At 61.5% G+C, this 46,232-nt stretch carries 45 protein-coding genes, 1 tRNA gene and 5 pseudogenes (1 of these 51 only partly in view); 30 read left to right on the forward strand and 21 right to left on the reverse strand.

Annotated features, from left to right (window positions below):
• From P3T22_RS27575 to P3T22_RS27585, 3 genes are all read left to right on the forward strand, one after another.
• A protein-coding gene (locus P3T22_RS27575; protein WP_063498440.1) for a GMC family oxidoreductase crosses the window boundary here: on the forward strand, nt 1-1,465 show its 3' portion. Its footprint begins 137 nt before the window's first position; only the last 1,465 of its 1,602 coding nucleotides appear in the window; its start codon lies beyond the left edge, outside the window; the stop codon is at nt 1,463-1,465.
• Nucleotides 1,466-1,485: 20 nt separating this feature from the next.
• Entirely contained in the window at nt 1,486-2,913 is a 1,428-nt protein-coding gene (locus P3T22_RS27580; protein ID WP_429326671.1) for a c-type cytochrome, read from the forward strand.
• A 148-nt stretch (nt 2,914-3,061) separates the two neighbouring features.
• The gene (locus P3T22_RS27585; RefSeq protein WP_082855487.1) at nt 3,062-3,799 is read left to right on the forward strand and encodes a metallophosphoesterase; all 738 of its coding nucleotides are present in this window, start codon (nt 3,062-3,064) and stop codon (nt 3,797-3,799) included.
• 24 nt (nt 3,800-3,823) lie between these two features.
• Here P3T22_RS27585 and P3T22_RS27590 read toward each other — a convergent pair whose 3' ends face one another.
• Together P3T22_RS27590 and P3T22_RS27595 are read right to left on the reverse strand one after the other, a co-directional pair.
• Nucleotides 3,824-4,525 carry an RES family NAD+ phosphorylase gene (locus P3T22_RS27590; RefSeq protein ID WP_429326672.1) on the reverse strand — a complete coding sequence of 234 codons (702 nt, stop codon included), beginning with the start codon at nt 4,523-4,525 and terminating at the stop codon, nt 3,824-3,826.
• Complete coding sequence (locus tag P3T22_RS27595; protein WP_429326673.1) at nt 4,522-4,959, reverse strand: MbcA/ParS/Xre antitoxin family protein; 438 nt, start codon at nt 4,957-4,959, stop codon at nt 4,522-4,524. Before P3T22_RS27595 ends, P3T22_RS27590 begins: the two co-directional genes overlap by 4 nt.
• A gap of 112 nt (nt 4,960-5,071) precedes the next feature.
• Between P3T22_RS27595 and P3T22_RS27600 the strand changes: the two genes are divergently transcribed.
• A complete protein-coding gene (locus P3T22_RS27600) occupies nt 5,072-5,677 on the forward strand; it encodes a hypothetical protein (protein ID WP_429326674.1) in 606 nt (201 codons plus the stop codon).
• 39 nt (nt 5,678-5,716) lie between these two features.
• On the opposite strand, the gene P3T22_RS27605 is transcribed toward P3T22_RS27600, so the two are convergent.
• The gene (locus tag P3T22_RS27605) at nt 5,717-5,998 is read right to left on the reverse strand and encodes a DUF2442 domain-containing protein (protein ID WP_162493829.1); all 282 of its coding nucleotides are present in this window, start codon (nt 5,996-5,998) and stop codon (nt 5,717-5,719) included.
• Between the two features lie 38 nt (nt 5,999-6,036).
• Between P3T22_RS27605 and P3T22_RS27610 the strand changes: the two are divergent.
• Nucleotides 6,037-6,180, forward strand: a pseudogene (locus tag P3T22_RS27610) (tautomerase family protein); the annotation flags it as partial.
• Between the two features lie 109 nt (nt 6,181-6,289).
• The gene (locus tag P3T22_RS27615) at nt 6,290-7,126 is read left to right on the forward strand and encodes a TOBE domain-containing protein (protein WP_429326675.1); all 837 of its coding nucleotides are present in this window, start codon (nt 6,290-6,292) and stop codon (nt 7,124-7,126) included.
• 122 nt (nt 7,127-7,248) lie between these two features.
• Here the strand turns inward: P3T22_RS27615 and P3T22_RS27620 are convergent, their stop codons facing one another.
• Nucleotides 7,249-7,950, reverse strand: coding sequence for a phosphatase PAP2 family protein (locus tag P3T22_RS27620; RefSeq protein WP_063498448.1), 702 nt, complete (start codon nt 7,948-7,950; stop codon nt 7,249-7,251).
• 358 nt (nt 7,951-8,308) lie between these two features.
• Here P3T22_RS27620 and P3T22_RS27625 point away from each other — a divergent pair, with 358 nt between their 5' ends.
• Nucleotides 8,309-9,505, forward strand: coding sequence for an extracellular catalytic domain type 1 short-chain-length polyhydroxyalkanoate depolymerase (locus tag P3T22_RS27625; protein ID WP_063498449.1), 1,197 nt, complete (start codon nt 8,309-8,311; stop codon nt 9,503-9,505).
• Between the two features lie 107 nt (nt 9,506-9,612).
• On the forward strand, nt 9,613-9,789 hold the full coding sequence (locus P3T22_RS27630; protein WP_081833034.1) for a DUF3563 family protein: 177 nt from the start codon (nt 9,613-9,615) through the stop codon (nt 9,787-9,789).
• Nucleotides 9,790-9,917: 128 nt separating this feature from the next.
• Here the strand turns inward: P3T22_RS27630 and P3T22_RS27635 are convergent, their stop codons facing one another.
• The 6 genes from P3T22_RS27635 to P3T22_RS27660 all read right to left on the reverse strand — a co-directional run bounded on the left by P3T22_RS27635 (nt 9,918) and on the right by P3T22_RS27660 (nt 14,935).
• Nucleotides 9,918-11,417, reverse strand: coding sequence for a cryptochrome/photolyase family protein (locus P3T22_RS27635; protein WP_429326676.1), 1,500 nt, complete (start codon nt 11,415-11,417; stop codon nt 9,918-9,920).
• Between the two features lie 42 nt (nt 11,418-11,459).
• Nucleotides 11,460-11,879, reverse strand: coding sequence for an organic hydroperoxide resistance protein (locus P3T22_RS27640; protein WP_429326677.1), 420 nt, complete (start codon nt 11,877-11,879; stop codon nt 11,460-11,462).
• Nucleotides 11,880-12,052: 173 nt separating this feature from the next.
• On the reverse strand, nt 12,053-12,505 hold the full coding sequence (locus P3T22_RS27645) for a MarR family winged helix-turn-helix transcriptional regulator (protein ID WP_063498452.1): 453 nt from the start codon (nt 12,503-12,505) through the stop codon (nt 12,053-12,055).
• A gap of 81 nt (nt 12,506-12,586) precedes the next feature.
• Nucleotides 12,587-13,393, reverse strand: a complete 807-nt coding sequence (locus P3T22_RS27650) for a BPSS1780 family membrane protein (protein ID WP_429326678.1) — start codon at nt 13,391-13,393, stop codon at nt 12,587-12,589.
• Nucleotides 13,384-14,379: a homoserine kinase gene (locus P3T22_RS27655; RefSeq protein ID WP_063498454.1), complete on the reverse strand. Its 996-nt coding sequence runs from the start codon at nt 14,377-14,379 to the stop codon at nt 13,384-13,386. The genes P3T22_RS27650 and P3T22_RS27655 overlap by 10 nt, the downstream gene beginning before the upstream one ends.
• A 160-nt stretch (nt 14,380-14,539) precedes the next feature.
• Nucleotides 14,540-14,935 (reverse strand): hypothetical protein, encoded by a 396-nt coding sequence (locus tag P3T22_RS27660; protein ID WP_063498455.1) that lies wholly within the window; start codon nt 14,933-14,935, stop codon nt 14,540-14,542.
• Between the two features lie 200 nt (nt 14,936-15,135).
• On the opposite strand from P3T22_RS27660, the gene P3T22_RS27665 reads away from it, so the two are divergent.
• Nucleotides 15,136-16,662: an AMP nucleosidase gene (locus P3T22_RS27665; RefSeq protein ID WP_429326679.1), complete on the forward strand. Its 1,527-nt coding sequence runs from the start codon at nt 15,136-15,138 to the stop codon at nt 16,660-16,662.
• Here the strand turns inward: P3T22_RS27665 and P3T22_RS27670 are convergent.
• Together P3T22_RS27670 and P3T22_RS27675 are read right to left on the reverse strand one after the other, a co-directional pair.
• Nucleotides 16,656-17,078, reverse strand: a complete 423-nt coding sequence (locus tag P3T22_RS27670) for an ISAs1 family transposase (RefSeq protein ID WP_063498456.1) — start codon at nt 17,076-17,078, stop codon at nt 16,656-16,658. The two genes, P3T22_RS27665 and P3T22_RS27670, sit on opposite strands and share 7 nt — an antisense overlap.
• A 128-nt stretch (nt 17,079-17,206) precedes the next feature.
• Nucleotides 17,207-17,491 (reverse strand): hypothetical protein, encoded by a 285-nt coding sequence (locus tag P3T22_RS27675; RefSeq protein ID WP_429326680.1) that lies wholly within the window; start codon nt 17,489-17,491, stop codon nt 17,207-17,209.
• A gap of 266 nt (nt 17,492-17,757) precedes the next feature.
• On the opposite strand from P3T22_RS27675, the gene P3T22_RS27680 reads away from it, so the two are divergent.
• Both P3T22_RS27680 and P3T22_RS27685 read left to right on the forward strand, forming a co-directional pair.
• Nucleotides 17,758-18,513: a hypothetical protein gene (locus P3T22_RS27680; protein ID WP_429326681.1), complete on the forward strand. Its 756-nt coding sequence runs from the start codon at nt 17,758-17,760 to the stop codon at nt 18,511-18,513.
• Between the two features lie 2 nt (nt 18,514-18,515).
• The gene (locus P3T22_RS27685; RefSeq protein ID WP_429326682.1) at nt 18,516-18,917 is read left to right on the forward strand and encodes a hypothetical protein; all 402 of its coding nucleotides are present in this window, start codon (nt 18,516-18,518) and stop codon (nt 18,915-18,917) included.
• 111 nt (nt 18,918-19,028) lie between these two features.
• Here P3T22_RS27685 and P3T22_RS27690 read toward each other — a convergent pair whose 3' ends face one another.
• From P3T22_RS27690 to P3T22_RS27700, 3 genes are all read right to left on the reverse strand, one after another.
• A complete protein-coding gene (locus P3T22_RS27690; protein ID WP_429326683.1) occupies nt 19,029-19,478 on the reverse strand; it encodes a hypothetical protein in 450 nt (149 codons plus the stop codon).
• A 363-nt stretch (nt 19,479-19,841) separates the two neighbouring features.
• The gene (locus P3T22_RS27695) at nt 19,842-20,372 is read right to left on the reverse strand and encodes a chromate transporter (protein ID WP_063498460.1); all 531 of its coding nucleotides are present in this window, start codon (nt 20,370-20,372) and stop codon (nt 19,842-19,844) included.
• Nucleotides 20,369-20,938, reverse strand: coding sequence for a chromate transporter (locus tag P3T22_RS27700; protein WP_429326684.1), 570 nt, complete (start codon nt 20,936-20,938; stop codon nt 20,369-20,371). Before P3T22_RS27700 ends, P3T22_RS27695 begins: the two co-directional genes overlap by 4 nt.
• Before the next feature lie 98 nt (nt 20,939-21,036).
• Here P3T22_RS27700 and P3T22_RS27705 point away from each other — a divergent pair.
• Together P3T22_RS27705 and P3T22_RS27710 are read left to right on the forward strand one after the other, a co-directional pair.
• A pseudogene (locus P3T22_RS27705) lies at nt 21,037-21,261 on the forward strand (LysR family transcriptional regulator); the annotation flags it as partial.
• 11 nt (nt 21,262-21,272) lie between these two features.
• Complete coding sequence (locus tag P3T22_RS27710) at nt 21,273-21,440, forward strand: hypothetical protein (RefSeq protein ID WP_429326693.1); 168 nt, start codon at nt 21,273-21,275, stop codon at nt 21,438-21,440.
• 82 nt (nt 21,441-21,522) lie between these two features.
• Here P3T22_RS27710 and P3T22_RS27715 read toward each other — a convergent pair whose 3' ends face one another.
• On the reverse strand, nt 21,523-22,266 hold the full coding sequence (locus tag P3T22_RS27715; protein ID WP_063498463.1) for a TIGR00730 family Rossman fold protein: 744 nt from the start codon (nt 22,264-22,266) through the stop codon (nt 21,523-21,525).
• Between the two features lies 1 nt (nt 22,267).
• Here P3T22_RS27715 and polA point away from each other — a divergent pair, with 1 nt between their 5' ends.
• The 3 genes from polA to P3T22_RS27730 all read left to right on the forward strand — a co-directional run bounded on the left by polA (nt 22,268) and on the right by P3T22_RS27730 (nt 27,510).
• Nucleotides 22,268-25,009: a DNA polymerase I gene (polA, locus tag P3T22_RS27720; RefSeq protein WP_429326685.1), complete on the forward strand. Its 2,742-nt coding sequence runs from the start codon at nt 22,268-22,270 to the stop codon at nt 25,007-25,009.
• A 188-nt stretch (nt 25,010-25,197) separates the two neighbouring features.
• The gene (locus P3T22_RS27725) at nt 25,198-26,547 is read left to right on the forward strand and encodes an NAD(P)/FAD-dependent oxidoreductase (RefSeq protein ID WP_429326686.1); all 1,350 of its coding nucleotides are present in this window, start codon (nt 25,198-25,200) and stop codon (nt 26,545-26,547) included.
• A gap of 90 nt (nt 26,548-26,637) precedes the next feature.
• Nucleotides 26,638-27,510, forward strand: a complete 873-nt coding sequence (locus P3T22_RS27730; protein WP_063498465.1) for a dienelactone hydrolase family protein — start codon at nt 26,638-26,640, stop codon at nt 27,508-27,510.
• 153 nt (nt 27,511-27,663) lie between these two features.
• On the opposite strand, the gene P3T22_RS27735 is transcribed toward P3T22_RS27730, so the two are convergent.
• Both P3T22_RS27735 and P3T22_RS27740 read right to left on the reverse strand, forming a co-directional pair.
• On the reverse strand, nt 27,664-28,533 hold the full coding sequence (locus P3T22_RS27735) for a sulfurtransferase (protein ID WP_063498466.1): 870 nt from the start codon (nt 28,531-28,533) through the stop codon (nt 27,664-27,666).
• A 284-nt stretch (nt 28,534-28,817) separates the two neighbouring features.
• Nucleotides 28,818-29,924, reverse strand: a complete 1,107-nt coding sequence (locus P3T22_RS27740; protein WP_063498467.1) for an aromatic ring-hydroxylating oxygenase subunit alpha — start codon at nt 29,922-29,924, stop codon at nt 28,818-28,820.
• A gap of 286 nt (nt 29,925-30,210) precedes the next feature.
• Here P3T22_RS27740 and P3T22_RS27745 point away from each other — a divergent pair, with 286 nt between their 5' ends.
• The 4 genes from P3T22_RS27745 to folE2 all read left to right on the forward strand — a co-directional run bounded on the left by P3T22_RS27745 (nt 30,211) and on the right by folE2 (nt 34,547).
• Nucleotides 30,211-30,519 (forward strand): exodeoxyribonuclease VII small subunit, encoded by a 309-nt coding sequence (locus P3T22_RS27745; RefSeq protein WP_063498468.1) that lies wholly within the window; start codon nt 30,211-30,213, stop codon nt 30,517-30,519.
• Entirely contained in the window at nt 30,516-31,397 is an 882-nt protein-coding gene (locus P3T22_RS27750) for a polyprenyl synthetase family protein (RefSeq protein ID WP_429326687.1), read from the forward strand. The genes P3T22_RS27745 and P3T22_RS27750 overlap by 4 nt, the downstream gene beginning before the upstream one ends.
• A gap of 85 nt (nt 31,398-31,482) precedes the next feature.
• A complete protein-coding gene (gene dxs / locus P3T22_RS27755; RefSeq protein WP_063498470.1) occupies nt 31,483-33,390 on the forward strand; it encodes a 1-deoxy-D-xylulose-5-phosphate synthase in 1,908 nt (635 codons plus the stop codon).
• A gap of 350 nt (nt 33,391-33,740) precedes the next feature.
• Nucleotides 33,741-34,547 carry a GTP cyclohydrolase FolE2 gene (gene folE2 / locus P3T22_RS27760; RefSeq protein ID WP_429326688.1) on the forward strand — a complete coding sequence of 269 codons (807 nt, stop codon included), beginning with the start codon at nt 33,741-33,743 and terminating at the stop codon, nt 34,545-34,547.
• 112 nt (nt 34,548-34,659) lie between these two features.
• On the opposite strand, the gene tsaD is transcribed toward folE2, so the two are convergent.
• A complete protein-coding gene (gene tsaD / locus P3T22_RS27765) occupies nt 34,660-35,688 on the reverse strand; it encodes a tRNA (adenosine(37)-N6)-threonylcarbamoyltransferase complex transferase subunit TsaD (protein WP_063498472.1) in 1,029 nt (342 codons plus the stop codon).
• Nucleotides 35,689-35,824: 136 nt separating this feature from the next.
• On the opposite strand from tsaD, the gene P3T22_RS27770 reads away from it, so the two are divergent.
• The 9 genes and pseudogenes from P3T22_RS27770 to P3T22_RS27810 all read left to right on the forward strand — a co-directional run bounded on the left by P3T22_RS27770 (nt 35,825) and on the right by P3T22_RS27810 (nt 44,577).
• On the forward strand, nt 35,825-37,054 hold the full coding sequence (locus P3T22_RS27770) for an NAD(P)/FAD-dependent oxidoreductase (protein ID WP_429326689.1): 1,230 nt from the start codon (nt 35,825-35,827) through the stop codon (nt 37,052-37,054).
• Nucleotides 37,055-37,111: 57 nt separating this feature from the next.
• Entirely contained in the window at nt 37,112-37,324 is a 213-nt protein-coding gene (gene rpsU, locus P3T22_RS27775) for a 30S ribosomal protein S21 (protein WP_429326690.1), read from the forward strand.
• Between the two features lie 250 nt (nt 37,325-37,574).
• A complete protein-coding gene (locus P3T22_RS27780; protein ID WP_063498475.1) occupies nt 37,575-38,021 on the forward strand; it encodes a GatB/YqeY domain-containing protein in 447 nt (148 codons plus the stop codon).
• Between the two features lie 78 nt (nt 38,022-38,099).
• Nucleotides 38,100-39,971, forward strand: a complete 1,872-nt coding sequence (gene dnaG / locus P3T22_RS27785; RefSeq protein ID WP_063498476.1) for a DNA primase — start codon at nt 38,100-38,102, stop codon at nt 39,969-39,971.
• A gap of 93 nt (nt 39,972-40,064) precedes the next feature.
• The gene (rpoD, locus tag P3T22_RS27790) at nt 40,065-42,455 is read left to right on the forward strand and encodes an RNA polymerase sigma factor RpoD (RefSeq protein WP_429326691.1); all 2,391 of its coding nucleotides are present in this window, start codon (nt 40,065-40,067) and stop codon (nt 42,453-42,455) included.
• A gap of 152 nt (nt 42,456-42,607) precedes the next feature.
• Nucleotides 42,608-42,695 (forward strand) — tRNA-Ile (locus P3T22_RS27795).
• A gap of 161 nt (nt 42,696-42,856) precedes the next feature.
• Nucleotides 42,857-43,081, forward strand: a complete 225-nt coding sequence (locus P3T22_RS27800) for an Arm DNA-binding domain-containing protein (RefSeq protein WP_082855240.1) — start codon at nt 42,857-42,859, stop codon at nt 43,079-43,081.
• A 59-nt stretch (nt 43,082-43,140) separates the two neighbouring features.
• Nucleotides 43,141-43,422: pseudogene (locus tag P3T22_RS27805) on the forward strand (HU family DNA-binding protein); the annotation flags it as partial.
• Nucleotides 43,419-44,577, forward strand: a pseudogene (locus P3T22_RS27810) (PDDEXK nuclease domain-containing protein). The pseudogenes P3T22_RS27805 and P3T22_RS27810, both read left to right, overlap by 4 nt.
• 255 nt (nt 44,578-44,832) lie before the next feature.
• Here the strand turns inward: P3T22_RS27810 and P3T22_RS27815 are convergent.
• Nucleotides 44,833-45,378, reverse strand: a pseudogene (locus tag P3T22_RS27815) (error-prone DNA polymerase); the annotation flags it as partial.
• Between the two features lie 21 nt (nt 45,379-45,399).
• Here P3T22_RS27815 and P3T22_RS27820 point away from each other — a divergent pair.
• On the forward strand, nt 45,400-45,741 hold the full coding sequence (locus P3T22_RS27820; protein WP_082855241.1) for a transposase: 342 nt from the start codon (nt 45,400-45,402) through the stop codon (nt 45,739-45,741).
• Nucleotides 45,742-45,973: 232 nt separating this feature from the next.
• Here P3T22_RS27820 and P3T22_RS27825 read toward each other — a convergent pair.
• The coding region (locus tag P3T22_RS27825; protein WP_429326692.1) for a hypothetical protein at nt 45,974-46,232 on the reverse strand (259 nt) is incomplete at its 5' end.

Genomic DNA, 46,232 nt, shown 5'->3' on the forward strand with positions numbered 1-46,232 from the left:
CGTCGAGAATTTCCGCAACTCGCCGGTCAAGTCCGACTTCGCGACGCCGTATCCCTCCACGCCGTACGCGCCGCATCCCGAGTACGCGCCCGCCAACAATTACCTGATCCAGAAGGGCGACTATCCGTACAACTCACAGTATGTGCGGCTGGTCGGCGGCACGACGTGGCACTGGGCGGCCGCCGCGTGGCGGCTGTTGCCGTCGGACTTCCAGTTGCACAAGCTGTACGGCGTGGGACGTGATTGGCCTTATTCGTATGAAACGCTGGAGCCGTGGTATGTGGCGGCTGAAATTCAATTGGGCGTTTCCGGGCCGGACAGCACGATCGATCTCGGTTCGCCGCGCTCCAAGCCTTATCCGATGAGCGCGTTGCCGCTCTCGTACATGGATCAGCGCTTTAGCGACGTGCTCAACGCACAGGGCTTCAAGGTGGTGCCCGAGCCGGTCGCGCGCAACAGCCGTCCGTACGATGCGCGGCCCACCTGCTGCGGCAATAACAACTGCATGCCGATCTGCCCGATCGCGGCGATGTACAACGGCGTGGTGCATGCGGAGAAGGCCGAACAGGCCGGCGCAAAACTGATTCCCGAGGCGGTTGTGTACCGCGTCGAAGCGGACAACAAAGGGCTTATCACGGCAGTCCACTACAAGGACCCGAACGGCAACAGCACACGGGTCACCGGCAAGCTGTTCGTGCTCGCCGCGAACGGCATCGAAACGCCGAAGCTGATGCTGATGTCGACCACCGACAAATTCCCCCACGGCGTCGGCAACAGCTCCGACCAGGTGGGCCGTAACCTGATGGACCATCCGGGCACGGGCGTCACCTTCCTCGCCAATGAACCGCTGTGGCCCGGACGCGGGCCGATGGAGATGACCTCGATCGTCAATTTCCGCGACGGCGCGTTCCGCTCCGATTACGCGGCGAAAAAGCTGCATCTGTCGAACGGCGTGCCGACCATGAGCGTGACCGCCGATCTGCTCAAAAAAGGCCTCACCGGCGCCGAGTTCGACCGGCAGATCCGCGACCGCGCGGCCCGCACGCTGAACATCAACAGCTTTCACGAGCATCTCGCGGAGCCGCAGAACCGCGTGGTGCCCTCGGCGGATCACAAGGACGCGCTCGGTATTCCGCAGCCCGAGATCTACTACTCGATCAACGACTACGTGAAGAAGAGCGCGGCGAACACGCATGAACTGTATGCGCAGATCGCCTCGCTGTTCGGCGGCGCCGAGGTTTCGTTCGACGATACGTTCGCGCCGAACAATCACATCATGGGTACCACCATCATGGGCAGCGATCCTGGGGATTCGGTCGTCGACGTGGACTGCCGCACGCACGATCACTCGAATCTGTTCATCGCCAGCAGCGGTGTGATGCCGACTGCTGCCTCCGTCAATTGCACGCTGACGATCGCGGCCTTGTCGCTGAAACTGGCCGACAAGCTCAAGCGTGAAATCTGAGCCCTGAACGGAGAGCCACAATGACGAACAACACCTCTCGCGTGCAGCCGGCCGATGCGCTGGTTCAGGGTACGCGTCGCCGCCGCTTCCGGGTGGCGACGCTGGCGGCGGTCTTTTCGCTGTTTGCGCTGTACGTCGCCTGGCACGAAGCGGATGGGCCTGGCGCGCGGCATAGCGACGAACTGCCGATCACGCAGGCCCAGGCCGACGACGCTGCGCAACCCGCCATCGCGGGCGCCACGCCGACGGCGGTGGCCAGCAGCGATCTCGTGAAACGCGGTGAATACCTGGCGCGCGCCGGCGACTGCGTCGCCTGCCATACGGCTGACAAAGCCCGCCCGTTCGCGGGCGGCCTGGCGATCAACACGCCGTTCGGCACGATCGTGACGCCAAACATCACGCCCGACCCGGACACGGGGATCGGCCAATGGAGCGACACCGATTTTTTGCGCGCGATGCATGAAGGCGTCGGCAAGAGCGGCGAGCGGCTGTATCCGGCCTTCCCATACGCGGAATACACCAAGGTCACCGATCAGGACGTGCTGGCCATTCGCGCGTATCTGAATACGCTGACACCGATCCACTATGCACCGCCGAGCAATACCCTGAAATTCCCCTTCAACCTGCGCTGGCTGATGGTGTTCTGGAATCTGTTCAATTTCGACGAAGGCCGTTTCGTCCCCGATCCGAAGCAAAGCGTCGAGTGGAATCGCGGCGCGTATCTGGTCCAAGGCCTCGCGCATTGCGAGGAATGCCACACGCCGCGCAATTTCATGCAGGGGTTGAAGACGAGTTCGCGTTTCTCGGGCGCGGTACAGGCCGGCTGGCATGCGTACAACATCACCCCGGACAAGAATAGCGGCGTGGGCAATTGGAGCGATGACGAGCTGGCGGCGTATCTGTCGACCGGCGCGGCGCCGGGCCGCGCCAATGCGGCGGGACCAATGGCCGAGGTGGTGACCGACAGCACGCAGTATCTGACGCACGAGGACGTCGGCTCGATCGTCACATATTTGCGCTCGGTGCCGCCGATCAACGGCGGCGAAGCGCGTCCGCGCGACCAGTGGGGCAACCCCGCCGCCGACGATGTCACCGCGTTGCGCGGCACCACGATCAATGCCGTGAACGGCGCGCAACTGTTCATTGCCAATTGTGCGACGTGCCATAACTGGACTGGGCAGGGTGTCGGTGCAAGCGCGCCGGGTGCGTATCCGTCGCTGATCCATAACTCCGCGGTCGGCGCGAGCGACGCCAACAATCTGGCGATGGTGATCCTGCACGGCGTCAGTCGTACGACGAAACAGGCTGACGTGCTGATGCCCGCGTTCGGCACCCAGCTTACCGACGATCAGGTAGCGGCCATCACCAACTATGTGACCAAACAGTTCGGCAATCCGCAGTCCACAGTGACGGCGGATCAGGTCGCCAAACTGCGCACGCAGCAGTAACGACTGCGTCGACGGCACGTTTTCCGGTAAGTTATGCCGGAGACGCGCCGTATTTGCGTCATTTTTACGTCATTTCGGTGCCGCGGCGCGCCAAGAAAAGATAGGTAGCGCGCATGCGCACTTGGGCATGCCGATCTATCATGAGCGAATGGCTTCCGTACTCGTCAACCCCGTCCAGCATCATTCGGCCAATCGGAGCGGCCGCGACTTTGTCGTAGGCGATTTGCATGGCTGTGTCGATGCATTGCGCTATCTGCTGCGCGACATCGCGTTCGACCCGGCACGCGACCGGCTTTTTTCGGTCGGCGATCTGGTGGATCGCGGCGAACATTCCGAGCAGGCGTTGACCCTGCTCGACAAGCCGTGGTTTCACGCGGTGCTCGGCAATCACGAAGACACTTTATGCGCGGTCGCCGATGGGCGCATGCGGCGCCGATGGTGGTATGGAATCGGCGGGATATGGGCGGCGAAATTGTCCGACGAACGCTTGCAGGACTACGCCGAACGGCTGCGGATGTTGCCGCTCGTGCGCGTGGTCGGTAGCGGCAAGGAGCGCTTCAATGTTTTGCATGCCGAATTCTTCGGCACGGACGCCGAACTCGACGCCGGGAATTTTTCCGCCGAAACGCGCCAGCAATTGTTATGGGGGCGCGATCTGGCCTTGGGCAACGGCGATCCGCAGCGGCAGCGTGGCCTTTCGCTGACCTATTGCGGCCATACGCCGATGCGCGATATCCAGCAAATCGGCTCACAGGTGTTCATCGACACCGGCGCATTCGGGTCCGGCGGCAGGCTGACGATCGTGGAGCCCCAGGCGTTGCGCCGCTGGTCGATCTCGGTTGAGGCGGCACGGGAGAGCGGGGCGGCGGCGCTGGCCTTGCCTTGATGGTTTCGAGCGCGTTTCGGTCTCCTAGCCCACCTGATTGAGTTCGAACACCATATCGACGCTCGTGCCGTTCCAGTTGTATTCCAGATACGCCGCGTGATGGCAGTCGCGCAGCAGCGTGGTGCTGAACGCGGCGAGGCACTCGCCTTCCTTATCCCGCACCGATGGATACACAATGCCCGGCGCACCGGCCTCGCGCACGGCACGGCCGAGCGATTGTCCGGCGACATAGTCGTCGGGCGACAGCACCGCGAGATCGAGCGAGACGTCGCTGCGGATATCGATCACGTTGCCTTGCGCCATCACGGTATAGAGGCGCATCTGCTGCCGCATGGGCGGCTCGGCGGTCGCCTCGAGAAATTTCCCCGTGTGATAGCGCGTCTCCGCGATCGCAGTAGCACGCGAGCGAGCGCAATAGAACACGCCATACGTGCCGTCCGAGAAGCGGCTGCCGAGCGGATTCAGGTGCGTCAACGCGGCCATGATCGGTCCGTATCCCGGGCCGAAACGGCGCTCTTCGCGTGGCACGAGATCGAGTTCGCCGACTTCGGTGCGCAGGCGGTCGTTGGTCATCGCTTCGAGCGCGTAAAGAGCGTCGAAATCTTCGGGCGAGGCGACCCGGTCGAACAGATTGATGGCCGGAAAGCGCGTTGGAATCACGCGATACGCGGGCGACCAGTCGAGCGGCGCGCTGCGCCAGCGGTCCTGCCAATGCGGTTGTGTCACGCCCAGCCGCCTCGCATCGCGTCGAGATACTGGCGCACGGCCACGAGATCGCTGATGTTGCCGGCCAGCATGCGGTCCAGCGCGCGGCGGCCGCCGAACGGCGGTGCGCTGTTGGGGCGCTTGATCCAGGTGTCGGCGGCGCTGGGCTGCGGCAGCAGGATTTGCAGCGCCTTATAGATGCCAAGCAGCAGCGACAGTCGCTCCAGCGTGTCGCGCCCCAGACGGGCTGTCTGCGGGGCGGATTTCCATTTGAAGTAGGTGGAGCGGCCCGGCGAACCGAGTAACACGATCTGCTCTTCGGCGCTCAGGTCCCAGTCTCGCGCGATGTTGAAGAACGCGCGCAGGCCTGCCGCCGACATTTCCGTGAGCGTGGGTTCCGAAACCGGCGGCCGGATTGGCGGTTCGGGCTGGGTGGCGCGGGCAGCGTGAGCCATGAGCGGATGAGTCCTTATATGTACTTGAAATTAATATTAGTCTAAAAATGGATTTTTGCAAGAGAATATAATCCCGGCTCGTTATGACGCCGAAGATCGGGAGAAGCGGGAGATGTGGGTTCGAGCGGTAGCAACGGCAGTTGCAGTGTGGTGTGTGTCCGGTGCGGCAATGGCTGCCGGTTATGCGGAAGTGTGGAATCCGCCGGAGTCGACCGGGCATATGGCGAAGCACACAAAGAAAACGGCGGGTGCAGCCAAGGTCAAGCCTGCCGCTGGCGCGAAGGCGGGTTTGAAGCACGCGGCGAACGCTCAACATGGCGCGCAGCGGGTTGCGGCGGCGTCGACGGGCGGCGTCAAGCCCGCAGTGCACGGCGGCGTGAAGGAGGTCGCGGCTAAGAATGTTGGCCACGGCGGCGTGGTCAAGGGCGCGGGCAAGCCCAAGTCGAAGGCAGCGGTGGTGGCGCAGGGTAAAAAGCCACATGCACAAATTGCTCAGGCGAAACCAGGTCAAGGCAGGATCATGCACGCCAACCTGGTTCAAGGCCATACAGCGCATGCTCGCGTGGTCAAGGTGGCGGCGAAAACCGGTGCGGCCAAACCGGCTGTCGTTCATACAAGCGCGCCTGCCAAGGCCGCAAACGTAGTGGCGAGTCCCTCGGCCGCGACCGCTAATTCTGCAACCGCCAGCAGCGGCTCGTTGCCGCCGATCCTCCACTGACTTTCGGTTCAGGCGGCGTGCCGTTTGGGGTGATAAGCCTCACGCAGCCTTTCGCGGACGGCCGCCTTTCTTGCCGTTCTCGCGGGCAGCCGCCGATTTCGCCTCGGATTTCACGCTGCCGCCGCTGCGGCCGATATCGCGCATCCATGCCTTCGAGCCGAATACACCGTCGATAAGGCCATGCACCGACACGACGACATCGAGCGCCGGAAAAACGAGCGCCGAACCGAGACCGAAAATCTCAATCGAGCGCAAATCCGCTACCGTTGCGTTGTGCAAACCTTCGACATAGGCGATTGGCACCAGCCGCAACGTCTCCATCGAGCGCTTATCCCTCACACGCGAATGCAAGGTCACCACAAAAGAAGGCGCTGTACAAGCGCATGGCGGATGAACTCGCGGAGTCGCCGGGACTGCGACGAGAGGATGTGTTCATCAATCTCGTCGAAGTGCTGAAGGAGAACTGGTCGTTCGGAAATGGGATCGCGCAGTACGCGGTTTGAGTGACTGACGAATGCGATCGGCGGCGCGCCATGTGCGCCGCCGTCAAGGGGCGCTGCATCGCTATAATGGTTCGCTGTCCTTTCCTAACCCACCGACCCTCCTGCCTCCATGACATCCGACCGCACCGATCCGCCCCACGAAGCTCTCGAACTGGGCGGCTCCGTCTGGTTTCAGGCGGGCGCGCAAACGCTCGGCGGCGCGTCGCGGATCGCGCTGCTCGCGGCGATCGGCGAGACCGGTTCGATTACCAGCGCGGCGAAAGCCGTCGGCATGAGCTACAAGGGCGCGTGGGACGCCGTCGACACGATGAACAACCTCGCCGGCGAGCCGCTCGTCGTGCGCTCGACCGGCGGCAAAGGCGGTGGCGGCACGACGCTCACGCCGCGCGCGGTGAAGCTGATCGAGACGTTTCGGGCGGTCGAACGCGAGCATCGGCGCTTTCTCGAACGTGCGGGCGCGGCGATCGAAGGCTTTGCGACGGATTGGGATCTGATCGGCCGCATCGGCGTGAAAACGAGCGCGCGCAATCAGCTTTATGGAACGGTGTTGGCGATCACGCGCGGGACGGTCAACGATGAAGTGTCGCTGGCGCTGCCAGGCGGCCATACGATTGTCGCCGTAGTCACGCATGAAAGTACCGAGACGCTGGGACTCGCGCAGGGAGCGGCGGCGTTCGCGTTGATCAAGGCGTCGTGGGTGGTGCTGCTCGTCGAGGATGAAAGTGGCGCGCCGCTGAAGCTCTCGGCGCGCAATCAGTTGCGCGGCACCGTGCAGAGCGTGAAGCGCGGGGCGGTCAACGCGGAGGTGTCGTTGGCGCTGGACGGCGGCGCGGTGATTACCGCAGTTGTCACGAATCAGAGCGTGAATACGCTCGGGCTTGTGGAAGGCGGGACGGCGGTCGCGGTATTCAAGGCGTCGAGTGTGATTCTTGGGGTGAAGGATTGAGTGAGCCAAGGGTTCTGGAGGGGCACAGGCTCTGACGTTATGGCACGCTGCGCACATGAAGCGGCACGCGGATTGCCGGACGTGGACTTCGGTTGCCGGACGAGCAATCGGTTGAGTGTGCTTCAGACGGCCGAGGAGTGCGGCGGCGTAAGCGTGTTGAGCGTTTGTGACAGCGGCGCCGTGGCGGGGCGTACGTCGCGCACGGACCTCCACTTGGCGCGGATGAACGGTCGCTCGTGACCGGACACCTTCAGCGCGATATGCGTGACCCAGCGTTGCGTCGGCACATGCACGCCGTGCATCAACAGCGCGAGGATCATCAGACTCGCGGTGACGGGCAACGCCGATAGCCGGCCCGGCTCCGCATTCCACGCCATGCGCACGAAGAACAGCGCGGCCAGCGCGCCGACCAGGCAACCCGTGACGGCTTCAGACGGCGAGTGGGCGCTCAGCACGACGCGCGACAAGCCGACCGCGATGCCCGCGGCCAGACCCAGTATGACGCCAAGCAGACGAATTGCCGGACGCGCCGGCAGCAGCATCAGGAATAGTGCGACCGGATAGACGGCGGTAGACAGCATGGCGTGACCGCTGACGCCGGTGAAATCCAGTTCGCGCACGCCAACGCCCCAGCCGAGGAAGGCCAGCTTGGTCACGGTCACAATGCCGATGGCCGCGCCAAGCAGCAGCAACCAGCCAGCAGCCATACGCCACGAGTAGCCGACCGCCAGCCAAAGTGCGATGGCGAACGCAAGCGGCAGCGTCATGCCGGCGCCGCCGAGGCTGGTGATCGAATACCACAGATGGACAGGTAAATCGGGCATGGAAAAAGTGCGACCAAGGCCGCGTAGAATCGGGTTGGTGATGGTTTAACGCGCGACCGGCTTGAAGCGCCGACGCCGCAAAGGCGTATTCCGAAATTATTTACCTGCCAGTATAGACGGGTGCTTCGGGCCAGACTTGCTACGCGCCGGGCTTTTTGTGACGGGGCGTTGGCCGGCGAACAAGCTTTGCAAAGATTTGACGTTATTGCTGCTGCAAGGTTCTCCGATAGGAAAATTCGGTGCTCGACGGTGGTCCGGGCCTCCAGCATCGCATGAGGATTGGTGTTATTGTGCATTGCACAACAAAGCGTCGTTCTATCGAGCGTCACCTGTCCCCTTTTTGCGAGGTTATCCGCCGATGGCAAAAAGTCTATCGAAAATCTGGCTGCGCGGTCTCAAGCGGCTGCTCTCCATTCAAACCGAGCACGCCCACGCAACCACGAAGCGCGCCGCCACGCGGCCGGCACGCGTTGCCACCGCCAAGCCTTCGGCCAAGGCCCGTCCTGTCAAGCCAGTGGCCGCGCTGCGCGCATCCGCGAAACGCGAAGCGCCGCGAGCCGCCCCACGGGAGTCGCGGGTTCGTCCACGTGCTTCGGCATGGGCGAGCGGTTCGTGGACGCGCTCGTTCCATTCGGCGCCTGTGGCACCTGGGCGACTCGTCAACCACCTTCAGTATGGTTTGTATATCCCATCTGGCCATGCGCACGAGTCGATGCCGCTAGTGGTGATGCTGCACGGCTGCACCCAGTCGATTGACGAATTCGCGGAAGGCACGCGGATGAACGTGCTCGCCGATCGCTTCGGCTTTGCCGTGGTGTATCCGGAACAGTCGAAGCATGTCCATTCGCATCGCTGCTGGCATTGGTACGACGCCAGCGACAGCGCCGGCGGCGCCGAGACGCGTGCGGTCGTCTCGCTGGTGGATTCGCTGGTTGCCCAGCATGGCTTTGACAGCGAGCGTGTGTATGTCGCCGGAATCTCCGCCGGCGCCGGCTTGACGGCGCTTCTGGCCGTCAACTATCCGGAGCGTTTCGCCGCGGTTGCGCTGCATTCCGGCCCTGCTTTCGGGGAGGCTCGCTCCGGCATTACGGCAATGGACGTGATGCGGCGTGGCGCGCGCCGCGAGCCGGCCGAGCTGGTCGACGAACTCGTTAATGTGGCCGAATACCCCGGCATGCCGGCCATCATTCTCCATGGCGACACCGACCATGTGGTCGCGCCGGTCAATGCGGACCAGTTGGCGGAGCAGTTTCTTCGCCTGAACCGGATCGTCGACGAGAAAGGCGTGCGTAAATCAGGTGAAGTCAAGGAAGACCGTAAGGGTGGCGTGGTGATGCGCGACTATCTGCGCGGCGGCCGGCGCGTGGTGCGGCTGTGCCGTGTGCAAGGGCTTGCGCACGCGTGGAGCGGCGGCGACGACGCCGTACCGTTCCATTCCGCCAAAGGTCCGGACGCGAGCGCCATGGTGTGGGAATTCTTCAGGCACCAGCGCCGCACCGGCGCCGGCCGTATCGCTGAAAGCACCGCCGCAGAAGCCTCGGCGGCCGCACGCTGAGATTCGAACAACATTTCGAAATGAGCATTGGCGCGACCCTAGGGTTTTCCCTATAATAGGGGTTATCCCTTAGGCGTTACCGCCTGAACTCATTGTCGAGGTTGACCATGTATCTGCTTAGCCGCCTGTTTCTGTTTCTGACCAAATCGCCCGATCAACTCGCGAAAGAACGCGCTGACGCTTTCCTCGCAGAAGCGACCGATCTGTACGATCTGGAATTCCGTATGCGCAAGCTGGATCGTGAGGCAACCACTCGCCATCCGTCGTGGATGAGCCAGCACTAAGCTGCACAGGTTTGAAGCATCGGCATGTATTGAAGTGACGATCAGCACTAAACCGCGAGTAGCGACGGCAAACGGCGCATCTTTCAACACCTCTCGACATTCCTGATCAAAACAATGTGAGCGGGCGCTTACTTGCCGAAGCGGGCAAGCGTACGCTGCCGCGCTTCAGCATGGTCGACGATCGGTGCGGGATAATCCTTGCCCAATATCACACCGAATTCCGCGAGCCGCTCCGCACCCGCCAGCCACGGCGCGTGAATCCATTTGGCCGGCAGCTTCGCAAGCTGGGGCAGATAGCGTTTGATAAAGCGCCCTTCGGCGTCGAATTTTTCGGATTGCGTGATCGGGTTGAAAATCCGGAAATACGGTTGCGCGTCGCATCCTGTCGATGCCGCCCATTGCCAGCCTCCGTTGTTCGCCGAGAAATCGAAGTCGTTCAATTGTTCTGCGAAGTAGCGTTCGCCGAGCCGCCAGTCGACCCCCAGATCCTTCACCAGAAAACTCGCCGTCACCATTCGCAGGCGGTTGTGCATGTAGCCGGTGCGGTTCAGTTGCAGCATTGCGGCGTCGACCAGCGGATAGCCGGTGCGGCCGTCGCACCACGCGGCATACGCCTCGTCCGCTTCCGGGCCTTGCTCCCAGCGCAGCCGGTCGTACTCTTCCCTGAACGACGCGCCGGCCGCCAGCCTCGGATGATGCGAGAGGATCATGAAGTAGAAGTCCCGCCAGATCAGCTCCGAAAGCCACGTGGCCGAGCCTTGTCCGTCGGGCTGCAGTGAGCTCTCGTGCGCGAACCGCGCGAGCGTGCGGATCGAGACCGTACCGAAGCGCAGATGCATCGACAGATAGCTCGGACCTTTGACGGCGGGAAAGTCGCGCCGGTCCTTGTAGCTGTCGATGCGGGTCATGAAATCGTCGAGCAGACGTTGCGCGCCGCTCATGCCGGTGGGCAAGTTAAGCGCCGCGAGATTGCTCGGTGCGAAGCCGAGCTGGTCGAGCGTCGGCAACTGGCGGTCCAGCTTGGGCTGCAGTGCTGCCAGATGCTGCGCGTAGGTCTCGACCGGATATGGTTTCAGATCGAAGGCCGTCAGCTGCTTGAGCCATGCGTTCCTGTATGGCGTGAACACCGTGAACGGTTTGTTCTGGCCTGTCAGCACCTCATCACGCTCGAAAATCACCTGGTCTTTGAACGTCAGCCATTGGCGTCCAGCTTCGACAAGCCGCTCCCGCACCGCCTCGTCCCGCTCGATCGCGACCGGTTCGTAATCGTGATTCGTGAAGACCGCGTCGACGCCGAGTTCGTTCGCGAGCCTCGGTACGAGATCGGCTGGATCGCCGTACAGCACGACGAGGGCGCCGCCCCTGGCGCGCAATGCTTCGTCCAGCTCGCCCAACGCAGCAAGAATGAACTCGACGCGGCGGTCCTGCGCCTGCGTCTCCGGATGGCGAGTTTGCCAGGCGTCGATCAGCGGTTGCAGGATCGTCGTGTCGAATACGAACACGCACCAGACGCGCTCGCAATGCTTGAGCGCGTAGTACAGCGCGGCGTTGTCCGTGTTGCGCAGGTCGCGGCGAAACCAGACCAGACCGGTATCGAAGGCGTCGTTCAGGCGCCGGATGCGTGTCATCGGAATCGCGGATCTAGACGAATGGCTCGTTAAGGCCGCGGCTTACGCGATTTGCAGGCGCACTGCGACGTTGTTGCGCGTGGCGTTCGAGTACGGGCACACCTGATGCGCCGCGTCGGCCAGTTCCTTGGCTGCATCAGCAGCGAGGCCCGGCAAGGAGACGCGCAGATCGATGTCGAGTGCGAAGCCGCCGTTGTCGTTCGGGCCGATACCCACTTCTGCCGTAACTTGCGTGTCAGCCGGCAAAGTCTGCTTGCGCTGGCCGGCGACGAATTTCATCGCGCTCAGGAAACACGCCGAGTAGCCGGCTGCAAACAGTTGCTCCGGGTTGGTGCCCGCTGCGCCGGTGCCGCCCAGTTCACGCGGTGCCGCCAGCTTCACGTCCAACGCATTGTCCGACGATACGGCACGGCCGTCACGGCCACCAGTGCTGGTTGCGCTTGCCTTGTAGAGAATGTTCATGGTGCTGCTCCTTTATCTGGGTTGTCAGGATCTGCATGTTTGCGGCTGGTTGCTTGCCCGCCGTTCTGGTGGAGCACTTTCGAAGCGGCATGTGGCAAAGATAGTGCACAAATAATTTGTGCACAAATTAATTTTTGCATCGTACCGATAGCGTGCTTTTTGAAACAGGCCGGCTAGTGGTCCATGTAATCGTTGAGCGTGGTGCGCAGGCGCGTTAGATCGTCGCGCAGACGGAGCAGGAATTCCGGCGTCTGCTGGGTCGCGCAGAAGATTTCTGCTGGCACTTCGCGTGCCTGACGCTTCAGTGCGGTGCCCACTCTGGTGAGCCGGATATAGACGAGCCGTTCATCTTCAACGCCGCGTACCCGTTCCAGGCAGCCCTGTGTTTCGAGACGTTTGAGCAGTGGCGTGACTGTTGCCGAGTCGAGATTCAGTCGCGCTGCGAGGTCTTTGACTGTGATGTCGTCGGCTTCCCAGAGCACCAGCATCGCCAGATATTGCGGATACGTGAGGTCGAGCTTGTCGAGCAGCGGCTTGTACGCTTTCGTCATCGCAAGCGAGGTCGAATAGAGTGCGAAGCAAAGTTGCTCGTCGAGCGTGAAGGGCAAGGCGGGACGCTGGGTCATATTGCATCTCGTGTAAAAAGAGCGTGCAAATCGATTGCGCGCAAACCATTGTGCCGCAAGTCGAGGTATTCAACCCGGCATTCAAGCCGCCGGCGTGGTCGGCAGGTCCGGCGCTTCGGGCGTTTGCACGCCGAAGCAGCCGCGATAGGTCGCGTAGAACGAGCAATACAGCATGGTCGTGACGATCATGGTGGCAGGCATCAGGATCGCGAACGCGAAATCGCCCGCGCCCAGTGCCTGCATCAATGCGGTCAGGCCGAACGAGACCGTCGTTGCCACCGCGAACCACAATGCGCCGAACACGATGAACGCGCCCCGATTGCGCCAGCAACTGACGATGCTGAAGAACATCGCCTTGACGGGCGGCACGTCGTGCCACGCGATAAGAACCGGCGAGAACCAGAAAATCATTGCGACCGGAATGTAGAACGCGAACGCGGTGATCACCGCCAGCGGGATATTGCTGTTGGCGATCGCATCCTGATCCATCGTGGCCATGCCGAGCATGACTTTCAGCAACATACCGCCGTCGGCGAGTGCCGAGCCGGCCAGCACCAGCGCCATCGCAACGACGTACAGCACGCCCAGCAGCAGCAGACGTTTGGCGACTACCGGGCCGTACGAGTGAAAGCCGTCCACCAGAATGGTCGGGAACACCGGCTTGCCCGCGATGGTGTTGCGGCACGCCGCCATGAAGCCGACCGCAATGCCCGGAATGAAGACCAGCGGCAGCACGCCGCCGATGACCGGAATCTGCGACGCCAGCGTCATGACCAGCAGATAGGTGAAGAACAGCGTCAGAAACGCAAGCGGGTTCTTACGGAACAGCCAGATACCCTGCCGGAACCAGACATAGCCGGTTTTCGCGGGGACTTCGATCAGTTGCATGAGGTATGAATGCCTGGAAGTGCAACGCCGGTCAGGCGTTCGCGCAAGATGCGCTCGAAATGGCCGGGGTCGTGCGGTTTGAGCAGCTCGGCCGTGCGCGGCAAATGAAAATCATACAGGCGCGAGACCCAGAAGCGGTAAGCGCCCGCACGCAGCATGTCGCCCCAATGGCGGTTTTCTTCGACGGTGAACGGGCGCACGGTCTGGTAGGCGCGCAGCATGGCTTCGGTGCGCGCCTCGTCGAGCTTGCCGGTGGCGAGGTCGACGCACCAGTCGTTGACCGTTACCGCGACGTCGAACAGCCACTTGTCGCAGCCGGCGAAATAGAAGTCGAAGAAGCCGCCGAGGCGCACCTCGTGGCCGGTTTCCGGCGCGGCATGCGCGAACAGCGCGTTGTCGCGGAACAGGTCGGCGTGGCAAGGGCCTTCGGGCAACCTCGCGTAATCCGCCGATGCGAAGAAAGCCTCCTGATGCGCCAGTTCGGACGACAGCAAGTCGCGCTGCGCGCCCGCGAGGAACGGCAGGATGGTCGGCACGGTTTCTTTCCACCACGGCAGGCTGCGCAGATTCGGCTGATAGCGCGGGTAATCGCGCCCCGCCAGATGCATGCGCGCGAGCATTTGCCCGACCTCGACGCAGTGTTCGGCTTGCGGCGCCAACTCCGGCGCGCCTTCGAGCTTGGTCACGATGGCTGCGGGCTTGCCGTGCAGCGTGCCGAACAGCGCGCCGTCTTCGCGCGGCATGGGATCCGGCACCGGCACGCGGTGCGCGGCCAGATGCCGCATCAGATCGAGATAGAACGGCAGTTGCTCGGCCGTCAGCTTTTCGAAAATCGTGAGGACGTATTCGCCGTGCGTCGTCGTCAGAAAGAAGTTGCTGTTCTCAATACCGGACGGGATGCCGCGAAACTCGACGACTTCGCCGAGATCGTAATGACGCATCCATTCTGCTAATTGGGGCTCGGTGACAGCGGTGAAGACAGCCATGCGGGAAACGTCGGATCAGGTTAGTCGGGCTGGCGCGATGCGGCCAGTGCGAGGTGTGGGATGCTGGAAATCGGCAAGCAGGCTGAAAACCCGAGGCTACGCCTGCGGGCCGCACAGATCCAGGGGAGCGGCTTACGCCGCGCCGCCACCCCGGCATGCATCAATAAGTCAGGTTCACCGACGGCAAACGCGTGCTCGCGCGGCCGTTGTCGCGCACGGTGGGCGACGTGTCGAGCGGCGCGCTCATTTGATAGCGCGTGCCGAGATTCGAATGCACGTTGATTTCAACGGGCTTGCCTTTGTCGCGGTATTCGGTGATTTCGGTGCCGTTAGCGCTGCGTTCGTAGAAGCTTGGCGTGCGTGGGACGTTGATTTCGACCTTCGAGCTGACCTCGGCGGCCGGACGATTGATCTTCGCCAGGTCAGGCAGACCGGCCCGCTCATTGGCGGACTGGGGTGCATCGGCGGGCGGAGGTTCATCGACAGGCTGGGCAGCCATCGCGGCGTTGCCAAAGGCGAGGGCCAGTGCAACGGCGACGGGAAGGAGCGGCTTCATGGTGATTCTCCAATATGGTGCCCCGATTCTAGCAAATCCAGCCTTGCCCACGGGCGCGATCGCCTTATTTTGCGCCGCTTTCGCGCGCTGTGCGCGCAAACTTGCGGCCGCTGTTGCGGCAGATGTGGTAGGCGCCGCGAGGTCATTTGGCCATCACGGGTTCCGTGGTAATGTCATCTCATCAATAGGGGCGAATGACGATGAACAACGATACCAATCAACGCGCGGTGCAGACTCCCGCCAATAGCTTCCCAACCGAATCCTTTGACGACGCGACCGAGGCCGTCACGCGTTTGTCGGCGATCTACGAAGCGAACACCTCGTTTTTGCGCGACGCCTTCGCGCGTTACCGCCGCAACGAACTGTTCGAAAGCCGGGTGCGCGCCTGCTACCCGTTCGTCAGGGTGCGCACTGAAGTCAACACGCATATCGACTCGCGCCGCTCGTACGGTTTCGTCGCGGGCCCCGGTGTGTTCGAGACCACGGTCACGCGGCCGGATCTGTTCGGCAACTATTATCGCGAGCAATTACGCCTGCTGGCCAAGAACCATCACGTGCAGATCGAAGTCGGTGTGTCCGATCAGCCGATTCCGATTCACTTCGCGTTCGCTGAAGGCATTCATCTCGAGGGCGATCTGGATCGCGAGCGCCTGTTCCTGATGCGCGACGTGTTCGATACGCCGGACCTCGCGCTGCTCGACGACCGCATCGTCAACGGCACGTATGAGCCGCCGCCGGGCGAGCCGCATCCGCTCGCGCTGTTCACGGCGGCGCGGGTGGATTTCTCGCTGCATCGGCTGAAGCATTACACGGCGACCTCGCCTACGCATTGCCAGAACTACGTGCTGTACACGAACTACCAGTTTTATATCGACGAGTTCGTCAAACTCGGCCGCACGATGATGGCCCATACCGACGACGAAGAACTGCGCGCCTATCGCAGCGAATACACGTCGTTCGTCGAACCGGGCGACGTGATCACATACAACGAGAATCTCGCCGAGCAGGCGCAGGAAGGCACGGCGCCGCCGCGTTTGCCGCAGATGCCCGCGTATCACCTGAAGCGCGCCGACGGCAGCGGCATCACAATGGTCAACATCGGCGTCGGGCCGTCGAACGCGAAGACGATTACCGATCATATCGCCGTGCTGCGTCCGCATGCGTGGATCATGCTTGGCCACTGCGCGGGTCTGCGCAATACGCAGCGTTTGGGCGATTATGTGCTGGCGCACGGCTATGTGCGCGAAGATCACGTGCTCGACGACGATTTGCCGCTGTGGGTGCCGATTCCTGCACTTGCCGAAGTGCAGGTGGCGTTGGAACGCGCGGTCGCGCAGGTCACGCAGTTGGATGGCGTCGAGTTGAAGCGCGTGATGCGCACGGGCACGGTGGCGAGTGTGGATAACCGCAACTGGGAATTGCGCGATCACCGTGAGCCGGTGCAGCGGCTGTCGCAAAGCCGTGCGGTCGCGCTCGACATGGAAAGCGCGACGATTGCGGCCAATGGGTTCCGCTTCCGCGTGCCTTACGGCACCTTGCTATGCGTGTCGGACAAGCCTTTGCATGGCGAATTGAAACTGCCCGGCATGGCGGATCAGTTCTATCGCGCGCAGGTCGATCAGCATCTGCAGATCGGTGTGAAGGCGATGGAGTTGTTGCGGATGAATGGCTTGCATCGTTTGCATAGCCGCAAGTTGCGTAGCTTCGCGGAAGTGGCGTTTCAGTAAGCGTATGCGTTGGCTTCGCGGAATACGGTTGTGAGTAAATCGGCCTCGGTATATCGCCGCGCAAAGGCGTTCGAGGGCGCGCCCTTCGGCGAGATCAGTTCCGCGCGCGCCAGCGCCGGGCACAGGTGCGCAGTCCAGCGTATGAAGCAGGCTTCGAACTGCTGCGCATCGAGCGCCGCAAACACGCGCCCAAACGTGTCATGCGATGCAATGCCGTTGACCAGCGGCAGGTAGCGTCGCAGCCACTCCAGCTTCGCTTCGGTCCACGTCTGGATCGCCACCCAGCTATCGGTGCCCGACAGGACTGCACACGGCGCCACCACCAGCATCTCTGTCAGATCATGAGCCGGCGTGCGGCTGCGCGGATCGCGCAAATCGCCAAACGCTTCTTCGATACTGAGCACGTCTTCCTGCATCGCTTTTCCCAAGCACAAAAGCCAGAGTAAACGCGCCTTCAACCGGGCTCACAAGCATTTCGCCACCATCTGTAACGTTTCATGCAATCGCCCTAGTGGCTATCTGAATAGCGGTAATTTTTTCGGAATTATCCTATTCCGGGCGTGCTCGCAGTGACGATATTTTTGTAAATGTAGCGAAAACTACATTTACAAACGGCGATCGCCATCCAACTACATAGAGACACGATGACTGCCAGACGATTATTTTTGCGAACAAGCTTCTTATCTCTTGTTGGCATCACTTCCCAAATCGCAAAGGCGACTCCCATATCCCCCCAAATTGCAGCCACTTCGCTGCGCGGATACGTGTTAACAAACGGCGCGACTGCGTTGAGGCGCGACGACGGGTCATGGGTATTCTGGGTGCGCATCATAAATTTCGAGGACCCGAATAGTGATATTGCAGCGAGTCTCCAGGTGGCGACGGATAAAGGGTTCTCGCAGATTATTGACGTCCTGCCTGTCACTCTCACAAAAACAAAATCATTTATCGCCCAGACGGTGTACACGCCAAAAACAGGTAATACACAGCTCTATTATCGCTATGTTGTCGGATCGAGTCCGTCTACCGCACCATCCGTAAGTTCCTCAGTGAATTCAATTGCCCCTTGGAATACAGAGTCAAAGGCTGAATAAAATGGCAAAAGTGGAAATGGTGTTGCAATTCGTCGAAAACGGCTCGAATTCGATGACTACTTATCAGGCGTTGATGTCCGCGGCAAATAGCCCAAATGACTCGCTATCAGTCATTCAGAATGACACCAACCTCGTTGCGACGGTATCAAATGCCGCTCCGATGCTGCAGCCAGTACGTATCCTGACAAACGGATTGGCCGCGACGTCTGCATTAATCCGAATTGTGACAGATTGGAAAGATCCGAACAAAAAGGTCCAGCCAGGTGACGTGCTGACCGTTGTAAGTGCGGCGGGAACAATCGCTATTACGCTGTTTGTTTGGGCGGAAATTGGCCCAGGTGCCGCAGCAGCAATCGGTGCACTCGTTCTCGCTGCGGACCTGCAATCCGCCTTTCAGCCGTATATAAACTTTGCAAGAATGTGGTTGGGTGATTATATGGAAAGCTTGCTGCAAGTCTCGAAGCCTGCATCGGTTGCTAGTGCGTCGCTTTATTGGTCAAGTCTCGAACCCGGGAGTGGATACGTGCTTGCATCATACAACGAAATATTGACGCAAAAGGGTTTGTTCGTTTGTCTGAGCGACAAGGGATTTTCAGGTGGCGCTTTGATGCCTATGGGGACGCCAATTCCAGGTAGCTTCACGCCAGTCAATGAGGAACAATACAAGGAAAACTACTGCCGATATCTGAGTGTTAAGGAGGGTTGGAGCGATATTGTTAATGCAATGGATTATTGCAAGAACGTGACATTCAGATAGCTATGACAGCAATGCCGCGTTGTATTCGGGTTTCACTTATTGGATTCTTTCTCGCTTTTCTGTGCGAGGCTTGGGTGGAAATCGCCTTGCTTCAATCCGGCTCGCTACCATGGGAAGGCTGTCTGGCCGTGTTCGCAAGTTTTATGGCAAATCCCTTGGCGCTTGTGTATGGGATAAAGAGAAAGAGATGGGCTTACGACCTGCTTAAGTGGATCGCGGCCTTTAGTCTTGTATGGACTATATCCGGCCACTCATATCTGCAAGAATTGGGATTGTGGGCTATTTCGCTAATTACCCTTTGTGTGTGGCTCCGGCTCGGCGCGCTGTTAATATTGCGGCGAAAGGCGGTGAAAGATTGGATCGAAGCGACGACTGCCGGCGACGGTCTGCAGGGGCGTGGATGAATGACGAATAGGCGGCCCTTCTCTTCTGCCATCACTTACCGCATTGCGCGATAGGTGATGGCAGAGACTTTCGCTACAGTTGTTCCCGAGATTTTAAAATTACCCAGGCATTTAGGGTTTCAGCAACCCGTAGACCCTCGCCGACCTCCGCCAGGAGAATAGCGACCAGGCGTTCATCGCTACGATCCCGCTAATCCAAACTACGACGCGTGCACTGGCGTTGCCGCTGTGACCTTCGTTTATCAATTTAAGGGAAAGCAGGGCTGATATCAGGATGCCAGCCACAAACAACCAGAATGACATCTCGGGTGAATTGACACCGCAAATCTCGCCCGTGGCGTGGTTTAACCATCCCATAAGTGTTTGCCAGTTATCCGTATCGCGCAGTACTGCCGTCACGACCATGCCGTTTTCAAGTCGAGGGGCTCCGCGCATTTGTACAGAGTACTGACGTTTTCCTGCAACTGTAACGTTAAAGGCTGTTCTCGTGCCACTTTTGTCTTTCTGGATGACAATCCCGCCTATGTCTTCAAGCGTGACTGTAACGGCGTGATAAGTCATGAGTAGATGGCGCAGTAACTGAATCTATAAGTATAGTTATCCTCCGGAATCCAGAGACACAGGCAGTGAGATTTTTTTGGCATTACATTGCATTCTGTCAATACGTTTCTCGACCTACCGTGTTTGCAGAAGTTCTGTGCGCCAGGCACTTCATCGCGTCACGTTGGTGGCGCGTCGAGTTGAGGGTTGCATTCCGCAGTTCAGCGAGCTACTTTTTCCGTCTCCTGGCGCGGTGACCTGCTGCCTGTTTTTGTGAGCCTGGACCGCAGGTAATTAGCATCGGACAGCATCCTCCAGCCCCTGCTGGAATCCAAAAGGGCCTTGCTTACCAAAGTAATGATGCCGGGCTTCCCAGAGAGGGTTTCAGAATTGCCCGAAGCTCGTCAGCCCGATCAAGCTTCCAGCGGCCAGCAGCCACAGCGGATGGATGCGCGTTTTCAACGCCAGCACGGCGGTGAAGATGGTGATTGCCCACGCAATCGCCGTCGGGTCCGACGCCCGGGCGATCACGGCCGCGCTTGCCGTCACGATGCCGGCTGTTACCGGCACCAGCCCAACCTGCGCGTAACGGCGCCACGGGCGGTCCTTGAAGCGCTCCCATGCATGCAGCGCGAGAATCGTCACGATTGAGGACGGTCCGAACTTCGCCACGGAAGTGACCAGCATGCCGGCCCAGCCGGCCACGTGCCAGCCAACTAGCGTGACGATCATCAGATTCGGCCCGGGCGCGGCTTGCGCGAGCGCGAACAGCGCGCTGAATTCGCTGGCCGGCATCCAGTGGTGGACCTCCACCACTTGACGCTGCATCTCCGGAAGAATCGTATTGCCGCCGCCGAACGCGAGCAGCGAAAGCTGGCTGAAAATGATGGCTAGTGAAATGAGCGTGTCGTTCATCGCGTGGCCCTCGACGCGATATAGATGCTGAGTGGCGTGAGTACCAGCATGGTTGGCAGCAACGGCAGGCGCAGGATCGCGATCGCGACAAAACCGAGCGCAGCGATGAGGGCGGCCAGCGGCTTATGCCGTAGCGGCAGCAGGATTTTCACGGCCATCGAGATCAGCAGGCCGGCCGCCGCCGCGGCGAGACCGGCAAACAGGTGCCTGACATGCGGATCGTTTTGCGTGTGCTCGTATAGCACGCCAAGGCCGATCACCACCAGCGACGGCCCCGCAATCAGGCCGAGCAGGCCGGCTAGCGCGCCCGGTACGCCGCGAAAACGCATCCCGATTGCCACCGAGAGGTTGATCACATTGCCGCCCGGCAAAAACTGGCACAGGCCTAGCAAATCCGTAAATTCCGCGGCGTTCAACCAGCGCCGCTGTTCGACAAGCGTGCGCCGCGCCAGCGGCAGCGCACCGCCGAACGAGATCAGTCCAAGGCCAAGAAAGCCGCCGAAAATCTCCCGCACCGTCGGCGTGGGCGCCAGTCCGGGTTTGGCCGAGGTGAGATCGTGATCCATATCGCTAAGCGTCCGTTTTCAAGCTCAGAAGGTTAGCGCCGAACCGGCAGGGCGCAAAACGATTTTTGAGCACGCCGTTCTGACCGAGAATCACAAGCATGGCTCGTAACCTTCCCCCATTTCGGGCGCTGCGCGCTTTCGAAGCCGCCGCACGGCACGAAAGCTTCACCGCCGCGGCGAACGAATCGTAGGTGACACACGGTGCAATCAGCCGGCAAGTCGCAGCGTTTGAAACGTGGCTCGGCGTGCAGGTATTTCATCGCCGCGCCAAGCGCATGCGGCTGACCGACGACGGCCGGCGCTATCTGGCTCTTGCCGAGAGCGAGATTCCTGTGTGCAGTCCCGCGTTGCTGCAGCGCGTACCGATGCACGTGGCTATTGGTGGGTGGCGAGGCGGGAGGTCGCGCAGGCGCCGCTGGTGGCGCAGTTCTGCGAATGGCTGCAAGCGCAGGGTGATCAGACCGACGTAGCGGTAGCGAGCGACCTGGAGGCCACTCGCTAGAACCCCCGTGCGTTGCTCTGCTCAATACGGCGCATTGAACATCAGCAAGCTGACTTCGCGCACGAGGCGCGAAGCTTCAGCATCACAGATAGAACATCCGGTCTTCATCCGACTTCACAGGATGCGGTTCGGCTTCTTCACGGTCCTCATAGAACTTCAGCACCGCTTCGAGCACCTGATCCGGATCGTCGATCACCTGCATCAAGTCCATATCTGTCGGATTGATCAGGCCCATCGGCGTGAGTGAGTTCTTGAACCACGCAAGCAGGCCTTCCCAGAACTCGCCGCCCACCAGAATGATCGGCACGTGGCGCGACTTCTTGGTTTGAATCAGCGTGAGGACTTCGGCAAGCTCATCCAGCGTGCCGAAGCCGCCCGGCATGACGATCACCGCGTCCGAGTTCTTCACGAACGTAACCTTGCGCGTGAAGAAATGGCGGAAGCGCAGCGAGATGTCCTGCCATTGATTGCCCGATTGCTCGTGCGGAAGTTCGATGTTCAGGCCGACCGAAGGCGCCTTACCCGCATGAGCGCCCTTGTTGGCCGCTTCCATGATGCCGGGGCCGCCACCCGAGATGACCGCGAAGCCTGCGTCCGACAGCTTGCGCGCAATTTGCGTGGCGAGTTTGTAATACGGCGAGTTCGGTTTCAGGCGCGCTGAACCATAGATGCTGACAGCCGGACGAATCTCCGAGAGGTACTCGGTCGCCTCGATAAACTCTGCCATAATCGTGAACATCTGCCACGATGCGCGGGCCTTCTTAGCCGTTGCGCGCTCTTGATCTGCGAGTGATCGCAGACTCGGTATCACTTTTCTCTTAGTCATAATGCCTGAAGAACGAAGCCTTGAAGGTAAGACCCTGCTATTGGTAGACGGTTCGAGTTATCTGTACCGGGCCTACCATGCGATGCCTGATCTGCGCGGACCCGAGGGTGGTCCGACGGGTGCGCTCTATGGAATGATCAACATGCTGCGGCGCATGCGCAAGGAAGTCACAGCAGAGTATAGCGCGTGCGTGTTCGACGCCAAGGGCAAAACGTTCCGCGACGACTGGTATGCCGACTATAAGGCGAACCGCCCATCGATGCCGGACGATCTCTCGCGTCAGATCGAGCCGATCCACGTCGCCGTGCGCGCGCTCGGCTGGCCGCTTCTGATGATCGAAGGCGTCGAAGCCGACGACGTGATCGGTACGCTCAGCACCGAGGCGGAAAAACGCGGCATGAAAGTGATCGTGTCGACTGGGGACAAGGATCTGGCGCAGCTCGTGTCGGATCATGTCACCCTCATCAATACGATGACTAACGAGAAGCTCGACCGCGAAGGCGTGATCGCCAAATTCGGCGTGCCGCCGGAGCGCATTATCGATTACCTGTCGTTGATCGGCGATACCGTCGACAACGTGCCCGGCGTCGAAAAATGCGGGCCGAAAACGGCGATCAAATGGCTGACGCAGTACGAAACCCTCGATGGCATCGTCGCACATGCGGACGAGATCAAAGGTGCGGTAGGAGACAATCTGCGACGTGCGCTCGATTTTCTGCCAATGGCGAAGAAGCTCGTCACCGTCGAGCGCCAATGCGATCTGACCGGCCATATCGTGTCGATCGAAGAAAGCCTGGAAAGCCGGCCGGAATCGCGCGAGGAGCTGCGCGACGTGTTCACGCGCAACGGCTTCAAGACCTGGCTACGTGAGGTGGAAGTCGCGGAAGCCGTGGAAGGTCCCGAGACCGACGTGCCGCCGGCGCTCACCGTGGATCACGAGCGTCATTACGATACCGTGCAGACCTGGGAGCAGTTCGACGCCTGGCTTGAGAAAATCAACGCCGCCGAGCTGACTGCGTTCGATACCGAAACCACCTCGCTCGATCCGATGACCGCGCAAATCGTGGGGCTGTCGTTGTCGGTCGAGCCTGGTTACGCTGCTTATGTGCCGGTTGCGCATCGCGGTCCGGACGCGCCCGTGCAACTGCCGCGCGACGAAGTCCTCGCGAAGCTCAAGCCGTGGCTGGAAAGCGCCGAACACAAGAAGGTCGGCCAGCACATGAAGTACGACGAACAGGTGCTGGCGAACTACGGCATCGAAATGCGCGGCGTCGAACACGACACGCTGCTGGAATCGTACGTGCTCGAATCGCACCGTACGCACGACATGGACAGCCTCGCGCTGCGCCACCTCGGCATCAAGACGATCAAGTATGAAGAGGTGGCGGGTAAAGGCGCGTCGCAGATCGGCTTCGACGAAGTCGCGCTGGACAAGGCTGCCGAGTATGCGGCGGAAGACGCCGACATCACCTTGCGTCTGCATCAGGCCTTGTATCCGCAAGTGGCCGCGGAGAAAACGCTCGACTACGTGTATCGCGACATCGAAGTGCCGACCTCGCGCGTCTTGCGCAAGATGGAGCGCACCGGCGTGCTGATCGACGCCGAAAAGCTGCGCGCGCAAAGCAGTGAAATCGCCACGCGTCTGATTCAGCTGGAAAGCGAAGCGTACGTGCTGGCCGGTGGCGAATTCAATCTGGGTTCGCCGAAGCAGATTGGTCAGATCTTCTTCGAGAAGCTCGAATTGCCGGTGGTCAAGAAGACCCCGAGCGGCGCGCCGTCCACCGACGAAGAAGTGCTGCAAAAGCTCGCCGAAGACTATCCGCTGCCGAAGATCCTGCTCGAACACCGCGGTTTGTCGAAGCTGAAATCGACCTACACGGACAAGCTGCCGCGCATGGTCAACGCCCAAACCGGTCGTGTGCATACGAACTATGCGCAGGCGGTGGCGGTCACGGGCCGGCTGGCGTCGAACGATCCGAACCTGCAGAACATCCCCGTGCGTACCGGCGAAGGGCGTCGTATCCGCGAGGCGTTTATCGCGCCGCCGGGCCACAAGCTCGTCTCCGCGGACTACTCGCAGATCGAATTGCGCATCATGGCGCACATTTCCGGCGACGAATCCCTGCTGCGGGCGTTCTCGCAGGGCGAAGACATTCACCGCGCCACTGCAGCGGAGATTTTCAGCGTGACGCCGCTCGAAGTGTCGAACGATCAACGGCGCGTAGCAAAGGTCATCAACTTCGGTCTGATCTACGGCATGAGCGCGTTCGGTCTTGCCGCGAACCTCGGCATTACGCGCGACGCGGCCAAGCTGTATATCGACCGCTACTTCGCGCGCTATCCGGGCGTCGCGCGTTATATGGACGAAACGCGTCTGAGCGCGAAGGCCAAAGGCTACGTGGAAACCGCGTTTGGGCGCCGCCTGTGGCTGCCGGAGATCAACGGTGGTAACGGTCCGCGCCGTCAGGCCGCCGAGCGCGCGGCCATTAACGCGCCGATGCAAGGCACGGCTGCCGACCTGATCAAGCTGTCGATGATCGCGGTGCAGAAATGGATCGAAGAGTCGAAGGTCGGTACGCGCATGATCATGCAGGTGCACGACGAACTGATTCTCGAAGTGCCCGACGCGGAATTGTCCGACGTACGTAAGCGCTTGCCGGAACTGATGTGCGGTGTCGCCGCGCTGAAAGTGCCGCTGGTCGCCGAAGTAGGCGCCGGCCTGAACTGGGAAGAAGCGCATTGACGTGAATGTGACGGCGCGCGTGATAGGCGATAACGTCGCGCGCATGTCACATATGCGTATTGATGGCTTGTGATAACCCGTGCCGCTCGCGGACAATCGCCAGGACGGACGGCGTGCGCTTCATGATTCATACGCGCTTCATGCACGCCGTCGCGACGCATAACCCATCGGCAAATACGGAGAGTTCAATGCATCGTTTTATCGTCGTTGGCGGGGGCGCGGGGGGGCTGGAGTTGGCGACGCGCTTAGGCGACCGCTATGCACCCCGGAAGAACAAAGGTGGCGTGCGCGCGCAAGTGACGCTCGTCGACCGCAATCCAACCCATATCTGGAAGCCGCTGCTGCATGAAGTGGCAGCCGGCAGCATGGACCCGTTCACCCAGGAACTCGAATATGCGGCGCAAGCGCGCTGGCACGGCTTCGAGTTTCAGCAGGGCGAGCTGACCGGTCTGGACCGCGCGAACAAGCGTCTCACGCTCGGTACCGTGCTCGACGACGATGGCGCAGAACTATTGCCCGAACGCCAGCTTGAATACGACACGCTGATCATCGCGATCGGCAGCACCACGGCGTTCTTTGGCGTGAAGGGCGCGCCCGAGTTTTCCCTCGCGCTCGATACGGTCAGCCAGGCGGAGCGTTTCCGCAAGCGCCTGATCGCGGCCTGTATGCGCGCGGAGCATCAGGTGCATGAACCTGTCGAGTCGAACCCGGGGACGTCGCCTTCATCGGAGCCGCGCATTCAGGTGGCGATCGTCGGCGGCGGCGCGACGGGCGTCGAACTCTCGGCTGAGTTGCGCAATACGGCTCAGGTCTTGTCCGCGTACGGCTTGCATAAGCTCGATCCGCGGCACGACGTCGGCATCGTGCTGATCGAGGCGGGGCCGCGCATTTTGCCGGCCTTGCAGGAGCGAGTGTCGACGGCCACCGCCGAATTGCTCACCAAGCTCGGCGTGAAGCTGATGATCGGTGAGACCGTGGCCGAGGTCGCGCCCGGCATGATCCGCACGGCCGGCGGTAAAACTGTGCGCGCCGATCTGACGGTGTGGGCGGCGGGCATCAAGGCGCCCGCTATCCTGAGTGAGCTCGACGGCCTGCCGGTCAACCGTCTGGGGCAACTCATCGTGCGCCGCACGCTGCAAATCGAAATCGACGACAACATCTTCGCGCTCGGCGACTGCGCGGCTTGCCCATGGCCGGGCAACGAGCGCAACGTGCCGCCGCGCGCGCAAGCGGCTCACCAGCAGGCGAGCTTCCTGTTGAAGGCGCTTGCGGCCCGGCTCGAGAACAAGCCGCTGCCCGAATTTACCTATCGCGACTTCGGCTCGCTGGTGTCGCTCGGGCACTTCAGCGCGGTCGGCAATCTGATGGGCGGTGTGATCGGCGGCAATATGCTGATCGAAGGGCTGTTCGCGCGCTTCATGTACATGTCGCTGTACCGGCTGCATATCGCGGCGCTGCACGGCTACGCGCGGATGGTGCTCGACACCTTCGCGCATTGGTTGCGGCGCACCACGCTGCCGCGGGTCAAGCTGCACTGAGGGCAGACCGCGCTCGAGAAGGTTGCATCTGCAACAGGATGCGGGTGAAGCGTATCCTGTTGCCTCCAACCTTCACCCGAGGAGCGCCGCATGCTGAAACCCGACATCGACAGCCTGGTCCCGCACGTTCCCTTCAATCGCCGTACCTTCATCAAGGCCGCGCTCGGCACCGGTTTCGCCGCGGCCGTGCTGCCGGTGTCGGCGCAAACCATCCATACCGATAGCGACGGTCTTGAAGCCGGCGAGATTGGCGTGCGCTCCGGCGACACGCTCGTGCCGGCCTATCGCGCACAGCCGAAGGGCAAGACGCATTTGCCGGTGATCATCGTGATCCATGAGGCGTTCGGCGTGCATGAGCATATTGCCGATGTGTGCCGGCGCTTTGCCAAGCTAGGTTATCTGGCGATCGCGCCGGATCTGTTCGTCCGCGAGGGCGATCCGTTGGTGCTGCCGACCATCCAGCAGATCGACGATCAGATTCTCAGCAAGGTGCCGGACGAGCAGGCGCTGGACGACCTCGACGCTACCGTCGCATGGGCGGGCGAGCACGGCGGCGATCTTAACCGGCTCGGCGTGAACGGTTTTTGCTGGGGAGGACGTATCGCGTGGCTGTATGCGGAGCACAATCCGCGGCTCAAGGCTGCGGTAGCGTGGTACGGGCGCGTGGGCGGAGATCACAGCGCGACCACGCCCGCGAACCCGCTCGATCGTGTCGGCGATCTGCACGCACCGGTGTTGGGGCTATACGGGCTGCAGGATCAAAGCATCCCACAAGCCACACTTGCGCAGATGAAGCAGGCCATCGCCCAGGGTCCGCAGGTGGGCCGTGGCTCGCAATTCGTCGTATACGACGACGCGGGCCACGCGTTTTTCGCGGATTACCGGCCGAGTTACAAGAAGGCTGATGCCGAGGATGGCTGGCGACGTGTGCTGGTGTGGTTCAAGCAGCATGGGGTCGCGTGAGGGCGCGCGCTTGCTTGGTCCAGCGCGCGTTCGATACCTTCGTTTGACGTGCCATAACGGCGTGCCGATGCGCTCGGCTGAAGGAATGCAAAAGGCCACAGCCGCTTTCCAGCGGCCGCGGCCTTTTGCCAATCGTCCCGCTTGATGGGTCGCTTAAGGATTCGGGCCCGTTGCAACCGGCCGCTTCGGATCAGAACTCCATTCGCTCCACGATCCGGCATACAGTGCCGCGCCATGCATGCCGGCGATCTCCATCGCGAGCGCGTTCACGCACGCCGTCACGCCTGAGCCGCATTGCAACACGACATGTTCCGGCGGCGTGTCGGCCAGCAACGCATGGAATTCCTCACGCAGCGTGTGTGCCGGCTTGTAGCGGCCGTCGGCGGTGAGGTTGTCCTTGAAGAACCGGTTGAGCGCGCCAGGAATATGGCCGCCGACGCGATCTAGGGTTTCGTTTTCACCGCGATAGCGATCGTTCGCGCGCGCGTCGACCACGACGCGTTCTTTCGTGCCGAGATTGCGCTCGACGGTCTGCACGTCCACTGTGACGGAGAGTGGCGCGCCGGCTTTGAAGTCACCGGTATTCTGCGCTGGCGCGTCCTGCGTCAGCGGATGACCGGCGGCCTGCCAGGCTTGCAGCCCGCCGTCGAGCAGCGCGACCGCATCGTGGCCCAGCCAGCGCAGCAGCCACCATGCGCGCGCGGCGTACATACCACCCTGCGCGTCATACGCGACCACCTGCTGACCCTGTTTGAGCCCGCGCGACTCCAGCGTCTCCACCAGCCGCGCGCGATCTGGCAGCGGATGGCGGCCATTGTGGCCGTTCTTCGGTCCTGACAGATCGCGATCGAGGTTTAGATAGTGCGCACCTGGCAAATGCCCGGCCAGATAGGCTTTCTCGCCCGCCTCGGTGTCCGCCAGATCGAAACGGCAATCGATGACGAACACGCTGCCCGGCGCGGCGGCTAGCCGTTCCGCAAGGTTGGTCGCGGAGATGAGTGTGGTGTAGTGAGTGTGCGGCATGACGTCTCCTGTGTCGACCGGAGTTAGCGCTTTAGCGCTTGGTCCGGTCCCATGCAAAGCGGTCGACCGGAGTTAGCGCTTTAGCGCTTGGTCCGGTCCCATGCAAGATGGTTGCGAAGCGGGCGATTGCGGCGCTTGCCCGGCGGCTTGGCGCTGTTAGCGAATGGCCGAACGATACTGATAGTCTAAACAAAAAAAGACGAGCCGAAGCCCGTCTTTCCATGCCTTGATGCGGCTCACTCAAGGATCGGCTCAAACGCCGATCAAAGCGGGCCGCGGGCGAATCAGATCGCGCCGAGTTCGCGCCGCAAGAACTCGTGGAAGTGCTGCATGCCGTCTTCCATGGGGCTCTGATACGGGCCGACCTGCGATTCGCCGCGTTCCATCAGCGCGCGGCGGCCTGCGTCCATGCGCTCGGCGATCTCGTCGTCTTCGCGGGCCGTTTCCATATAGGCGGCGCGCTCGGCTTCGACGAACTCCCGTTCGAACAGCGCGATTTCCTCAGGATAATAGAACTCCACCACATTGGTGGTCTTCTGCGGACCGCGCGGAATCAACCACGACACCACCAGCACGTGCGGATACCACTCGATCATGATGCCGGGGTAGTACACCATCCAGATCGCGCCGAAATCGGGCGGATTGCCTTCGCGGAAGCGCAGCACCTCGTCGTGCCATTTACGGTACGTCGGGCTGCCCGGCTGCTCCAGATCCTTGTGGACGCCGACCGTCTGCACGCTGTACCACTCGCCGAATTCCCACGTCAGGTCGTCGCAATTGACGAAGCTGCCGAGGCCCGGATGGAATGGCGCGACGTGGTAGTCCTCCAGATAGACCTCAATAAAGGTCTTCCAGTTGTAATTGCACTCGTGCACTTCGACGTGATCGAACATGAAGCCCGAAAAATCGAAGTGTTGCTTGGTGCCGAGGCGCGCCAGATCCCGCGCGACGTCGCGCCCCTGCGCTTCGAACAGCAGGCCTTGCCAGTTCTGCAGCGGCGTGGCGCCGAGATTCAGGCAGGGGTTATCCGCAAAATGAGGTGCACCGAGGAGCTGGCCGTTCAGGTCGTACGTCCAGCGATGCAGGGGGCAGACGATATTCTCCGTCTGGCCGCGGCCGTTGAGCATGATGGCTTGCCGGTGGCGGCACACGTTCGACAGCAGTTCGACTTGCGACTGCTGGTTACGGACGAGCACGCGCCCTTCGCTCTCGCTGGGCAAAGCAAAATAATTCCCCGCTTCGGGCACCATGAGATCGTGGCCGATGTAGCGAGGACCTTTCTTGAAAAGGGTGTCGATTTCGCGCGTTAAAAGCGCTTCGTCAAAGTAAGCCGTGACTGGCAGCTGGCTGTGGACAGACCGCAACTGCAATGCATTGCTCAGATTGGACATTCCCACTCCCGTGAAGACGTGAAAGCAGTGAACAACCCAACCATCGAAGATTCGATTTAGGGAACCCGAGATTATACCCGTTTCCCCCGCCTTGGGGCGCTTAAGTGACTGATTTAGGTCAAAAATGTCAAGCAAGTTCAAGGTTTTCGCCACGGACCAATCGTTTTTTTTCTGCGAGACTGAGGGTCGGACACGGATGGCAAAGGCGGGGCGTGGGCTGGCGATGGGATCGGAAATGTCGCTTTTGCCGTAGAATGTCCGACTTGTTTTAATTTTGCGACTATTCATGGCGAAGACCGCGTCGAAAGATACTGCTGCCGCGCCTGCTGAAGGCGTCGATACCATGCCGCTGCCCGAGAACTATGAGGCGGCCCAGGCCGAGCTGGAAGGGCTGGTTGCGCGCATGGAAAGCGGCAATCTCAGCCTCGAGGAGTCGCTCACCGCCTACCGGCGCGGTGCGGCTCTCGTGGCGTTTTGCCAGCAGCAGCTCGAGAAGGTCGAGCAGCAGGTGCGCGTGCTCGATGGCGAGACGCTCAAGCCACTGCCCATGAATACCGCAGGCACAGCCGCTACTGAAAGCGGGGACGACCTATGACATTCGAACAATGGACACGCTCGGTACTCGAACGCGTCGAATCGGCACTAGAACACTACCTGCCCACGGAAGCGACCGAGCCGGGCAAACTGCATGAAGCCATGCGCTATGCGGTGCTGGGCGGCGGCAAGCGGGTGCGCCCGCTGCTTTGCCACGCGGCCGGCGAGCTGACCGGTGTGCGCGCCGAGTGCCTGGATGCGGCAGCGGCGGCGCTGGAAATGATCCACGTGTACTCGCTCGTGCACGACGACATGCCCTGCATGGACGACGACGCGCTGCGCCGCGGCAAGCCCACGGTACACGTCAAATATGACGAGGCCACCGCGCTGCTGGTCGGCGACGCGCTGCAAGCGCAGGCATTCGTCGCGCTGACGTCGGACGTGCTGGCGCCGGCGCAGCAGGCATCGCTCGTGCGGGAACTGGCCTTGGCGAGCGGCTCGATCGGCATGTGCGGCGGCCAGGCCATCGACCTGGCGAGCGTCGGCCATACGCTGACGCGCCCGCAACTGGAAACCATGCACCGGATGAAAACCGGCGCCTTGCTGCGTGCCGCGGTGCGCATGGGCGCGCTGGCGGGCGAAACGCCGAACGCGGACGCCATGCGTTCGCTCGACGCGTATGCGGCCGCTGTCGGCCTCGCGTTTCAGGTTGTCGACGATATTCTCGACGTCACGACCGATTCAGCGACGCTTGGCAAAACAGCAGGTAAAGACGCGAAGGACGGCAAGCCGACCTACGTGTCGATTATTGGGCTAGAGGCGTCGCGTGCGCTCGCAGCGCAACTGCGCAGCGACGCCCACGCTGCGATTGCGCCGTTTGGCGCGCGCGCGCAGCGTCTTGCCGAATTGGCCGACCTGGTGGTGAACCGGGTTAGCTGAACGCGAAAGCCCGCCGCCGTGCACCTTCGCTATGAGGTGCATGTATGAAGTGCGGGCGCGTAAGTTTTCCTACAATGGAACGACGATGTACGACTTGCTGAAAACTATCGACGACCCGGCAGCCTTGCGCCGCCTCGATCGCCGCCAATTGCAACCGCTTGCCGACGAGTTGCGTGCCTTCGTGCTCGACAGCGTATCGCAGACAGGCGGCCATCTTTCGTCCAATCTCGGCACGGTCGAGTTGACCATTGCTCTGCACTATGTGTTCGACACGCCACGTGACCGGATCGTATGGGACGTCGGCCATCAAACCTATCCGCATAAGATCCTGACGGGCCGCCGCGACCAGATGCACACGCTGCGTCAGCTCGGCGGCATTTCGGGCTTTCCGAAGCGCGACGAGTCGAAATACGACACCTTCGGCACCGCGCACTCGAGCACCTCGATCTCGGCCGCGCTCGGCATGGCCGTTGCCAGCAAGCTGCAGGGCGAGAACCGCATGGGCATCGCCGTGATCGGCGACGGCGCGATGACGGCCGGCATGGCCTTCGAGGCGATGAATAACGCCGGCGTCGAAGACGACGTGCCGCTGCTGGTCATCCTCAACGATAACGACATGTCGATTTCGCCGCCGGTCGGCGCGCTGAATCGCCATCTGGCGCGCCTGATGTCGGGCCGTTTCTACGCCGCCGCGCGTGCGGGCGTCGAACGTGTGCTGCGCGTCGCGCCGCCTATGCTCGATCTCGCCCGCAAGCTCGAAGAGCACGCGAAGGGCATGATCGTGCCGGCCACGCTCTTTGAAGAGTTCGGTTTCAACTACATCGGCCCGATCGACGGTCACGACCTCGATTCGCTGATTCCTACGTTGCAGAACATCAAGGAACTGCGTGGCCCGCAATTCCTGCACGTCGTGACGAAGAAGGGCCAGGGCTACAAGCTGGCCGAAGCCGATCCGGTGCTGTACCACGGCCCGGGCAAGTTCAACCCGGCCGAAGGCATCAAGCCGGCCGCCACGCCGTCGAAGAAAACCTACACGCAGGTGTTCGGCGAATGGCTGTGCGACGCGGCCGAGCTGGATGCGCGCGTGATCGGCATCACGCCGGCCATGCGTGAAGGCTCGGGCATGGTCGAGTTCGAGAAGCGTTTCCCGGATCGCTATTTCGACGTCGGTATCGCCGAGCAGCACGCGGTGACATTCGCCGGCGGTCTGGCTGCGGACGGCATGAAGCCGGTGGTCGCAATCTACTCGACCTTCCTGCAACGTGCGTACGACCAGCTGATCCACGATGTCGCGCTGCAAAACCTGCCGGTGGTGTTCGCCATCGACCGTGCGGGTCTGGTCGGCGCGGACGGCGCCACGCACGCGGGGGCCTACGATCTGGCGTTCCTGCGCTGCATCCCGAACATGACGGTGATGGCGGCGTCGGACGAAAACGAATGCCGTCAGATGCTGTACACCGCGTTGCAGCAGCCGAACCCGACGGCGGTGCGCTATCCGCGCGGCGCCGGCACGGGCGTGGCAACCGTCAAGCAAATGACGGCGCTGCCGCTTGGCAAGGGCGAGGTCCGTCGCGAAACGTCGCAACCGGCCGGCAAGCGGATTGCGATTCTGGCATTCGGCACGATGGTTGCGCCGTCGCTGGCCGCCGCTGAGCAACTGGACGCCACGGTGGCGAACATGCGCTTCGTGAAGCCGCTGGACGCCGAGCTGGTCCGCCAACTGGCCGAAACGCACGACGCCATCGTCACGGTCGAAGAAGGCTGCGTGATGGGCGGCGCGGGTTCGGCTTGCGTCGAAGCCCTGCTTGAGACTGGGGTTATGCGGCCTGTACTGCAATTGGGCCTCCCGGATCGCTTCATCGATCATGGGGATCCGGCCAAGTTGCTCGCCGCGTGCGGTCTCGACGCTGCGGGCATCGCCAAGTCGATTCGCGAGCGCTTTCTTTCCAGCGGCGCGGTCGGCGGTCAATCCTCGGTGAAGCGCGTCGCTTAACCGCGTCGCTTGGTTGCGTCACGTAACGGCGTCGATTGGCAGCGCCGTTAAGCTGCTCTGCCGTGCGCTGCGCCGCGGCCATAGCAGTCTCCAACTTGAGTCGATGGACCTTCGGGTCCATCATCCGACCCCGGCAGGGGCCGGCGTTCGCCGTTGCGCGCCCTGATCCGCACGGTCGCTGGGAGCCCCCAAGTCTGTCGCTTCGCGGCAACCTCCGATGGGGCAATCCCCCAATCCCTCAAAGGGACTTTCTGCGGGGCGGGGGACTGCCTGCGGCGCGGAAAACTTGGGGCAGCCCGCTTGGGACGGCCCGCTTGGGACGGCCCGGCGTTTCTTGAAAGGACAAGAATATGAACCAGATGAACCCCGCCTTTGTGATGCCCGACGTGCAGAGCACGCCCGATACGCGTCAGATTCCGATTCAACGAGTCGGCGTCAAGGCCTTGCGTCATCCGTTGACGGTGCGCACGCAAGGCGGCGAAGTGCAGCCGACCGTCGGCACGTGGAATCTCGACGTGCATCTGCCGGCCGATCAGAAGGGCACTCACATGTCGCGCTTTGTCGCGCTGCTTGAAGAGAATAAGGCGCCGCTCGAGGCCGCGACTTTCCGCACCATGCTCGCCGCGATGCTCGAAAAGCTGGAGGCCGAGGCGGGCCGCATCGAAGTGTCGTTCCCATACTTCGTGAATAAGACCGCGCCGGTGTCGGGCGTGCAAAGTCTGCTCGACTACGAAGTGACATTGACGGGCGAGACCCGCAATGGCGCGACGCGTCTGTTCCTGAAGGTGCTGGTGCCGGTCACGAGCCTGTGCCCGTGCTCGAAGAAGATTTCGCAGTACGGCGCGCACAACCAGCGCTCGCACGTCACGATCAACGCCGAGCTGGCGGGCGACGTGGCGGTGGAAGAGTTGGTTCGTATCGCTGAAGAAGAAGCTTCGTGCGAACTGTGGGGCTTGCTCAAGCGTCCGGACGAAAAGTTCGTCACCGAACGTGCCTATGAAAATCCGAAGTTCGTCGAAGACCTGGTGCGCGATGTCGCGCAGCGTCTGAATGCGGACGAGCGCATCGTCGCTTATGTGCTCGAAGCAGAGAACTTCGAATCGATTCACAATCACAGCGCTTATGCCGTGATCGAGCGGGACAAGCGGGTGGCGTGATCACGCTTTAGCCTCCTCTTGCTTGCCGCAAATGGAAAAAGCCGCTTTCACGAAGCGGCTTTTTCTATGGGGTTGCCATTGTGTCGCGAGGCGTGCGCCAGGTGTCGCGGGCTCAGCGCGCGAGGGACGTCAGATCCCAGCGCGGCTTCACCGTGAACGCGTAGTCTTTGCCCGATTGATCGGGCCAGCGTTGCAGCCTCAACGCACCCGCCAACGCGATCATTGCGCCGTTGTCCGTACACAGCGACAGGTCCGGGTAGTGCACGAAAAAATTGCGCTTCTTCGCCGCGGCGGAAAGGGCTTCGCGCAGTTGCCGGTTTGCGCCCACACCGCCCGCGACTACCAGGCGATTGAGTTTGGTTCGTTTGAGCGCGGCCAGCGATTTCGCCGCCAGCACTTCCACGGCCGCGTCGACGAAACCGCGTGCCAGATCGGCTTTCGCCTGCTCGCAGATATTCGCGCCGCCGAGCTTCTTCGCGTGCGTGAGGACAGCGGTCTTAAGCCCGCTGAAGCTGAAATCGAGGTCGCCGGAATGCAGCATTGGGCGCGGCAGGACCACCGCGCCGGGCGTGCCGAACTCAGCCATCCGCGACACTTCCGGGCCGCCCGGATAGCCGAGGCCCAGCAGTTTGGCGGTTTTGTCGAAGGCTTCGCCGGCGGCGTCGTCCAGCGTTTCACCGAGCGTCTCGTAGACGCCCACGTCCGTTACACGCATCAACTGCGTATGGCCGCCCGACACCAGCAGCGCGACAAACGGAAACGGCGGCGGTTCGTCCACCAGCAGCGGCGACAGCAAGTGCCCTTCGAGATGGTGGATACCGATGGTCGGCTTGTCCCACGCCATGGCCAGCGAATTGGCGACGCTCGCGCCGACCAGCAGCGCGCCCGCGAGGCCCGGGCCCTGCGTATAGGCGATTGCGTCGATATCGCCGCGTACCGCGCCGGCGCGTTCCATCACCTCTTCGAGCAGCGGCAGCGCGCGCCGGATATGGTCGCGCGACGCCAACTCCGGCACCACGCCGCCGTACTCCCGATGCATCGCAATTTGCGAATGCAGCGCGTGCGCGAGCAGGCCGCGCTCTGTGTCGTAGAGCGCGAGACCGGTTTCGTCGCAGGAGCTTTCGATGCCGAGAACGAGCATGATGGGTGGGTCGGGTGGGTTTGAGCGGGTACGGTACGGGAGTGAAGCCACTCCGGCGTCCAAAAGTGAAAAGGCAAGCTTTAAAGTATAGCAGCGCGGGCAGAGGGCCGCCGACGCGCGGGTACAATGCGGCCCCATGGAATCCTTCGATATCGCAGTGATCGGCGCAGGCGCGGCCGGCATGATGTGCGCGGCCGTGGCCGGGCAACTCGGCCGTCGCGTGGTGCTGATCGACCACTCGCAACGTCTCGCGGAGAAAATCCGCATTTCCGGCGGCGGCCGGTGCAACTTCACGAATCTGTACGCCGGACCGGCCAATTACCTGTCGGCCAACCCCCATTTTTGCCGCTCGGCGCTGGCGCGCTATACGCCGCGCGACTTCATGGCCTTGCTTAAGCGCCATCACGTGACGTGGCACGAGAAGCACAAGGGGCAGTTGTTTTGCGATCAGTCGAGCGACGCGGTCATCAATGTACTGAAGAACGAATGCGACACGGGCCGCATTGCGTGGCGCACGCCGCTCGCGGTCGAGCAGGTGCGGAATGACGCCGCCGGGCGGTTCACGCTGGATACCCACTCGGGCCCGATTACTGCCCGCGCGCTCGTGGTGGCGACCGGCGGCCTGTCGATTCCCAAGATTGGCGCCACCGATTTCGCCTACCGCCTCGCCAAGCAATTCGGCCATAAGCTGATCGACACGCGCCCCGCGCTGGTCCCGCTGACCTTTGCCCCGGCCGACTGGGAGCCGTTCTCGGCGCTCTCCGGCGTGTCGCTCGAAGTGCAACTGGCAACCGGCAACAAAAAGGCCGGCGCCGAGTTCAACGAAGACCTGCTGCTCACCCACCGCGGCCTGTCGGGCCCGGGGGTTCTGCAGATTTCGAGCTACTGGCAGCCCGGCGAGCCGATTCATATCAATCTGCTGCCCGAGCAGGACGCCACCACCGCATTGCTGGAAGCCAAAACCGGCACGAAGCGCCAGATCGCCAATCTGCTCTCGGAATGGGTGCCGCAACGGCTCGCCCACGTCTGGCTGGAAACCCATCAGATTCCCGCCGAAGCGCGTGTGGCCGATCTGCCGGACAAGACGCTGCGCCGCGTCGGCGAGGCGTTGTCGCGCTGGACGCTCACCCCCAACGGCACCGAAGGCTACCGCAAGGCCGAAGTTACGCGCGGGGGTATCGACACGCGCGACCTGTCGTCGGCGACGATGATGAGCGCCCGCACGCCGGGTTTGTACTTCATCGGCGAGGCGGTCGACGTGACCGGCTGGCTCGGCGGCTACAACTTTCAATGGGCGTGGGCCTCCGGCGTGGCGGCCGGCCAGGCGGCCGCGGAGTACGTTTTAGGGGGCTTGACGGCGCATTAGCTTTGTGAGAAAGCTCTGCTATACTCCTGAACCTTTACAAAGTTCCGTTATTGAAAAATGACGACCATCCGCGTAAAAGACCACGAGCCGCTTGAAGTTGCCATGCGCCGCTTCAAGCGCACGATGGAGAAAAACGGGTTGCTGACGGAACTTCGCGCCCGCGAGTTTTACGAAAAGCCTACGGCTGAGCGCAAGCGCAAGAAGGCGGCTGCGGTTAAGCGTCATTTCAAGCGTCTGCGTGGCCAGATGCTGCCAAAGAAGTTCTACTGATTCTGGCGTTGCCGCGGTTCCCGTCGAACGGAGCGGCGACATCCAACTGGTGAGGGCACAAGCAGGTGCCGTCACGGAAAACACGGCCCTTCGGGCCAGCCGGCAGGGTCGCATCCACTACGCAAAATCGCGCCAACCCGCTTGAGGAAGCAGTCCCAAGCGGGCGTTTGTGTTGGATACGGCGTGTTGATGCAGGGTATGGGTGCGGTTAGCCGGCCGGTTTTTAAATTTCAACGCATTCAGGTGAGTGATGAGTCTCAAGGACCAGATCAACGACGATATGAAAGCTGCCATGCGGGCGCGTGAGACTGAGCGTCTCGGCACGATCCGCTTGCTGCTCGCCGCCGTCAAGCAGCGCGAAGTCGACGAACGCGTCACCCTTGACGACGCGGCGATCACCGCCGTCATCGACAAGATGATCAAGCAGCGCAAAGACTCGATCAGCCAGTTCGAAGCCGCTGGCCGCACGGATCTCGCCGACAAGGAAAAGGCCGAGTTGGTCATCCTGTCCGCCTATATGCCGGCGCAGATGTCCGAAGCGGAGATCCTTGCCGAAGTTCAGGCCGCGGTCGCGCAAACTGGCGCTGCCGGCCCGCAAGACATGGGCAAGGTGATGGGCGTGCTCAAGCCGAAGCTGGCCGGCCGCGCCGACATGACCGCTGTCTCGGCGCAAGTCAAAGCCGCGCTCGCGAAGTAATTCCCGTATTTCCGGTCTGCGCGCGCCGTTGCTCGACGGCGCGCGCAGCCTTGGGCCTTTTAGGTAGCGTCATTCACTGTGATTCCACCGTCATTCCTGCAGGACCTGCTCAACCGCGTCGATATCGTCGACGTGGTCGGCCGGTATGTGCAGTTGAAAAAGGGCGGCGCGAACTTCATGGGGCTGTGCCCGTTTCACAACGAGAAAAGCCCCTCGTTTACGGTTAGTCCGACTAAACAGTTCTATCACTGCTTCGGCTGTGGCGCACATGGTACGGCTATTGGCTTCCTGATGGAGCACGTCGGCTCCACGTTTCCAGAGGCGGTCAACGAACTCGCGCAATCGGTCGGGTTGACCGTGCCGAACGAGCCTTCGCCGGGATATGGCGGCGGTGGCGGTTCCGGCGGGTATTCGCCCGCTGCGTCCAAGGCAGTCACCACGGCGCTATCCGATGTCATGCAGACCGCCTGCGATTTCTACCGCAAACAGCTGCGCGGCGCGCCGGTCGCGATCCAGTATCTGAAGAAACGCGGGCTGACCGGCGAGATCGCCGCCCGCTTCGGCCTCGGCTACGCACCAGACGGCTGGCAGAACCTCGAGCCCGCATTCCCCAACTATCGGGACGATTCGCTGGTCGAATCGGGTCTTGTGATCGTCAGCGAAAAGGCCGATGCGCAAGGTCAGAATCGCCGATACGACCGCTTTCGCGAGCGGATCATGTTCCCGATACGCAATGTGAAAGGGCAGGTGATCGGCTTCGGCGGGCGCGTGCTGGACGGCGGCGAACCGAAATATTTGAATTCGCCGGAAACGCCTTTATTTAACAAGGGCAGCGAGCTGTACGGGCTGTTCGAGGCACGTTTGGCCATCCGCGAACAGCATTACGTGTTGGTGGTCGAAGGCTATATGGACGTGGTCGCGCTGGCCCAATTGGGATTCCAGAACGCGGTGGCCACGCTCGGCACGGCCTGCACGCCGATTCATGTGCAGAAACTGATGCGCCAGACCGATACGGTCATCTTCAGCTTCGACGGCGATTCGGCGGGGCGCCGCGCCGCGCGCCGTGCGCTGGATGCCTGCCTGCCCCACGCGGCGGATAACCGGACCATCCGGTTCCTGTTTTTGCCGTCCGAGCATGATCCGGACAGCTACGTGCGCGAATTCGGCACGGAGGCGTTCGCCGAGCAGGTCGAGCGCGCCATGCCGCTGTCGCAGTTCATGCTGAACGAGGTGCTGACCGGCAAGGAACTGGACCAGCCGGAAGGCCGGGCTCGCGCGCTGTTCGACGCGAAACCGCTGCTGCAGCAGCTGCCGGCCAATGCGCTGCGCGCTCAGATCATGCATATGTTCGCCGACCGGCTCGACGTGCCGTTCGACGAAGTGGCCGCCTTATGCGAAGTCGACGCCCGGATCGCGGCAGCTGCCCGTTTGGCGCCGGCCCGCAAGGACCGGCGCAGTGTGACCGGGATCGAAGAAAAAACGCTGCGCAATCTGGTGATGTATCCGCGGACGGTGGCGGTGCTCGACGAGGAAGCCGAGCAGGCGCTTCTGAGCGTCACGCGGCACGGCGAGCTGTTCGAAGAAGTGGCGACGCATGCGCGCGCGCTGGGCGATTCGGCGGAGTTCCAGTTGCTGTCCGACCTATTGCGAAACGGCGCGAATGCCCCAACTTTCGAGGAAATCTTTCGCAAAATTCTAGACTATGATGAAAACGTCCGGGATTTACTGCTGAAGGACCCGGAGGATGCGACCGTCATCGAGGAACGGCGCGAGCAGGAAAGGATTGTCGGAGAGGAACTGAAAGCGGCGATTCTGAAGATGCGATACGACGCTTACTGCGATCGTCTAGAGCAGCTTTCGCGGCAATCCCGGCACACGCCGGAGGAGTTTGCGGAGCTGACGGACCTGAATCAGAAGCGGGCTGAGATGAAGCGCCAGCTTGGGTTGTAAGCGAGATGGCAGAAACCTGGGTGCTATAATAAAAGGTTTCCAGCGGTTTGTTTTTTCAATGGTTTTCCTAGCAAAGGCGAAAAGGCGATTGCGATGGCAAAGACACCAGGCGGAAAAATAGCAACAGGCACGGGTTCGAATGAGCCGACCAGAAAGGTCACCGAGGCCAAGTTAGCTTCTTCCCCCAGAAAAACGTCTGCCGCAAGCGTCACACCTGCTGCCGGGAAGAAATCCTCGACCAGTTCCGCTGCGCGAGCGGAGCCGGACAGGGCGGCGAAAGCTGTACCACCACCGGCCGCAGAGCGGCCGGATGTCAGAAGCGCAAGGGAAGCGCCTGCCGCGCAGGACGATGCGGTAGAGCGCGAGACTCCAGTATCCACGGTTCAACCGGCTGTTGTCCAACAGCCGCGAGTCGAGACTACAGCCGGTACGACGAACTCCATGACGAAAAAGCTGAACGAAACACCCGTTGATGACGACGCAACCCAAAGCGAAGAAACCCCTGCGGCCGTTCCCGGCAAAGTGGAAAAGGTCAAGGCTCGCGATCGTCGTGCAAAGGAAAAAGCGCTGCTGAAAGACGCGTTTGCGTCGTCGCAGCCGGGCACCGTCGAGGAACTCGAAGAGCGCCGCTCCAAACTGCGCGCGCTGATCAAGCTCGGCAAGGAGCGCGGCTTCCTCACGTACGCGGAAATCAACGACCACCTGCCGGACAACTTCACCGAGACCGAGGCGATCGAAGGCATCATCAGCACGTTCAACGACATGGGCGTGGCGGTGTATGAGCAGGCGCCGGATGCTGAAACGCTGCTGTTGAACGACAACGCACCGGCTGCTTCGTCGGACGACGAAGTGGAGGAGGAAGCGGAAGTCGCGCTCTCCACCGTCGACTCCGAATTCGGCCGCACCACCGACCCGGTCCGCATGTATATGCGCGAAATGGGTACGGTCGAGCTGCTCACGCGCGAAGGCGAAATCGAGATCGCCAAACGGATCGAAGACGGCCTCAAGCACATGGTGATGGCGATCTCCGCGTGCCCGACCACGATCGCCGACATTCTGGCGATGGCTGAGCGCGTCGCGAACGAGGAAATCCGCATCGACGAACTGGTCGACGGCCTGATCGACGCCAACGCGGAAGATGCGGACGGCTTCTCGGTGCAAGAAGCGGAAGCGATCGAAAGCGAAGACGAGGAAGTCGAGGAAGAAGACGCGGACGAGGAGGAGGAAGACGACGGCGCGGCGCAAGCCACGGCCAACGCAGCGCAGATGGAAGCGCTCAAGCGTGCGTCCCTCGAGAAGTTCGCCATGATCAGCGAATGGTTCGACAAGATGCGTCGCGCGTTCGAAAAGGAAGGCTACAAGTCCAAGTCGTATCTGAAGGCGCAGGAAACCATCCAGAACGAACTGATGACGATCCGCTTTACCGCGCGTACCGTCGAGCGTCTGTGCGACACGTTGCGCGCGCAAGTAGACGAAGTGCGTCAGGTCGAGCGTCAGATCCTGCATACGGTGGTCGACAAGTGCGGCATGCCGCGTGCCGAGTTCATCGCACGTTTCCCGGGCAGCGAAACGGATCTGGAATGGGCCGACAAGATCGTCGGCGAAGGTCACGCGTATAGCGCGATCCTCACGCGTAACATTCCGGCCATTCGCGAACAGCAGCAACGTCTGCTCGATTTGCAGGCGCGTGTCGTTTTGCCGCTGAAGGACCTGAAGGAAACCAACCGCCAGATGGCGGCCGGAGAGCTGAAAGCGCGTCAGGCAAAGCGCGAAATGACCGAGGCGAACTTGCGTCTCGTGATCTCGATCGCGAAGAAGTACACGAACCGTGGTCTGCAGTTTCTCGACCTGATTCAGGAAGGCAACATCGGCCTGATGAAGGCGGTGGACAAGTTCGAATACCGTCGCGGCTACAAGTTCTCCACGTATGCAACATGGTGGATCCGTCAGGCCATCACGCGTTCGATCGCGGACCAGGCGCGTACGATCCGGATTCCGGTTCATATGATCGAAACGATCAACAAGATGAACCGCATCTCGCGCCAGATCTTGCAGGAAACCGGTCTCGAGCCGGATCCCGCAACGCTGGCCGAGAAGATGGAGATGCCGGAAGACAAGATCCGCAAGATCATGAAGATCGCGAAGGAGCCGATCTCGATGGAAACGCCGATCGGTGACGACGACGACTCGCATCTGGGCGACTTCATCGAGGACAACAACACGGTCGCGCCGGCCGACGCCGCACTGCACGCCAGCATGCGCGATGTCGTGAAGGACGTGCTCGACTCGCTGACGCCGCGTGAAGCGAAGGTGCTGCGCATGCGTTTCGGTATCGAGATGAGCACCGATCACACGCTCGAAGAAGTCGGCAAGCAGTTCGATGTGACGCGTGAGCGGATCCGCCAGATCGAGGCGAAGGCGCTGCGCAAGCTGCGTCACCCGAGCCGTTCGGACAAGCTGAAGTCGTTCCTCGAAGGGAATTGATCGAAGTTGGCGGTCGTGGGAAATGATGTAGCGGTTTGAAGGGGCCTCCCGGTTGTTTCGCTTGGGCGAAGCGGTTACGGAGGCCCTTTTTTCGTGTAGTATGTCGGCCAATCGATGAATTGGCCCGGCCTTCATGACCGGGTCTTTTTCTTGGGCCGGACGCCGTGCTGGTTGCAGGCAGCGGACTCATAATCCGCCTCCGAAAGGACATCGTCGGTTCGACTCCGACCCGGCCCACCATTTGCTATTCCAGCATGTTCCAAGACGTTCTGTCTGAATCTACCAAATCCTTGTTGGGAAGGTAGTTCCGCTCATTCGTCATGCTCAAAACGGCCGCTTGGTTCCGTTGACTTCTATCGTTCTGAGGGGGTAACTCGACGCCGCAAAGAGGAGTTACCCCCATGCCCCTTTCAGACGCTGCAATTCGCAAGGCTAAGGCTGGCTCTAGGCCGACGAAGTTGTCGGATGGTGGCGGCCTCTTCCTGTTGCTCAATCCGAACGGTTCACGTTGGTGGCGGTTTAAATATCGTTTCGGGGGCAAGCTCACACTAGGTTGTTCTGTGTCATGGCCCAGTTGCGCTGCGCTTTCTCGCGTGCCGCAGAGTCGGACCGCCCGCTGGTCGTGATTGCGTGAAGGCAGGCCGATCAGGTAGGGTGGCGACATCGCAACCACAACGAGGAATCAACAATGAACAAGCAGGAACTGGTGGATGCGGTCGCGGCGGTAACCGATGAAAGCAAGGTCGCGACCGGCGAGATGATCGACGCAGTGATCGCTACGATCACCGGCGCGGTGACGAAGGGCGACACCGTCCAGCTGATTGGCTTCGGCTCGTTTTCCACGGGTGCGCGCGCCGCACGGGTCGGCCGCAATCCGGCGACCGGCGCCGAAATCCAGATCCCCGCGGCGAAGACGGTCAAGTTCACGGCGGGCAAGGCGTTCAAGGATGCCGTCAACGCGTCATGACGAAGGTGGCAATCGCGCCCGGCGACTACGCCGGGCTGCACAAGGAAGTGGTCAGTGTCGTCGAATCGGCGCGACGCACGGCGGCACGCAACGTCAATGCCGTGATGACCGCCGCCTACTGGGAGATCGGGCGGCGGATCGTCGCCAGCGAGCAGGGCGGGCAGGCGCACGCCGGCTACGGACAGGCGCTGATCGCCCGGCTCGCGGACGACCTGACGCGCCGTTTCGGACGCGGATTCGGCCGGGCGAATCTGGCCAGCATGCGCGCGTTTTATTCCGCCTGGCCGGCGGGGGAGATTTTCCAGACAGTGTCTGGAAAATCGGCAGCCCCCGGAAATGTCCAGACGCCGTCTGGAAAATCTCCGCCGGCGAAAGACGTCGTCGACGCCATGGCAACGGCGCCCGATTACATGGCATTAGCCACCCGTTTTACGCTGCCGTGGTCCGCCTATGTGCGCCTGCTTTCAGTGAAGACGTCGGCCGCCCGCGCTTTCTATGAAAACAGAGGCGTTGCGCGAAGGCTGGTCGGTGCGCCAGCTCGACCGCCAGATCAGTAGCCAGCTTTACGAGCGGCTGGCGCTGTCGCGCAACAAGGCGGCCCTGCTCAGGAAAGCCGCCGATGTCCAGCCGGGTGATCTCCTCACGCCAGAGGAGGCGATTCGCGACCCGTTCGTCCTCGAGTTTCTCGACATCAAGGACGAGTACTCGGAGTCCGACCTTGAGGAAGCGCTGATCCAACATCTGGCGGATTTCCTGCTGGAGCTCGGTGACGACTTTGCTTTCGTCGGCCGGCAGCGCCGCCTGAGAATCGACGACACGTGGTTCAGGGTCGATCTGGCGTTTTTCCATCGACGTTTGAGATGCCTGGTCATCATCGATCTCAAGGTCGGTCGCTTCAGCTATGCGGACGCCGGGCAGATGCATCTCTATCTGAACTACGCGCGCGAGCACTGGATGAAGCCTGGGGAGAATCCACCTGTCGGTCTGATCCTTTGCGCCGAAAAAGGTGCAGCGGAAGCACATTACGCGCTGGACAACCTGCCGAACAAGATTCTCGCGGCGGAATACCAGACGGTGTTGCCAGATGAGGCGATGATCGTGCAGGAGCTTGAGCGCACGACCGCGGAACTGGAGCGGCGTACCGGGCCTGCGTAAGGGTTGGTCCCGACGCCCGGCGGATCCCGCTTACCTGAAGGTGAGGCCGCGAGTCGGTACCGCATCATCATGTGAGGTTAGACGGTGGAGCACCGTTGGCGCGGCATAGCGGAATCTTGATGTTGCTGCCCTCGGCGCGTTCCCAGTACAGCTGCGCGAATTCCCGGATGCTCATGTGTGCGCCAAACACCCTGACGTACTCGCGGTAGTCCGCCTGGATCTGGGCCGAATAGCACATGATCGCTCTCCCTGGACGAGGCGTACCGGCGCGCGAGTCGATTTGCCTTCGACAGCCGAATCCCAGTTACTGAGCGTGACATCGACGGGCAGCACCTTTACGCCGTGGCGCCTTGCGTCCTGGACAAGCTGCGAGGGGGAATAGAATCCCATCGGCTGGCTGTTTAGCATCGCGACGAGAAACGCGACAGGCTCATGACACTTCAGCCATGCACTTGCGTAGACCAGCAGCGCGAAGCTCGCCGCGTGACTCTCCGGAAAACCATATTCGCCGAAGCCCTGGATCTGCGCAAAGATGGCCTCGGCAAACTCGCAGTCGTAACCGCGCTCGAGCATCCCGTTCACGATGCGGTCGTAGTAGGCTTCGAGTCCGCGCCTTGCGGCGCCATGCGGCCATCGCGCGACGCAGCTGGTCGGCCTCGCCGGCGGTGAATCCGGCAGCGAGCATCGCGCCTGCATCACCTGCTCCTGAAAGATCGGCACGCCGAGCGTGCGCGAGAGCGCCTGCTTCATCTGCGGGCTCGGATAGGTGACGGGCTCCTTACCTTGCCGCCGGCGCAGGTAGGCGATGCCTTGCCGCGGTTAATGAAGATCGCCCGTGAAGCTGGCCTGGCGCTGCGCGGCACCATCGTCAGCCTGGACGGTGCCTACGACTGTCGGATCAACCGCAAGGCCATCTTCAATCGCGGCATGGTGCCTAACATCAACCCGAACCGGCGCGGCAGAAAAAACCCAAACGCGGCGCGCAAGGCGCTGTTCGATCCGGCCATTTTTAAAGAGCGTTTCAACACCATCGAGCGATTGTTCGGTTGGGAAGACAAGTTCCGTCGCCTGCTGCTGCGTTTCGAGCGGCTCAGTCATCTGCACTACGCGTTCAAGACGCTCGTGTACACGATGATCAATCTACGGCACTACTGCAGCAGCTGATCGAGCGATCAGGCTGGCGTTTCCCGTTCCGACGCAGTGCGTCGTGATCTGCCTCGTGCGCACATTGCCCTGTTTGTCTTGACAGCGTCCGTCCATCCTTCATTCAAGCATCAACCATATATTTTGCATTCCTATTGATGAAAAAATCACCATTAGTGATCCGAACAAAACCTGCAACCAGTAGTCTATCAGGTCAAACACCGGATGCTCGATGACTTCCTCCGCCAGCGGTTCAAAAATCCCACCGTTCGGATGAAATTTGCGTAAGTCCTGGATTCAACTCAGCAGCCCAAAAAAATAATTTTTCAAATGTGCTTGACGGGGGTGGCGGTGGACCCTCATAATTCGCCTCCCGTTTGATGACGGACGCGAAGAAAGCAGAGCTTCCAAGCGAGTGATCTTTAAAAATTAACAGCCGATAAGTGTGGGCGCTTGATGCGCGACGCGCCGGTGGGTTCTTCGGAGTCTGCCGGGAAGCGAAAGTATCAAGT

It is taken from the genome of Paraburkholderia sp. GAS348 (assembly GCF_050434205.1).
Taxonomy (GTDB): domain Bacteria; phylum Pseudomonadota; class Gammaproteobacteria; order Burkholderiales; family Burkholderiaceae; genus Paraburkholderia.

Excerpts from the sequence above, each read along its gene's own strand:
- P3T22_RS27750 (WP_429326687.1), top strand. The coding sequence starts at position 30,516 with ATGACATTCGAACAATGGACACGCTCGGTACTCGAACGCGTCGAATCG.
- P3T22_RS27700 (WP_429326684.1), bottom strand. The coding sequence starts at position 20,938 with ATGGATCACGATCTCACCTCGGCCAAACCCGGACTGGCGCCCACGCCG.
- P3T22_RS27640 (WP_429326677.1), bottom strand. The coding sequence starts at position 11,879 with ATGAACATTCTCTACAAGGCAAGCGCAACCAGCACTGGTGGCCGTGAC.
- P3T22_RS27770 (WP_429326689.1), top strand. The coding sequence starts at position 35,825 with ATGGAATCCTTCGATATCGCAGTGATCGGCGCAGGCGCGGCCGGCATG.
- P3T22_RS27620 (WP_063498448.1), bottom strand. The coding sequence starts at position 7,950 with ATGCCCGATTTACCTGTCCATCTGTGGTATTCGATCACCAGCCTCGGC.
- P3T22_RS27820 (WP_082855241.1), top strand. The coding sequence starts at position 45,400 with ATGAAGATCGCCCGTGAAGCTGGCCTGGCGCTGCGCGGCACCATCGTC.
- P3T22_RS27635 (WP_429326676.1), bottom strand. The coding sequence starts at position 11,417 with ATGACACGCATCCGGCGCCTGAACGACGCCTTCGATACCGGTCTGGTC.
- P3T22_RS27655 (WP_063498454.1), bottom strand. The coding sequence starts at position 14,379 with ATGGCTGTCTTCACCGCTGTCACCGAGCCCCAATTAGCAGAATGGATG.
- tsaD (WP_063498472.1), bottom strand. The coding sequence starts at position 35,688 with ATGCTCGTTCTCGGCATCGAAAGCTCCTGCGACGAAACCGGTCTCGCG.
- P3T22_RS27690 (WP_429326683.1), bottom strand. The coding sequence starts at position 19,478 with ATGACTTATCACGCCGTTACAGTCACGCTTGAAGACATAGGCGGGATT.
- P3T22_RS27740 (WP_063498467.1), bottom strand. The coding sequence starts at position 29,924 with ATGTCCAATCTGAGCAATGCATTGCAGTTGCGGTCTGTCCACAGCCAG.
- P3T22_RS27615 (WP_429326675.1), top strand. The coding sequence starts at position 6,290 with ATGACATCCGACCGCACCGATCCGCCCCACGAAGCTCTCGAACTGGGC.
- P3T22_RS27670 (WP_063498456.1), bottom strand. The coding sequence starts at position 17,078 with ATGCAGGAAGACGTGCTCAGTATCGAAGAAGCGTTTGGCGATTTGCGC.
- P3T22_RS27680 (WP_429326681.1), top strand. The coding sequence starts at position 17,758 with ATGGCAAAAGTGGAAATGGTGTTGCAATTCGTCGAAAACGGCTCGAAT.
- P3T22_RS27625 (WP_063498449.1), top strand. The coding sequence starts at position 8,309 with ATGGCAAAAAGTCTATCGAAAATCTGGCTGCGCGGTCTCAAGCGGCTG.
- folE2 (WP_429326688.1), top strand. The coding sequence starts at position 33,741 with ATGAACCAGATGAACCCCGCCTTTGTGATGCCCGACGTGCAGAGCACG.
- P3T22_RS27605 (WP_162493829.1), bottom strand. The coding sequence starts at position 5,998 with ATGGAGACGTTGCGGCTGGTGCCAATCGCCTATGTCGAAGGTTTGCAC.
- P3T22_RS27800 (WP_082855240.1), top strand. The coding sequence starts at position 42,857 with ATGCCCCTTTCAGACGCTGCAATTCGCAAGGCTAAGGCTGGCTCTAGG.
- P3T22_RS27725 (WP_429326686.1), top strand. The coding sequence starts at position 25,198 with ATGCATCGTTTTATCGTCGTTGGCGGGGGCGCGGGGGGGCTGGAGTTG.
- rpsU (WP_429326690.1), top strand. The coding sequence starts at position 37,112 with ATGACGACCATCCGCGTAAAAGACCACGAGCCGCTTGAAGTTGCCATG.
- P3T22_RS27630 (WP_081833034.1), top strand. The coding sequence starts at position 9,613 with ATGTATCTGCTTAGCCGCCTGTTTCTGTTTCTGACCAAATCGCCCGAT.
- P3T22_RS27730 (WP_063498465.1), top strand. The coding sequence starts at position 26,638 with ATGCTGAAACCCGACATCGACAGCCTGGTCCCGCACGTTCCCTTCAAT.
- P3T22_RS27665 (WP_429326679.1), top strand. The coding sequence starts at position 15,136 with ATGAACAACGATACCAATCAACGCGCGGTGCAGACTCCCGCCAATAGC.
- P3T22_RS27585 (WP_082855487.1), top strand. The coding sequence starts at position 3,062 with ATGGCTTCCGTACTCGTCAACCCCGTCCAGCATCATTCGGCCAATCGG.
- P3T22_RS27695 (WP_063498460.1), bottom strand. The coding sequence starts at position 20,372 with ATGAACGACACGCTCATTTCACTAGCCATCATTTTCAGCCAGCTTTCG.
- P3T22_RS27595 (WP_429326673.1), bottom strand. The coding sequence starts at position 4,959 with ATGGCTCACGCTGCCCGCGCCACCCAGCCCGAACCGCCAATCCGGCCG.
- P3T22_RS27660 (WP_063498455.1), bottom strand. The coding sequence starts at position 14,935 with ATGAAGCCGCTCCTTCCCGTCGCCGTTGCACTGGCCCTCGCCTTTGGC.
- dxs (WP_063498470.1), top strand. The coding sequence starts at position 31,483 with ATGTACGACTTGCTGAAAACTATCGACGACCCGGCAGCCTTGCGCCGC.
- P3T22_RS27580 (WP_429326671.1), top strand. The coding sequence starts at position 1,486 with ATGACGAACAACACCTCTCGCGTGCAGCCGGCCGATGCGCTGGTTCAG.
- rpoD (WP_429326691.1), top strand. The coding sequence starts at position 40,065 with ATGGCAAAGACACCAGGCGGAAAAATAGCAACAGGCACGGGTTCGAAT.
- P3T22_RS27685 (WP_429326682.1), top strand. The coding sequence starts at position 18,516 with ATGACAGCAATGCCGCGTTGTATTCGGGTTTCACTTATTGGATTCTTT.
- P3T22_RS27780 (WP_063498475.1), top strand. The coding sequence starts at position 37,575 with ATGAGTCTCAAGGACCAGATCAACGACGATATGAAAGCTGCCATGCGG.
- P3T22_RS27645 (WP_063498452.1), bottom strand. The coding sequence starts at position 12,505 with ATGACCCAGCGTCCCGCCTTGCCCTTCACGCTCGACGAGCAACTTTGC.
- polA (WP_429326685.1), top strand. The coding sequence starts at position 22,268 with ATGCCTGAAGAACGAAGCCTTGAAGGTAAGACCCTGCTATTGGTAGAC.
- P3T22_RS27650 (WP_429326678.1), bottom strand. The coding sequence starts at position 13,393 with ATGCAACTGATCGAAGTCCCCGCGAAAACCGGCTATGTCTGGTTCCGG.
- P3T22_RS27600 (WP_429326674.1), top strand. The coding sequence starts at position 5,072 with ATGTGGGTTCGAGCGGTAGCAACGGCAGTTGCAGTGTGGTGTGTGTCC.
- P3T22_RS27735 (WP_063498466.1), bottom strand. The coding sequence starts at position 28,533 with ATGCCGCACACTCACTACACCACACTCATCTCCGCGACCAACCTTGCG.
- P3T22_RS27745 (WP_063498468.1), top strand. The coding sequence starts at position 30,211 with ATGGCGAAGACCGCGTCGAAAGATACTGCTGCCGCGCCTGCTGAAGGC.
- P3T22_RS27675 (WP_429326680.1), bottom strand. The coding sequence starts at position 17,491 with ATGCGCACCCAGAATACCCATGACCCGTCGTCGCGCCTCAACGCAGTC.
- P3T22_RS27715 (WP_063498463.1), bottom strand. The coding sequence starts at position 22,266 with ATGACTAAGAGAAAAGTGATACCGAGTCTGCGATCACTCGCAGATCAA.